Here is a 56014-nt window from a genome sequence, read left to right as displayed (position 1 = left end):
AGTTCTTCACTTACCTGAAGGATGCCTTCGACGTGCTCTATGTCGAAGGCGAGACCGCGCCGAAGATGATGTCGGTGGGGCTGCACTGCCGGCTCGCCGGCCGGCCCGGCCGCGCCGCGGGCCTGATCCGTTTCCTCGACTATATCGGCAAGCACGATCGCGTCTGGGTGCCGACGCGATTGCAGATCGCGCAGCATTGGCACGACAAGCACGCGCATCTCGCCGAAGGCGCGTTCGAGATCGGCTGAGGAAGCAATGTCGCAGGTCGCCCTGTCCGATCTCAATGCCGCGAGCCAGGCCGAGTTCGTGGCCGCGCTCGCCAATGTCGTCGAATATTCGCCGTGGATTGCCGAGCAAGTGGCCGCGCGTCGTCCATTCGCCGGCATCAATCAATTGTTCGATGCGATCAAGGCGGCGATCCAGAGTGCTTTGCCCGACCTGCAGCTGGCGCTGATCCGCGCGCATCCCGACCTCGCGGACAAGACGCAGCGTGCGGCGGGGCTCACCGCCGAGTCGAACGCCGAGCAGAACAGCGCCGGTCTTGACCGGCTGTCAGAGGCGGAATACGCGGCGTTCGAGCGCGTCAACAAAGCTTATTGCGACAAATTCGGCTTTCCCTATATCGTCTGCGTGCGCCGTCACAGCAAGGATTCCATCCTGCGCGATTTCGAGACGCGGCTTTCCAACATTGCCAAGACCGAGACGCGGCGTGCGATCGAGGAGATCTGCCGCATCGCCGCGCTGCGGCTCGATCAGCTCGTCGCCGCCGATGACAAGCTCAAAGTGCATGGCCGGCTCTCGACCCATGTGCTCGACAATCACAGCGGCAAGCCCGCATCTGGCATCGCGGTCGAGCTGGTCGAGCTCGCGAGCCTCGGCGAAAGCCGCGTGATCACGCGTGCCGTCACCAACCATGACGGGCGTACCGATGCTCCCCTGATCAGCGGCCGCCCCCTGCCGATCGGTCGCTACGAGCTGCGCTTCAGCGTCGGCAAATATTACGCCGAGCGCAACGTGCCGATGTCCGATCCGCCGTTCCTCGACGAGATCCCGCTGCGCTTTGCGATTAGCGAGCCCGAAGGCCACTATCACGTGCCGCTAATGGTCACGCCCTGGAGCTACGCAACCTATCGCGGAAGCTAGGATCCGAACTTCTCGTGCAGCGCCGGGAACAGCCGGTCAGGCTTGAACGGCGTCGACGTGAAGCGGATGCCCGTCGCATCGGCGATCGCGTTGCCGAGCGCTGCGGCGACGGGGTTGTATGGGCTCTCGCTCATCGACTTCGCTCCCATCGGACCGACCGTGTCGGACGTGTCGGCGAAGAACACCTCGGTGCGCGGGACGTCGGCGAAGGAGGGCAGGTGGTAGTCGCGGAATCTTGGGTTGGCGACGCGGCCGTCCGCATCGATCACCATCTCCTCAAAGAGTGCCGCGCCGAGCGCCTGCGCCACGCCGCCCTCGACCTGGCCGCGGCACTGCATGGGATTGGCGACGCGGCCGGCATCTGCCGCCTGCACGCTCCGTAGAATCCTGAGCTCGCCGGTGCCCTTGTTCACGGCCACGCGAAAGCCCTGCACGTTGAAGGCGACCGAGCGCGGCGTGCCCCCGGAATTGCCGCTGGCCGCGAGCGGCCGGCCACGCTCGCGCGCAATCGCTGCCAGCTCGGTGAATGGCATCCGCCGGACGCCGCTGACGATAGCCTCGTCCTCGAGTACGCAAGCCCCGGCGTCGCATAACCAGGCCTCGGCAGCGGCTGCGGTCAACTCGGTCGCAAGCTGCATGGTCGCGGCGTGCGTTGCCTTGCCGGCGACGAAGACGCCGGCGCTGCCATAGGCGCCGGTATCGTGTCCGCCATGAGCGGTGTCGGACTGGCGCAAGCGGATTCTGTCGACCGTGGTCGCGAGCACCGTGGCTGCGATCTGACGGTGCACGGTGCTGGTGCCGTTGCCGAACTCGGCGGTGCCGACGGTGAGATCGAAGCTGCCGTCGTCGTTGAGCGCGATCGCGGCGTCCGCGACGTGGCCGGCCGGCGGCACCGTGTCGATCATGGTCAGCGCGATGCCTTCCCCGATCAGCCACTCCGGCGAGAGGTCGGGCTTTGGCGTATCCGCTCTCATCGCGCGCTCGACGAGGTCGAGGCACTGGTCGAGCCCGTAGGAGCCATAGAGCACGTCGTGGTATTCGGACGGCGGCGGCGACAGCATGGGATCGCCGGGCTTGACGATATTGCGACGGCGCATCTCGTAAGGGCTGATGCCGAGCTGTCGTGCGAGCTCGTCGATCGCGGCTTCCATGGCAATCAGCGACTGCGGCAGGCCGTAGCCGCGAAACGCGCCCGCCGGTACCGTATTGGTGTAGACCGCGACCGCATCGACCTTCTTGTTCGGGCAGTTGTAGACGCCAAAACTTTCCGCCACCGCGTGGAACAGCACGGGGCCGGCGTGATTGCCGTAGGCGCCGGTGTTGGAGAGCACGTTGAGCTGCAACGCGGTCAGCTTGCCATTTGCGTCGGCGCCGGCCTTGACGTGAATCCGCATCGGGTGCCGCGTCGACGTGGCGATGAACTGCTCCTCGCGGGTGAACTCGAGCTTCACCGGTCGCCCAGTCTTCAGCGCGGCGAGCGCCAGAATGTCCTCGACGAACATCTCCTGTTTGCCGCCAAAGCCACCGCCGACGCGTTCGCAGAACACGCGGACCTTGTCGGCGGGAAGACCGAAAATATCCGCCAGCGTGCGCCGGGTCAGGAACGGCACCTGCGTCGAGGAGCGAATGTTGAGCACGCCGGTTTCGTCTAGCCAGGCGAGGCCGCCATGGGTCTCCAGCGCCGCATGCTGCACGCGTTGTGTCGTGAATGTGCCTTCATAGATGACGGCGGAGGCTGCCAGCGCGGCAGCAACATCGCCGAACTCGGCGTGCCGTTCGGCAACGATGTTGCGCTGTGCGTCGGCGACGCGATTTGCGGTGGTCCGGTCGGGATGGATGATCGGCGCCCCGGGGGCGGTCGCCTGCTCCGGATCGATCACAGCGGGCACGATGTCGTAGGTGACCTTCAGCCGACGGCAGGCCTCTTCGGCGGCGGCATCGCTTTCGGCGATAACGGCGGCGACCTTCTGCCCGATGAAGCGGACGGTGTCGTCGAGGACGCGCGTGTCATCCGGATCCATCCAGTCCTTCTCATGCCGCGCGGTCGAGAACAGTGCGGGCGGGGCATCCTCATGCGTCAGCACCGCATGCACGCCGGGAACAGCCAGCGCGGCCGATGCGTCGATCGCGACGATTTTGGCGTGCGCGTGTGGCGAGCGGAGCAGCTTGATGTGCAAGAGGCCTTCGGTGGCGATGTCGAAGGTGTAGCGCGCCTTGCCGCGTACGACGTCCGGGCCGGCGGGCGCCGGCAGGCTGCGGCCGAATGCGACGCCGGCCTCGACCATGTCATCGACGTTGCTCGTGCCGTCAAGCGCGTCCTCGATCGAGCGATAGCCGGTACAGCGGCAGATGTTGCCCTTCAGCGCGGCGCCGAGATCGGTGCGCTGGGCCTGATTCAGTGTGGCGCAGGTGAGAATCATTCCGGCGGTGCAGAAGCCGCATTGGAAGCCCTGCGCATCAAGGAACGCCCGCTGCATCGGATGCGCGCCATGGTCGCCGCCAAGTCCTTCGATCGTGGTGATCGCGCGGCCCCCGGCGCGGAAGGCCGGGATCAGGCAGCTATGCACCGGCTCGCCGTCGAGCAGCACGGTGCACGCGCCACAATCACCGGCGTCGCAGCCCTTCTTCACGCCGAACTGGCCGAGCTCGTGCAGGAAGGTGCGCAGGCACTGGCCGGCGCGCGGCGTCTGCGAAAACGACTTGCCGTTGACCTCGTAACTCATGGCCGCGCCATATCGAGCAGTTCACCGCGGATCTCCTCGGCGAGCCGCAGCGTCATGTGCTTGCGCCAGAACGGATTGCCGTGGACGTCGGTGTGGTAGAGGTCATCAGCGATGTGCTCTGCAATCGCGTCGCGAAGCGCGCTCGCATCGGGCGGCTTCGGAAAGGAGATCCGGATCGGGCGCACCGTCGATGCGGTCACCGTCAGCGCCAGCACGCCGGCGGGATCGAGGCTGCCGATCAGAAGCGCCGCCGAACGGCCGACCGGCGTCAGCGAGATCTGGCGAAAGGCCGAGCGTTGCGTCAGCGCGGGAAGCGGGATATCGATCTGGCGCAAGAGATCGCCCGCTGTCAGGCGGTTGCGCTGGTTGCCGGTGACGAACTCGACGACGGGAATCTTCTGCTCGCCGCCGCCGGCTTTCCAGATGGTGCAGACGCCGCCGAGCGCAGAGGTGAGGGAGATCATCGGCCCCGCCGGCAGCGACATGCAGAGATTGCCGCCGACAGTCGCCGTCTTCCAGATCTTGAAGGAGGCGAGGAAGGCGCGGCAGCACTGGTTGATCAGCGGCGCCGCGATCCAATCGGGCGGACACACGAGCGCATCGAGCTGGGCGATGGTGCAGGTGGCGGCGATCGAAAGATGCGTGTCGGTGATCGTCAGCGCCGGCCATCTCAAATCGGTGAGATCGATCAAGCGCGAGAGGTGGGTCTGCGGTTCCGAGAACAGCCACGTGCCGCCCGCAAGCCAAGCATCACCTGCCGTCCAAACGGGCAGTTGGGCGCGACTCCCGGGATGGGCGACAGTCGTGATGGTGTTCAAGTCCATGGCCAGGCCAGCCTCGACCGGATGCGTTACTTGCGGGAAAGTCTTGCAAGACCGGCGCCAACTGGCAACAACAAGTAGCAAGACCTCCGCGAACCTGCTGGCCCTCGCCTTGCAGGCCCGTCATACGCGGATGTGAGGAGAAATGGATCATGAGCGACGCCAAGCCGATCTGGATCAGGGATCCTCTGGCCATCCTCGCCGACGGTGCGGAGCGCGGGATCGTGGTCAGGGATGGCCGGATCGTCGAGCTCGTGCCCGCGGGCGCTCAGCCCGCCACCGCCGATGTCGCGGTGTTCGACGCAGGCGAGCACGTCGTGCTGCCCGGCCTCATCAACACGCATCACCATTTCTACCAGACGCTGACGCGAGCGTTGCCGGCGGCGATGGACCGGGAGCTGTTTCCCTGGCTCCAGGCGCTCTATCCGGTGTGGGCGAAGCTCACGCCGGAATCGCTGGAACTCGGCGTCACCGTGGCGATGTCCGAGCTCCTGCTCTCCGGTTGCACCGCCACGACGGATCATCATTACGTGTTTCCGGCCGGGCTCGAAGACGCCGTCGACATCGAGGTTGCGGTGGCCAGACGGCTCGGCGTGCGGGTGCTGCTCACGCGCGGCTCGATGAACCTGTCCCAGCGCGACGGCGGCCTGCCGCCGGACAGCGTCGTGCAGGACGAGGACACGATTCTGGCAGATAGCGCCCGCGTTGTCGCCCAACATCACCAGCGCGGCGAAGATGCGATGGTGCAGATCGCGCTCGCGCCATGCTCGCCCTTTTCGGTGACGACGTCTCTCATGCGCGCCACCGCCGAGCTCGCGGACAAGCTCGACGTGCGCCTGCACACCCATCTCGCTGAGACCGAGGACGAGAACCGGTTCTGCCTGCAAATGCATGGCTGCCGTCCGCTCGATTATCTCGAGCAGTGCGGCTGGCTCAATGCGCGGACCTGGCTCGCGCACGGCATCTTCTTCAACGCCGACGAGATGAAGCGGCTCGGCAGGGCGGGGACAGCGATTAGCCACTGTGCTTGCAGCAACCAGCTTCTCGCATCCGGCTGCTGCCCGGTCTGCGAGATGGAGGAGGCCGGCGTCGGGATCGGGATCGGCGTCGACGGCCCCGCCTCCAACGATGCGTCGAACCTGATGCAGGAGGTGCGCGCGGCGTTCCTGCTGCAGCGGGCACGTTACGGCGTCACCAAGGTCAGCCACAAGGACGCGCTGCGCTGGGCCACCAAGGGTTCGGCGGCCTGCGTCGGCCGTCCCGAGCTCGGCGAGATCGCCGTCGGCAAGGCGGCTGATCTGGCGCTGTTCAAGCTCGACGAATTGCGCTTCTCCGGCCATGGCGATCCCTTGGCCGCGCTCGTGCTGTGTGGCGCGCACCGGGCCGACCGGGTGATGGTCGCGGGCAAATGGGCCGTGGTCGATGGCGCGATACCGGGACTGGACGTCGCCGGTCTCATCCGCCGCCACAGTACGGCGGCACGCGCGATGCAGGCAGGATAGAAGAGGGGGCAACTACAAGTGCCGGGTGCTTGTGGCTACCCCCTCGAACCTCCTCCGGGAGGAGCAGGTGAATTCCCCGAAGCAAGAAGCGTGCTACTTGCCGGGAAGCTTGTCGTCGATGCCCTTGACGTAGAAATTCATGCCGAGGATCTGGCCGTCGTCGAGATGATCGCCGCCCTTGCACTCGATCGGCTTGTCGTCCTGCCCAACGATCGGGCACTTGAACGGATGCAGCTTGCCGGCCGTGATCGCCGCCTGGGCGTCTTCGGCCATCTTCTTCACGTCGTCGGGCATGTTGGTGTACGGCGCCATCGCGAACATGTGGCTGTCGAGGCCGCCCCAACTATCCTCCGACTTCCAGGTGCCGTCGAGCTCGGCCTTGACGCGGGCGATGTAGTAGGGGCCCCAGGTGTCTAGGATCGAGGTCAGCTGCGTCTTCGGCCCGAACTTGATCATTTCGGAGTCCTGGCCGAAGGCGAGCTTGCCGCGCTCGCTGGCGATCTGCATCGCCGCCGGCGAATCCGTGTGCTGCATGATGATGTCAGCGCCCTGGTCGATCAGCGCCTTGGCAGCATCGGCCTCCTTGCCCGGATCGAACCAGGTGTTGGCCCAGATGATCTTGACCTTGATGTTCGGGTTGATGGTCTGCGCCGCGAGGATCGTCGCGTTGATGCCGGAGACGACCTCGGGAATCGGGAACGAGCCGATATAGCCGAGCACGCCTGACTTCGACATCTTGGCCGCGATCAGGCCTTGGATGTAGCGGCCCTGGTACCATCTCGCCGAATAGGTCGACATGTTCGCGTTGCGCTTGTAGCCGGTGGCGTGCTCGAAATGCACGTTCGGAAATCTCTTGGCGACCTTCAGTGTCGGATCCATGTAGCCGAACGAGGTCGTGAAGATCAGCTTGTTGCCGGCGCGGGCGAGTTGCTCGATCGCGCGTTCGGCGTCGGGACCTTCGGGGACGTTCTCGAGATAGGTCGTCTCGATCTTGTCGCCGAGCTCCTTCACCAGCGCCTGGCGGGCGAGCTCATGCTGATAGGTCCAGCCGAGATCGCCGATCGGACCGAGATAAATGAAACCGACCTTCAGTTTGTCGGCGGCAGAGGCTGCACCGACGCTCCCGGCAAGCAGAAGCCCGGCAGCCAGCGCAAGAAGTGTTTTCCTCATCATCAATCTCCAAACAGTCGGGGAAAGCCACGATCCGCACCATGCGCGCCCCTTCGCGCACGCTACGGAAAAAATCAGCGGTCGGGCACGAATACGGTGCCGAGTGCGGCCGGCGCGGTCGAGCCACCGGTGCGCGCGCGGGACAGCAGGACCAGAACGATGATGGTCGCGAGATACGGCAGCGCCGACATGAACTGCGAGGGAATGCCGACGCCCCAGCCCTGCGCGTGCAGTTGCAGGATCGTCACCGCGCCGAACAAATAGGCGCCGACGACAAGCCGCCCCGGCCGCCAGGATGAGAACACGACCAGCGCCAGGGCGATCCAGCCGCGACCGGCGGTCATGCCGGGAATGAAGAACGGCGTGTAGGCGAGCGGCAGATAAGCGCCGGCAAGCCCGGCACAGGCGCCGCCGAACATCACGGCCAGGGTGCGGATGCGCAGCACGGGATAGCCGAGCGCATGCGCGGAGAGGTGGTTGTCGCCGCAGGCGCGCAGGATCAGGCCCGGCCGGGTGCGGTACAGGAACCACCACACGCCGACGATCAACGCCAGCGAGAGATAGACGAAGGCGTCCTGGCCGAACAGCACGTTGCCGATGAAGGGGATATCCGTGAGGCCGGGAATGTCGAGATGCGCAGCCGGAGTGATGCGCTCGCCGACAAAACCGGCGCCGATCAGGCCGGAGAGGCCGACGCCGAGGATGGTCAGCGCGAGGCCGGTCGCAACCTGGTTGACGGCGAGCCCGAGCGCCATCAGCGCGAAGATCAGTGACATCAGGGTCCCCGCGACCATGCCGCAGAGCGCGCCGACCAGGATCGAGCCGCTCAGCCAGGCGCCGGCAAAGCCGCAGGCCGCACCCATGATCATCATGCCCTCGACGCCGAGATTGAGCACGCCGGAGCGCTCGGTCAGGAGCTCGCCGGTCGCCGCAATCAGCAGCGGCGTCGAAGCGGCGAGCACCGACAGGATGATGGCCTCAACCAGCTCCACGGGTCACCTGACGGTTCGAGAAGACCAGCCGGAAACGGTAGAGAATGAGGGAATCGCAGGCGAGCACGTAGAACAGCAGAATGCCCTGGAAAACCTTGGTGACATCCAACGGGATCTTCATTGCGATCTGGGCCTGCTCGCCGCCGATAAAGGTCAATGCGAGGAACAGACCTGCAATTAGTATTCCAACCGGGTTCAGCCGGCCGAGAAAGGCGACGATGATCGCGGTAAAGCCATAGCCGGGCGAGATGCCGGGCTGGAGATGTCCGACGGGACCAGCGACCTCGATGATGCCGGCGAGGCCCGCCAGTGCGCCGGAGACCGCGAAGGTCAGGATGACCAGCTGGTTGGCGTTGAAGCCGCCGAACCGCGCCGCGCGTGGCGCCGCGCCCACCACACGGATCTCGAATCCCTTGATGGTACGCCCGAGCAGGATCGCCGCCGCCGCAACCACCAGCAGCGCGATGATGGACCCGAGATGCAGCCGGCCGCCCTCGATCAGGAGCGGGACCGTCGCCACCGGATCGAACTCCGCGGTGGTCGGAAAGTTGAAGCCGTGCGGATCGCGCCAGGGCCCGCGCACGAGGTAGTCGAGCGAGAGGTCGGCGATATAGACCAGCATCAGGCTGGTCAGGATTTCGCTGGCGCCGAACCTCACCTTGCAGATTGCCGGAATGAGCGCGTAGAGCGCGCCCGCGACTGCTGCGAGCAGCAGCATGGCCGGCAGCACCCAGGCCCCGGCATCGGTGCCTTGTGTCTTCACCGCGATCCAGCTTCCGGCCACCGCACCGATGAGGAATTGCCCCTCGGCGCCGATGTTCCAGGCGTTGGCGAGATAGCACAGCGACAGCCCGATCGCGATCATCACCAGCGGCGTCGCCTTCACTGCGATCTCCTGCAGCGAATAGCCGTCGGTCAGCGGCGCGATGAAATAGGCATCGAGCGCGAGCAGCGGATTCTTACCGAGGATCGCGAACAGGATCACCATGGTCAGAAGCGTCAATCCGATCGCGATCAGGGGAGAGACCAGCGCGATCGTGCCAGAGCGCTCGGCACGCTTCTCAAGCACCAGATGCATGCACGGCCTCCTTCGGCTCCAGACTGCTGCCGCCCATCAACAGGCCGAGTTTTTCGCGCGTGGTTTCGCGGGTCGGCAGCGGCACCGACAGCCGTCCGTGGAACATCACGGCGATGCGGTCGGTGATTTCGACGAGCTCGTCGAGGTCCTGACTCGTGACCAGCACCGCTGCGCCCTCCGTCGCCAGATCAAGCAGTGCCTGGCGGATCACGGCGGCCGCGCCGGCGTCGACGCCCCAAGTGGGCTGGCTCACCACCAGCACCGCCGGGTTGCGCAGGATCTCGCGACCGACGATGAATTTCTGCAGATTGCCGCCGGAGAGACTTGCCGCTTCCGGATCGCGCTTGGCCTTGCGCACGTCGAACGTCTCGGTCGCCGTGTCGACGGTCTTCAGTGTCGCTGCGGTGTCGATGAAGCCGTGACGAACCATGCGGCTCGCGGCGTGGCCGGTGAGCAACGCATTCTCCGACAGCTTCATGCGCGGCGCGGTGCCGTGGCCGAGCCGCTCCTCCGGCACGAACGCCGCGCCCAGCTTGCGCCGCCCGGTGATCGAGAGATGGCCGGCGGCGATGCCTTCGATCACCACGGCGCCCGGGTCTTTCGACAGTCGCTCGCCGGAGAGCGCGGCGAACAGCTCGTCCTGTCCGTTGCCGGCCACGCCGGCGATGCCGAGGATCTCACCGCCCTTCAATTCGAACGAGACGTGTTCGAGCCGCACGCCATGCGCCTCGGCTGGCGCCAGCGAGAGATCGTTGACGACCAGCCGCGGCACCGTGGTCTGCCGGCCGGCCGCGGCCCTCACTTCCTTGATCTCGCTACCCACCATCATGCGCGCCAGCGAGGCCGCGGTCTCGAGCCGTGGGTTGCGGGTCGCGACCTTCTTCCCGGCGCGCAGGATAGTGGCGGTGTCGCAGAGCCGCTTCACCTCGTCGAGCTTGTGACTGATGTAGAGGATGGCGCGGCCCTCAGCCTTGAGCCGTTCCAGCACGATGGAGAGCTGATCGGCCTCCTGTGGCGTCAGCACCGCCGTGGGCTCGTCCAGGATCAGGAATTTCGGATCCTGCATCAGCGCGCGGACGATCTCGATGCGCTGGCGTTCGCCGACTGACAATTGCCAGACCTCGCGTTTGGGATCGAGCGGGAGGCCGTAGGTCTTCGATACCTGCGCGAGCCGCGCCGACATGTCCTTGAAGGACTCACTCCCGTCGAGGCCGAGCGCGACATTCTCGGCGACGGTGAGATTGTCGAACAGCGAGAAGTGCTGGAACACCATGCCGATGCCGCGGCGGCGTGCGTCCGAGGGACCGGACAGGACGATCGGCCGACCCTGCCAGCTAATCTCGCCGGCGCTGGGCTGGATCAGCCCGTAGATCGCCTTGACCAGCGTCGACTTGCCGGCGCCGTTCTCGCCGAGCAGCGCATGGATCTCCCCGGGCCGGATCTCGATGTCGATAGAGTCGTTGGCGACGAAATCACCATAGCGCTTGGTGAGCCCGCGCGTCTGAAGCAGCGGCGGTTCGCCGGAATGCAGGCCGTTGGGCGTCGGGTCTAACATGCGCTGGTACACTTGCAGGGGGTGAGTTGCCTCAATTGTGGGCTAGTTTGAACTGCCGCGTAAGATGTGAAAAAGCGCCATCCCTTGCTCAATGCTTTGGCAGGCGCCAGCGTTCGCGAGGCGTGTCCATGTCAGAGAGCGGGAAAGGCGGCCAGTTGTGGTCTGGAAGGCTGCCGCGATCGCCGAGACGGGTCGCGCCTGTTGCAATTTTGTGACGGTTCAAACCAAATCGGAACCCGCTGTGCAGGCTTGACGAGAAGTTGAGCAGCAGCGTCGCCATCCCTGCATGCATCGCCACGACGCGAAAGCGACCGCCGTACTGCGCGATCGATGCTTCGCGCGACGCCTAGAAAAGACCGAAAAAACCAAACGGGAATGTTCGGCAACGAGCATGCGTCAAGCGCACGCAAGCAGCGCGCGTGATGCCTGCAAATCCGCGATGAGACGCTGCGTGCTGCCGAAACATACGGCACGCCCTGGAAAAAGATGAGGCTTCTCACTCCGGGATATCGGCGCAAGTGTCGCACCCAAGGGCGGTCATTTCTAATTGTCAAACTTGGGGGTCTTCAGAATGTCGTTTCGTTACATGGCAATGGCAGCAACGATGCTGTCACTTGCTACGCTGGCCAATGGTGGCCCAGCTCTCGCGGCGGATTTACCGGTCAAGGCCACCAAGAAGCCGGCCGATCTTCCGTTCTTCCTCGTGATCGATAACCGCGTGACGTTCTCCTGGATGCCCAAGGGCACTGATCCCGGCATGTGGAGCGTCAATCCGAATGGCAGCATCAACGGCACCACCGCCAAGCAGGTCTATTCCTTCACCCACTTCGACCTGTGGTCGTACGGCACCAACTTCTTCACCATCTCGATGTTCAAGTCGGGTCACAACGACCCGGCCTCGCCCTGCACCGCGCCGGGCGTGACCATCAGCGGCGCCGCCGGCAACTGCGCGGGCGCCACCGAAATCTACGGCCTGTTCCGCTCGACCTTCGGCTGGAACGAGCTGTTCAACACCAAGGCCTTCACCATGGGGCCGCTGCACAACGTCTCGTTCGAAGTCGGTATGGACGGCAACAGCGAGAACACCTTCCTCGCGCCGGCCAAGCGCGACGTCGTCGCCGGTCTGCAGTTCGCCTTCGACCTTCCCTACAAGGGCTACATCAACGTCGCGCCGTTGATGTACTGGGAGTTCTCGAACCACAATGCCTTCACCCAGTGCGGACTGTTCGTCGCCGGGCCCGCGGGCGTCGCCTGCAACTCGGATGGCAATGTCAGCTACAACCCGACCTGGGCGGTCGAAATCAACTACTACATGGACCTCGGCTTCCTGCCGCCGAGCATGCAGTTCTGGTCGATCAGCGGCCGCGCCGGCTGGTACGGGCCGAAGGGTGACTCGAATGGCCTCCCTGCGCTCTCGGGCATCGGCCGCTTCTCCACGGCGTCCAAGACTGAGCTGAACAGCGAGCCGATACGCCTGACCTTCGATGCCGCGAAGGCGGTGTGGGGCGACAAGTACTCGCACTTCGTCGACCTCTGGGTCGCCTATCGCTACTGGCAGAACAAGTTCGGCCTCGACCACAACGCCATGCCCGGCGTCTGCACAGTCGCCGCGACCGGCCAGAGCACCAAGAGCTGCACCGAGTCCACGGTTTATGGTGGCATCACCATGAAGTTCTGATCGGCGGACGGACCTGAGGATGGCGTCGCGCGAGAATGCGCGGCGCCATTTGCGCGTCCGCCGTAGGGTGGGCAAAGGCGCATTGCGCCGTGCCCACCACTTTCCGGAATCGCGGTTCGCAATTGGTGGGCACGCTTCGCTTTGCCCACCCTACGACGGCTACAACAGCGCCTACTTCGTCCACACGCCGTCGTGCAGCGCTTCGGCCTCGTCTTCCAGCAGCGGGCCGACGACTTCGGTGGGGCGCTGGCCGCTGGCGAAAACCGTGCGGCAAGGCAGGTCGAGCGTGGGATTTTCCGGGTGGTTGCCGGTGACACCGCGCAGGCGGTGCTCGCTGAGGCCATAGACGACGCGGCCGATGCCGGCCCAGTAGATCGCGCCGGCACACATCGCGCAGGGTTCGGCCGAGGAATAGAGCGTCGCCTTCGCCAGCACCTCGGAGCTGAGCGTGCGGCAAGCTTGCGTGGCTGCCAGGCGCTCGGCATGCGCGGTGCCGTCGTGGTCCGGCATGTAGCCGTTTTCGGCCTCGATCAGCACCTTGCCGCCCGCATCGACCACAAGGCAGCCGAAGGGATGGTTGCCATGGGTGAGCGCGCGGCGCGCGACCGCGAAGGACAGGCGCAAGAACTGTTGGTCGCGTTCCGATGCGGCGCTCATCGCTGCTCCGCGGTCAATGTCCCGCCATGTGACGGCCGACCACGGTCAGGTCGGCCTCGCTGGTTCGTGCTTCATACACGAATTCGCCGTGGAACATTACCACCAACCGATCCGACAGTTCGAGCAGCTCGTCGAGGTCCTCGCTGACCAGCAGCACCGCGGCGCCGCGATTGCGGGCGGCCATGATCTCGGCGTGGATCTGCGCCACAGCCGCGAAGTCGAGCCCGAAGCAGGGATTGGCCGCGATCAGCACCTCGACGTCTCCGGCGAGCTCGCGGGCGAGCACGGCGCGCTGCACATTGCCGCCCGACAGCGCCGAGATCGGCGTCTCCGGCGTGCGGGTCTTGATCTTGTACTGCGCGATCTTCTTCCTGGCGTCGTCGCGGAAGGCGCCGCGGTTGAGCCACCAGCCGCCGCTTGCGAAGGGCGCGCGGTCGAATTCGCGGAAGGCGATGTTATCGGCGACGCTCATGCCGCCGACGCAGGCGTTCTTGAGCGGCTCTTCGGGCAGCAGCGACATTCTGTGCCGGCGCATCTCCTCGCGGCTGGCGTGATAGGGATCGCCCGCGACGCGGATCTCGCCGCTCTCGGCCTCGCGCTGGCCGGCCAAGACCTCGACGAGCTGGCGCTGTCCGTTGCCGGAGACGCCGGCGATGCCGACGATCTCGCCGGCGCGCACTGTCAGCGAGACGTCATGCACGGCAGTGGCGCCGGCATCGTCGAGCGCGCGAAGCTTTGCCAGCTCCAGCCGCGCCTTACCGGCTTCGCCGGTGCGCGCCGGCTGCACCGTCAGCTCCTCCGCGCCGATCATGGTGCGGGCCATCGCATCCGGCGTGAGCTCGGCGACCTTGCCGTGTCCGGCGAGCTTGCCGCGGCGCAGGATCGTGACCTCGTCGGCGAAGGCCATGACCTCGCGGAACTTGTGAGTGATCATCAGGATCGTCAGCTCGCCCTTCACGACCATGTCGCGGAGCATGCCGAGCACCTCGTCGGCCTCCGCAGGCGTCAGCACCGAGGTCGGCTCGTCCAGGATCAGGAAGCGGCGCTTCAAATAGAGCTGCTTGAGGATCTCGCATTTCTGCCGCTCGCCGGCGGAGATGTCGGAAACCTTTGCGCCGAGCGGCACCTTGAAGGGCATTCGGGCCAGGAAGGCCTCGAGCTCCTTCATCTCCTTCGGCCAATTCACGACGGCCGGTACGTCGTCACGCGCCAGCACGAGATTTTCGGCAACCGTCATGGCCGGCACCAGCGTGAAGTGCTGGTAGACCATGCCGAGCCCGAGCGCGTGGGCATCCTTGGGATTGCCGATCGCCTGCTCGCGGCCGCCGACCAGGATGTCGCCTTCGGTCGCGTGGTAGTAGCCCATGATGCATTTGACGAGCGTCGACTTGCCGGCGCCGTTCTCGCCGAGCAGCGCATGGAAGGAGCCGGGGCGCACCTTCAGCTCGACATTGTCCAGCGCCAGGAAGTCGCCGAAGCGCATGGTCATGGCGATGGCGTCGACGCCGAAGGCGCCTGACGGCGGGGGCGTCTCGCCGATGATCACGAGATCGCTCCGATAAAGGCATCGGATGTCGAGACCGCACCGAACACGCCGCCCTGCATCTTGATCATCTTCAGGGCATGGTCGTGGTTGCTCTTGTCGGTCGCGCCGCAGCAATCGTGTAGCAGCACGCATTCGAAGCCGCGGTCGTTGGCCTCGCGCATGGTGGTGTGGACGCAGACGTCGGTGGTGATACCGGTGAGCACGATGTTCTCGATGCCGCGCACGCGCAGGATCAGCTCCAGATCGGTGGCGCAGAACGAGCCCTTGCCGGGCTTGTCGATGACGGGCTCGCCCGGCAGCGGCGCGAGCTCGGGGATGATCTCCCAGCCTGGCTCGCCGCGCACCAGGATGCGGCCGCACGGGCCGGGATCGCCGATCCCGGCACCGATCTGGCGCGAGCGCCAGCGCTTGTTGGCGGGCAGGTCGGACAGATCGGGGCGGTGGCCTTCGCGGGTATGGATGATGTGGAACCCCTGCTTGCGCATCACTGCGAGCAGCTTCTTGATCGGCTCGATCGGCGCCCGCGTCAGCGAGAGATCATAGCCCATCTTGTCGACATAGCCGCCGATGCCGCAGAAATCGGTCTGCATGTCGATGATGACGAGTGCCGTGTTCGCAGGCCGGAGGTCGCCGTTGTAGGGCCAGGCGTAGGGCTCGGACTTGATATAGCGCTCGGGCATGGACGACCTCGTGGATGCGCGGGGATTACCGTGTGATCGAGAGTTCAGCGGGGGCGCCGGTCAGCGTCCGCTTCGGCGAGCAGGTGATGATCATGATCGCCAGCGTCAGAATGTAGGGCGCGGCGTTGAAGAGGTGATAGCCGGAGGTGACGCCGACCGATTGCAGCGCCGGGCCCAGTGCCGCGGCGCCGCCGAAGGCGAGCGAGGCCCACAGGCAGAGCAGGGGATCCCAGCGCGCGAAGATCACGAGCGCCACGGCCGTGATGCCCTGGCCGGAGGACAGGCCCTCGTTCCAGCTTCCAGGATAGAACAGCGACAGGAAGGACCCGCCGATGCCGGCGAGGAAGCCGCCGACCATGGTCGCGCGCAGGCGGATCAGCAGCACGGAGTGGCCCATCGCGCGCGCGGCGTCTGAGCTCTCGCCGGCGGTGCGGATCAGGAGGCCCCACCGCGTGGTGCGGAAGGCCCAATAGAGGATCGGTGCGAGCGCGACGCCGATCAGGAAGAGGACGTTGACGCGCAGCGCCGCGCGCAGCTGCGGGATGTCGCTCCACCAGCCGAAATCGATTGCTGGCAGGCGCGGCGCGGTGGGCTCGATCAGCGGCTTGCCGAGATAGAAGGCGAGCCCGGTGCCGAACAGCATCAAGGCGATGCCGACCGCGACGTCATTGACGCGCGGCAGCGAGCAGATGCCGGCATGCAGTGCACCGAGCATGGCGCCGGTAATGCCGGCGGCGAGCACGCCGAGCCATGGCGAGCCCGAGAGGTAGGAGATGCCGTAGGCGCTCATTGCGCCCATCACCAGCGTGCCTTCGAGGCCGAGATTGATGCGCCCGGAGCGCTCGGTGATGCATTCCCCCAAGCTCACGAACAGGAACGGCGTGGAGACGCGAATGGCGCCGCCGAGCACGGCGAGCGGCACGGTCCAGAGTCCGATCGATCCGTCCGCCATGTCAGGACTTGCCTTTCAAGAAGCCGATGCGGCCGTAGAGCGCATCGCTTGCCAGCACGAAGACGAAGATGATGCCTTGGAGCACCAGCACGGACGCATCGGGCAGCCCCAGGCGGCGCTGCAACAGGCCGCCGCTGGCGCTGATGCCGCCGAGCAGGATCGCGACCGGGATGATCGCGAGCGGATTTTGCCGCGCCAGGAAGGCGACGAGGATGCCGGTGAAGCCGTAGCCTGCGGCAAGGTTCGCATTGGTGCGCCCCTGCACCGCCGCGACCTCGACCATGCCGGCAAGGCCCGCGGCGCCGCCGGCGAGAAAGCAGATGGTGAGAATGAGCCTGCCGACGCCGAGGCCGACGATCTTCGCGGCGCGGATGTTGCCGCCGGCAACCCGCGCGGCGAAGCCGAACACGGTGTGATAGATCAGGATATAGGCGGCGACCGCGGCGACCAGGCCGAAGACGAGACCCCAATGCACGTCCGTGCCCGGGATGGTGCCGATCATGTTGACGGCACTGATCTCGCGGGTCGACGGCTTGTTGAGGCTCGCGGGATCACGCATCACGCCTTCGACGAGATGGTTGAGGATCGCCAGCGCGATGTAGACGAGCAGCAGGCTCGAGATGGTCTCGTTGACGCCGCGATACTGACGCAGCGCGCCTGACAGCATGATCCACAGGCCGCCCCCGATCACGCCGGCGCAGACCATGGCGATCTGAATGACGAGCGGCGGCATGCCCTGAAGCGCCAACGCGGCGCTGGTCGCCGATAACGCGCCGATCAGAAGCGCGCCTTCGCCGCCGATGATGACCATGCCGAGCTGCGCCGGCAGTGCTGTGCAGAGCGCGGTGAGGATCAGGGGCGCCGCGCGCGTCAGCGTGTTCTGCCAGGAGAACCAGGTGCCGAAGGCGCCCTGGTACATGTAGAAATAGAGATCGAGTGGATTCTTTCCAAACAGCGCGACGAAGATACCGAACAATGCGAGCGCGCCGACGAGCGCCGCGCCCGGGATCAGAACATACTCGATGGTCGCGCCATGACGCTGGAGAAATCCCGCATCGGCGGCTGGGGCGACGGCCCCGACCGCACTGACCGGATCCGCCGTTTCCGTCGTCACGAAGTCGCTCCGAGCACGCCTTCGACGAGATAGTCCATCTTCTCGAGCTCGGGATCCTGCTGGCTGCGTTCGGTGCCGGCCGTGATCACCGTGTTGCCCTTGTTGTCGGTGATCGGGCCCTGGAAGATGACGTAGTTGCCGGCCGCGAGCTTCGCCTTGATGTCATCGGCGTGCTTGCGCGCCTCGGCCGAGACCGCCTCGCCATAGGGCGAGACCTTGACGACCTCTTCCTTCAGGCCACCGCGATAGAAGTTCGGGATGACCTCGCCCGCGGCGATCATCTTGACGAACTTCGGATAGAGCACTTCCCAATTCCATTCGGCGCCGGTGAGATAGGCTTTCGGCGCCAGCGCCGACTGGTTGGTGTGATAGCCGCAGACCATGGCGCCGCGGCGCGCCGCGTTCTCGACCATGGTCTTCGGGCCGTCGACATGGCAGGTCAGCACATCGACGCCCTGGTCGATCAGGCTGTTGGTGGCTTCGGCTTCCTTGACCGGCATAGACCAGTCGCCTGTGAAGATCACCTGCGTCGTGGCCTTCGGATTGGCGAGCCTTGCGCCGAGCGTGAAGGCGTTGATGTTGCGCAGCACCTGCGGGATCGGCTTTGCAGCGACGAAGCCGAGCTTGCCGCTCTTCGACGTGTAGCCGGCGACGATGCCGGAGATGTACTGGGCCTCGTCGATATAGCCGAAATAGCTGCCGGCGTTCTTCGGGTCCTTGTCGGACCAGAGGCCGCCGCAGTGCTCGAAGCGCAGCTTCGGGTACTTGTTGGCCATCTTGACCATGTGTGGATTGTAATAGCCGAACGAGGTCGGGAAGAGCAGGGTGGCGCCGTCGAGATTGATCATGGACTCGATCGTCTTCTCGACCGCGTCGGTCTCCGGCACCTTCTCTTCCTCGATGACCTTCAGGCCCGGGATCTTCTTCAGCGCCGCTGCCCCCTGCGCATGCGCCTGGTTGTAGCCGTAGTCGTCGCGCGAACCGACATAGATGAAGCCGATGGTCGTCTCGGCCGCGAAGGCCGGACGGGCGCCGACTGCGGCGCCGAGGGTGAGGGCCGCGCCGCCCTGCAGCAATTGCCGTCGTGAAATCCTGCCAAAATCCATTGGTTGCTCCCTTGGCGGATGAACCGCTTAAATCTCTGGCGGCTGCGCCGGTCTGGCGGAGCCCAAGCCAAGGTGTCGCAAGCTTCGTGCCAGAGGCTAGTGCGCGGGCATTCAGGATTAAGATATTGATTTTACGATAAAAGGAGGTTCGTCTGAATCTTGGGCAGACGAGGCTTTGCTTATTTTTTAGGCTGTATTTTTTAATTGTATGCAAGGGAGTTAAGCAGGTTAACCGGCTGGTGCGTGTGCAGTGTTGGCTGGACGATCTGCCGGCCGTGGCAACCGTGCTAACCAGTCGCTGACTTGCGCGGGCGCCGGTCGCCGATTTCGCTGGCACCGAATTTGTATCGATTCTCACCGGGACTGCTCCTTGGCGGGTCCTTTAGGATGGAAGCTTTGATCGCGATGGCTGCTGGTAGCGCCGTTCAAGATGCATCGCTCGGCGAACAGATCGTGCGCCGGATCGACGAGCTTGCTGGGATCTCGGAAGAGACGGGCAGGCTCACCCGCATCTATCTCAGCAAGGAGCTGCGCGCGGCCGCGGAGCTCATCCTCGGCTGGATGCGCGAGGCCGGCATGAGCGCGCATCTCGATGCGATCGGAAATGTCTGCGGCCGCTACGAGGGCGAGCGTGTGGGTGCGCCTTGCCTGATGCTGGGCTCGCACTACGACACCGTGCGGGACGCCGGCAAATGGGATGGGCCGCTCGGCGTGATCACGGCGATCGCCTGCGTCGCCGACCTCAACCGCCGCGGCAAGCGCCTGCCGTTCGCGATCGAGATAATCGGCTTTGCCGACGAAGAGGGCGTGCGCTTTGCCTCGACGCTGCTCGGCAGCCGCGCGGTCGCCGGCACTTTTGATGAGAGTGTTCTGAATGTGCGCGACCGTGACGGCGTCTCGATCCGCGATGCGCTCGTGCAGTTCGGCCTCGATCCCGACCGTGTCGGCGCCGCGGCGCGCACCCGGGGCGAACTGCTCGCCTATCTCGAGCTGCACATCGAGCAAGGGCCGGTGCTGGAAGCGCAGAACCTGCCTGTCGGCGTCGTCACCGGCATTGCCGGTCACGCCGGAACGGTCCCCATGGCGCTGCGGCGGGACGCCCTGACCGGCGCCGCCGAGTGCATCGGCGCGATCGAGCAGTTCTGCCGCACCGATGAAAGCGGGCTGGTCGGCACCGTCGGCTATATCCACGCCACGCCCGGTGCGACCAATGTCATCCCGGGCGAAGTGTCCTTCACCATCGATATGCGCGCGCCGACCGACTTGCATCGCAAGCGCGCGGTGGCCGACGTCGTCCGCCAGATCGATGCGATCGCGAAGCGCCGGCAACTCGCGCTGCAGCTCGACGTCACCCATGAGAACCGCACGGCACCCTGTGCGCCCTGGCTCAAGGAGCAGATCGCGCAGGCGGTCGCCGCGGAAGGTTTTGGCGTGTTCGAACTGCCGAGCGGCGCCGGCCACGACGGCATGGCCATGATCGATATCGCCGACGTCGCCATGATCTTCGTTCGGTGCCGCGGCGGCATCAGCCATCATCCCGACGAGCATGTCGATCTGGCGGACGCGGACGCAGGTGCGCGCGTGCTATTGCGGGCGATAGAGAATTTTCGGCCGCGGGAGGACCGCGCCGGCGCGAATTGACCGTCAGGAGCCCGCAAGTCACCGGGTAGAGACACGAATCAGACATGTTTAGAATGGTGACGGCCATCACCGGGATCACGAGACACCAGCCAGCTTGCGCAGATGAACAGCGACATCTCTTTTCCACCACATCGCGAGAACCGATTTTATCAGGGCATGGCTGCGACCTTCGTCGCCAACGCCATTCAGGCGGTCAACTTTCTCGGTGATCGATTCCTGAGAAAGTCGCATCTCTTGTCGACGGCGATCGAGGACCTTTACCGGCACTCGATGGACAGCGCCTTTTCGGTGACCGAGGCTTTCCTCGTCACGGGCGCGCCGCACGCATCGGCCTATTACCCACGCGATTTCGCCTGGTTCTATCCCGACGTTCTCGATCCCGAAACAATCATGGATTCGCAGGACGCGATCCGGCGTGTCCGTTTGCTTGAAAAAAGCGTCCGTCTGTTGCTGGAGGCAGTTCGTGCCGACGTCGTCACGACGACCATCGTGCCGGCGGGACGCGGCCGGTATCTCGGCGTGAACTATTTCTCGCGGCCCTCGGACACGCTGCTCGGCATTCTGGCCGGTCTCCAGCAGATGATCTCTGCCGAGGAGAGGGCGTCATCCTATCTGGCGATGTCACAATGCGCGCATGCCGGCCGCTTGTTGCTGGCCGAATACGGCCTCGACCTGAAGCGCGCGATCTTGCAGCTCGCAAGCGAACTGGAGTCATTCGATGACGACGGCGCCAGGTATTTGTTGTGCGATGCCGGCGCCCCTCGTTCTGCCGCAACCGACACCCGCGCCGAACGCCGGCGGTTTGTCACCAATGCCTGCGTCTACACCACCTTCGTGTGGGGCGTGCAGCTCGGGGTCGTCGACGAGAACGAGCTGAAGCGGCTACTCGGGCGTGACCTTGCGCAGTACAAGAGGGACCTGCTCCGTCTGTTCGGCAAGGACGGCTATATCAGGCATTCCCTGGAGGGCCCGGCGGGCTCGCCGGTGTCCTCGGTTGCGCTGGATTTCGTCAGCGTGCATCGCGGATTTTGGAATCTGAATGATGCTTGCGAGCGCGTGCTGTTCGCGGCCACGACGGATCTGATCATCGCCGAACCGCGGTTTCGCATACCCGGGACGTTCCACTTCCTGGTGTCGGCGGATAATCCGCGAAACAAGGTGATCCACAAGATTGCGGCGCCGGCCTACCAGGGGCGTTCCTCCTGGCCGACATTCAACGTCGAATTTGCCGATCGCATGCTGGACTATGATGCAGTTTCAGGGACCGATACCTACCGGTCCTACGCCCAGGGGATATTGAAGGACATTCGTACCGCGACCGAGGTTCACGGCGGATATCAGGAGCTGCTGTCGGAAGAAGGCCTGAAATATCGCACCTGGGCCTATAAGGGCGCGGTGGCTCACTCCTGGTTTCCCCGCTTCCTGTCCGTGTGGAGCAGGGCGTTCGGAAAGCCGCTGCTCCATTGGAATGACTGACCCGCCCCGGTTGTGATGGGCATTTCGCGCGGCAATCGCCGGCAAGCCTTTGAGTGCAATCAACAAGCGCTGGCTGGTTGCGACAATTAGCCTCTACACGTCGTCATATTTGCGTATTGGAAGTGACATGCCCTCGCAGCACGACTGACAAGTGCGCCCCTTAGCCTTGCACGTACTGAAACAATTCTCTGCATTCAGAAAACGAACAGAGGGGCGACCATGCTTTCAAGGATGACACGATGTCTGCGCGACCGTACGGTGGTGACCGCCGCGATCCTGTCGCTGATGGGACACGACGTTTATGCGATGGACAACACGTTCGGCGGCAGCAACAGGAATGGGAACCGGACCGAGAGCCCGATCAAGCATGTGATCGTCATCCTCGGTGAGAATCGCACCTTCGACCACGTCTTCGCGACCTATGAGCCGCACCGTCCGGGCGAGCGGGTCGACAATCTCCTCTCCAAGGGCATCATCACCAAGGACGGCTTGCCCGGTCCGAACTACGCCAGGGCCGCGCAGTTCTCCGCCGTCGCCACCAGCACCTACTCGAACAACCCTGGCCAGAAGACGCCGTACAACAATACGAACAACAAGGTGCAGGTGCCGGGGACCTCCTACGCGCCGCAGTCCTGCTACACGTCCGTCGACCAGGCCGCGCTCAATGGTCCGGGGTGCCTTGCCACGTTGCAGCTCGCGGCCGAGGCGGACTATGGCCTCAACCAGCAGGACCTGCCGCTTCTGACGACCGGCGCGACGGGGCTGCCCGGCAGTTCACCCGACTCGCGCATCCTGGACTTCGACAATCTGCCGAACGGTCCGTATCCCCTGGTGACGCTGGCGCAGGGCGGCGAGACGCCGACGAGCCTCTACAACACCTATGGCGGCAGCCCCGTGCATCGGTTTTACCAGATGTGGCAGCAGCTCGACTGCGACGCCGGCAAGGCGACGCACCACAATCCGAGCGGATGCCAGTCCGATCTCTTCACGTGGGTGGAAGAGACCGTCTCCTCGGGCAGCAATGGCAACCCTACACCCAAGCCGCTCAAGGAAGGCAATATCGCGCTCGGCTTCTACAACGTCGCCAAGGGCGACGCACCCTACCTGACCGAGCTTGCACGCAAGTACACGCTCAACGACAATTTCCATCAGGCCGTGATGGGCGGCACCTTCGCCAACCATATGGCGATCGGCTATGCCGACGCGCTCTATTATGCCGATGCCAAGGGCGATCCGGCGACGCCGGATCACGTTTTGGTTCCCGGCGCCAATCCGCCGCAATATGTCAACGAGATCGAGAACCCGAACCCCGCGCCGGGCACCAACAATTGGTACCTCAACGACGGCTATGGCGGCGGCAGCTATTCTAACTGCTCCGATCCGAGCCAGCCGGGTGTTGGCCCGATCGTCACCTATCTGAACGCCATTCACGTATCGTCGCGCTGCGCGCCGAACGCCTATTACCTCCTGAACAACTATGCTCCGGCCTATATCGGCAGCGGCGCGCAGGATCCGATCAACAACGGCCCCTTCACGCTGCCGCCGGTGATCAAGCAGCGGCACATCGGCGACGAGCTCACGCAGGCCGACGTGTCTTGGGCCTACTTCGGCGAGCGCTGGAACGACTTCAAGACGGCGCCCGGGCTCGGCGCGAACTTCGGTTCGCTTGATCCGGTCGCCTATCTCTATTGCAGCATCTGCAATCCGTTCCTGTACTCGGCGTCGGTCATGACCGACGCGACGCAGCGCAACGCGCACCTGAAGGACACGCTCGATCTCTATGACGCCATCGCCAACGGCAATCTGCCCGCCGTGTCCTTCGTCAAGCCGAGCACGTTCAACGACGGTCATCCGTCGTCGTCCCGGCTCGACATCTTCGAGGCCTTCTCCAAGAAGATCATCGACCAGGTCAAGTCCAACAAGGAGCTGTGGAAGTCGACCGCGATCGTCATTACCATGGACGAGGGTGGCGGCTACTATGACTCCGGCTATGTCCAGCCGGTCGACTTCTTCGGCGACGGCACCCGCATCCCGTTGCTCGTCGTCTCCAAATTTTCGCGCGGCGGACACGTGTCGCACGAATATGGCGATCACGTCTCGATCACCAAGTTCATCGAGCGCAACTGGCACCTCAAGCCGTTGGGCGCGAAGACGCGCGATGCCTTGCCCAACCCGATTGCGTCGGACGACAATCCCTACGTTCCCGTCAACCGGCCGGCAATCGGCGACCTGTTCGGCAATTTCAATTTCGCCGATCGTCATGACGACGGTCGCGACGATGATTGATCGAAACTGACCTTCTCCGGAATGATGACCCGGCAGCCCGAAGGCTGCCGGGTTGTCTTATGTCGATCCTCGCAGGACGGAGCAATTCGCGTGAACGCCACGCTACAGCATGCGGCGAGTGTCGCTTCGGTGGATACCGCGCGCCGCGCGTTCGCGAGCGGAGATCTGGCGACCGCCGAGCGAATCTGCGCGCAGGTGCTCGCCAGCAACTCGTCGGACTGGCGCGCCTGGGCGTTATTGACCGAAACCGCGCTGCTGCGTGGCCGACCGGATGCGGCAACGGTCAGCGCGGATCGTGCCGTCGCGCTCGCACCGACCAACCCGATCGCGTTGGTGCTGCGTGCGAAATGCCTGTTCGTGAAAGGCGAGACGCGTCAGGCCTGCGCAGCGGTGGAAGCCGCGACCCAACATCTCGGCGAGGAGCCGGACGCGCTCGACGCGGTCGGGGCAATCTTCGGCCTGCTCGGGCTGCAGCAGCGGGCGAGGGAGCTTTTCCGCCGCGCGGTGGCCGTACGGCCGGACGAGCCGCAATATCTGTTCAATCTGGCGGCTGCCGAGCGCATGATCGGCGCACTCGCCGATGCCGAAGCGCATTGCGACGCGGCGATCGCATGCGACCCTCGCTACGGCCTCGCCCATTACTTGCGTTCGGACCTGCGCATTCAGAGCCTGGATCGCAACCATATCGACGAGATGGAAGCGTTGCTTCGCGCGGGAGGGCTGTCGGCGCCGAGTGCGATCATGCTGCGCTTTGCGCTCGGCAAGGAATGCGAGGATCTCGATCGCTGGGATCTCGCCTTCGACCATGTCGAGGCCGGCTGCAACCTCCAGCGCCAGTCGCTTCCGCGCGATCTTGCCGCCGAGCTCGGCGAGATCGACGCGATCGTCCGCGCGCACTCGCGAAGCTGGATCGAGGCCGCTCCGCGCGGCTACGCGGAAGCCGCCCCGGTGTTCGTCACCGGACTGCCGCGCACCGGCACGACCCTGGTGGAGCGAATCATCGCCAGCCATTCCGCGATGCATTCGGTCGGTGAGACCGGCGCTTTCGCGGCCGAGATGCACCGCGCCATGGCAGACGCGCCGGGCAGCCGCGACCTCGCAGGCATCGGCCGGCGCTACCTCGACCAAGCCACGGCGCTTCGCGTGCCGAATAATGTCCGTTTCGTCGACAAGACGCTGGAGAACTATCTCTATTGCGGCCTCATTCACACTGCGCTGCCGTTGGCCAAGATCATCCTGGTGCAGCGGCATCCGATGGATGCGTGCTGGGCGATCTACAAAGCGCACTTCCGCGGCAAGTTCCCCTTCTCATATCACCAGACCGAGCTTGCGGACTACTACCTGGCCTACCGCCGTCTGTCGCGCCACTGGTGCAGCGTGCTGCCGCCGCACGTGCTCATGGAAATCAACTACGAGGACGTCGTGCGGGATCAGGCGGCGGCGAGCCGGGATATCATCCGCTTTCTCGGGCTTCCCTGGGAGGATGGCGTGTTGCGCTTTCACGAAAGCCCTGCGCCTTCCGCGACCGCAAGCGCCGTGCAGGTGCGACGCCCGATCTACGCATCCTCGGTCGGCAAATGGCGCCACCATGCCGAACGGCTGAGGCCGCTTCGCGAACGCCTGGCGCGCGAGATTCCCGAGGCGGAGCTGGCATGACGATGCTGCGGTTCCTTCCGCTCATGATTGCAGCCGCCATCCTCTCGGTCATCGACCGCGCGTCATGGGCGGAGGTGCAGGTCAGTGGCAGACCGGACGCCGTCCATCTCGAGGCCCGTGGCGCCTCGCTGCATGACGTGCTTGCGGCGCTGCACGACCGCTTCAACCTGCGTTATCGTGCCAACGACCCGCTGGAGATGCAGATGACGGGCATTTTCGACGGGCCGCTCTCGCGCGTGGCAGCCCGGGTTCTCGACGGCTACGATTACGCGATGCGGATTACGTCCGAAGGCATTGACGTGCTGGTGCTGGGGCGGCACAGCACCAGCGTCGATGTTGCGGTGGCTCCGGCAAGCGCGCCGAGGCCGCCGCTCACGGCCGCGGAACGCAAGCACTTTGAGCACGGGCATTTGCGCTAAAGCGCGATGAGATTGGGGTGAAGCGTCATCGCGCTTTGGTTGCTGTTTGAGCATGACCTTGGCGCAAACGCGTTCCACGGTTGAGGGAAAACGCTTCACATCTTCCTGGACCATGCCCCAGGCCTCAGCCCGCCGTCACGTCCACCGTCTCGCCGCCATCAAGCACCTGCGTCGCCTTGGCGCGGTCGAGGTCGCCTTCCCAGGCAGCCACCACGACGGTCGCGACGCAATTGCCGACGAGATTGCCGAGCGCGCGCGCCATGCCGATGAACCAATCGACCGAGAGCACCAGCACGAGGCCGATCGCAGGGATGCTCGGCACCGCGTTCAGCGTCGCCGCCAGAATCACGATCGCCGAGCCCGGCACTCCGTGCGCGCCTTTCGAGGTGATCAGCGATACGCCGAGCACGAGGAGGAGATCGCCGAAGGACAGCGGCGTGTTGGTCGCCTGCGCAATGAAGACGACGGCGAGCGTGAGGTAGATCGAGAACGCATCGAGGTTGAAGGAATAGCCGGTCGGGATGACCAGACCGACCACTGAATCCTTCACGCCCATCCGCTCCAGCTTCTTCATGATCTGCGGCAGCACCGCGTCGGAGGAAGCGGTCGCCAGCACGATGGTCAGCTCCTCGCGCAGGTAGGCGAGAAATTTGAGGATGTTGATTCCGGCGAGCGCCATCACGCCGCCGAGTACGCCGAGCACGAAGATGCCGACCGAGATGTAGAACAGCATCACCAGCGAGACGAGCTGCTTCAGCGAGCCGACGCCGTACTTGCCGACGGTGTAGGCGACCGCGCCCAGCACGCCGAGCGGAGCCACCCGCACGATCAGGCCCATGACGCGGAACAGCACGGTCGAGGCCGCGTCAATGATGGAGGTGACGAGCTTGCCCTTCTCGCCGCCGACGAGCGCAAGGCCGACGCCGAACAGGACGGCGAAGAACAGCACCTGGAGCACGTCGTTGCGCGACAGTGCATCGAACGAGGTGCTCGGGATCACGTTGAGCAGGAATGCCCCGATGCCGCCGCCCTGCAGCTTGTGGGCGTTATCGGCATAGCTGTTGAGCGCCTTGGCGTCGAGCGCCGACGGATCGATGGTCATGCCGTGGCCGGGGCCGAAGATGTAGGCGAGCAGGAGGCCGACCACGAGCGCGACCGTGGTCATCACCTCGAAATAGACCAGCGCCTTGACGCCGACCCGGCCGACCTTCTTGAGGTCGCCGGCGCCGGCAATGCCGTGCACCACGACGCAGAACACGATCGGTGCCACGATCATCGAGATCAGCTTGAGGAAGGCATCGCTGAGGATCTTGAGGCCGATAGCGAAGTCCGGGACGGTCACGCCGAGGATGATGCCCAGGATCAGGGCCGCCAGGACCTGAACGAACAGCGAGGTATAAAGCGGCTTCGGCTCGGTGGCCGGCGCAGCGACGATCGTAGACATGGTGGGCTCCCCCGGTTTGACGCGTCTTGGACGTCAAAAAAGGAGCAACAACCGTGCCAGATTGTCGCTGCCTAAGGCAGGGCAGTCCGATTTCGGAGAGGAGAAAAAGAGACTACCTTGCTGTTGGGGTCTTGGTCCGGCCCGCGCCAGAGGCAACCTTCGTCACGCCACAAGATCCAGCAGCCGGCACGATCCCCGCACCAGCACCTTGCGCCCGGTCGGCGTTATTGCGGGCACGCCATCGTTGATAACGATGAGGCCGAGCTTGACCAGGCCTTCGACGACATAGGCCTTCGAGAGGCGGCCGGTCGACGCCGGATTGCGAAGTCCCTTCAGCGCTTCCCATTGGTCCGATGAAAGATCGAAGTCGACGTCGTTGCTCATGCTGCCTCAAGCGATAGTACGGTTCGCACGCACCACTTAGCCGCGGTGCATGAAAACCATGCGACGACATTGAGTCCGGAATTCGGTGAGGTGTTTGGAACCTCTCTTCACAAATTGCCGCACTTCATTGCACCACAAGAGCTTCATTGCGCCACAAGGGTTAAGATCGTTCGCGTATGAAGATCGTCCCAGATCTTCGATCACTAATTGCTGATCCGCACTTGATGTTGCGCCGCGAACTACCGCAGTGCACGGGAAGCACGCCTGTCCCATTCTGGTCGCGATGTGCACAGAAATCTGAGACGAGCCCTTCAAGACTCTGTTACGGTGATTCCCGAGGAATGGCTTCACACGGCAGGAGTGGAGTGCATGAACAGGCTGGTGGAAATCCGCAGTCAGGAGTCCCTCTGTCGCGAACGTGCGGCGTTCGATTCAGAGCGCCGGGGTTTCTGGCTCGCGCAGGCCGAGGAATGGAAACAGCGCGGGCTGGACGAAATCGCCTATCACTTCCGGGAATGCAATCATGCCCACACGGAGCTGGTGCGAGGCTGACCGCCGGTTCGTATTTTCCGCTAATGTGATCGCCGTTTACTGGTAGGTCGCCACGATATCGGACACCGCGCGCTCGAGCTGCTGTGCGGTGGCGCACTGACGCACCACGCTGCAGAAGGTCGCATAGCGCGGCATCTCGGAATCGCCAAATCCCCAGGCGAGCCGTCCTTCCGGATTGAGCCAGACCAGCCGCTTCGAGCGCTCGGAGATGCGTCGCAGGATGTCAGCGCGCGGATCGAGATTGTTGCTGCGCGCGTCGCCGAGCACGATGACCGTGGTCTGCGGTGTCAGCGTGCTCATGAACTCCTTCTCGAAATCGACCAGCGCAGATCCATAGTCGGATGAGCCGAAGCCGACCTTGGACATGATCTCCTGCATGGCGTCCTCGGGCGACTTCGTCTCAAGGATGTCGCTGACCTCGATCAGGTGCGAGGAGAAGGCAAAGGAGCGGACGTCGTCGACCACCTCATGCAGCGAGTGGATCAGGAGCAGGAAGAAGTCCGATACCTGCGCCACCGAGCCCGAGACGTCGCACAGCGCAACGATCTTCGGCCGGTCGCGGTGCTTGCGCTTCCAGGCGGTGAGGAAGGGCACGCCGCCCCAGGCGGCATTGCGGCGCAGCGTGCGGCGAACGTCGAGATGGCCGCGGCGCTGGCGCTTGCGGGGCTTCGAGAAGCGCTCGCGCAGGCGCCGCGCGATCTTGCGGATGAGCGCGCGCATCTCCTCGACCTGCCGCCGCTCGATGCGCGCGAGCGGCGCGTTGCGCAAGATGTCGTTGCGAAGGTTTTCGGCCTCCTCACGGGCGTAGAGCGCGAGCCCCTGCGAGACCGTATCACGGACCGCTTCGCGCAATGCGTCGAGCCCGGCGCGCAGGCGCTCGGCGAGCGACGGGTTGGTCGCGGTCAACGCGTCGAGATCATCGCGCAGGCGCTGGAGGCCCATGGCGTCGAGAATGCGGCTCGAGAAGATCCCGCGCTGGGTGGAGTAGCGGATGTCAGACAGCGAGGCCGCGCCCGCGGCGCTGGCGATCGCAGCGGCGATCGCATTGCGGTCCTGCGACAGCAGCATCTGCGCAAGCGGGCCCAATCCCTCCGTCGGCTCACGGCCGGCTGCCTCGCTGGCCGCGCCGGATGAGGGGGATTGGTCCGTCCCTTGCGCAGCGTCCTCGCTATCGGCTTCGGCCTGCTCCTGCCGAGGTTCCGGCTGGCTGAAGAACAGATCGAAGCAGTCGCCGAGCGCGAGTTTCTCGTCCTGCGACTTGGCGAGCGTTAACAGCAGGGCATCGCGCAGGATGGCGCGGTCGGATACGCCGACCTGCGCGACGGCGCGCATCGCATCAATGCTTTCTGCGGGCGAAACACGGACACCGGCGCCACGCGCCGCCCGAAAGAAACGATGGAGGTTCTCGCGCATCGGCGTCAACCGAAGACGTTGGACCGCGCCGCCTTGGCAATGAAGGTCGTGACTTGAGGCGCCGCCGCCTCGATGTCGGCCTCGTACTTCAGGAGCACGTTGAGCGTGTCCTTGACGATCTCGGTGTCTAGCTCGGAAGCCTGGAGCAGCACCAGCACGCGTGCCCAGTCGATGGTCTCACTGACCGAGGGCAGCTTCTTCAGGTCGAGCGAGCGGATCTCGTGGATGAAGCCGACCATCTGCCGGCGCAGCGTCTGGGAGATGCCGTGCACACGGCTCTCGACGATGCGCTCTTCGAGCCGCTGCTCGGGGAAGCCGATATGCAGATGCAGGCAGCGCCGCTTCAAGGCGTCGCCGAGATCGCGCTCGCTGTTGGAGGTGAGGATCACGGTCGGCGGTGTGATCGCGGAGACGGTGCCGAGCTCGGGGATCGTGACCTGGAAGTCGGAGAGGATTTCCAGCAGCAGCGATTCGAACTCGGCGTCCGACTTGTCGATCTCGTCAATCAGCAGCACGCAGCCGCCGGGCTGCTCCAGGGCCTGGAGCAGCGGCCGCGGTTCGACGAATTCCTTGGAGAAGAACACGTCGCCGAAATCGTGGAGCTGGTCGAGCGCGGCGTGCAGGGTCTGCGCGCCGCCGAGAACTTCGCCGAGCTTGTCCTTGAGGATCTGGGTGTAGAGAAGCTGCTTGGCGTACTTCCACTCGTAGAGCGCCTTGGCCTCGTCGAGGCCTTCGTAGCATTGCAGGCGGATCATCTTCATGCCGCGCCAGGCGGCGATAGCCTTGGCAAGCTCGGTCTTGCCGACGCCCGCAGGACCTTCGACCAGGATCGGCTTTTCGATCTGTTGCGACAAATAGACGGCGGTCGCGATCTGCCGGCTCGCGATATAGCCCTGCGCGGCAAGGCCGCTCTCCACTGCCTCGATCGAGGTCGAGGCCTTCTGATCAGCCACGAATGGGCGCTCCCAAAGGTCTTGCTTGCGGCTTGTTCTGCCTGCGTCCCCGGCAAAGAACAAGCCTCGTTTGGGAGGAACCAGATTCGCGTGAGCGGCCGATTTTCCGTTTAGCGCAAATAGATAACCGGAGGATATATTCGCCCCGGTCAGTGCCGCAGGGCCTCCGGCTTGCGGATCGTCTGCCTGAGCTCGGCGCCGCAATCGGCGCACTCATAGACGAAGTCGATCTTGGCAAGGCTCCAATGCGGCTCGACCTCGCGCACATACATTGGCAGGAACCCCATGCAGGTCGGACAATTCACGGGCGCGATCTCGATATCCTGATGATGCTGTACATAGGCTGGCATCTCGGGTCTCCTTCGCAGACAACCACCGAACCCCGCGCAGAAGGTACTGCCGAGCTTTCTGATACCGTCATCAACTCTTTCGAACAGAGGTGGAACGACGGGCGTTTGTCGTTCGCTGTGACATTCTTGTTACGTCTCTGTACTGTAACGGGCGGATTAAATGCCTATTTCACAGCCCGAACCGATTGTCCGGTCTCAACTCCAACAACAAGGGAGCAACGTCCATGACGCATGCCATTCGCTTTCATAAGACCGGCGGTCCGGAAGTCCTGGTCTGGGAGGAGGTCAATGTCGGCAAGCCTGGGCCGGGCGAGGCGCGCATCCGCCACACCGCCGTCGGTCTCAACTTCGTCGACATCTACAACCGCTCGGGCCTGTATCCGGCGCAACTGCCAAGCGGGCTCGGCAGCGAGGCAGCTGGCGTCGTCGAAGAGGTCGGAGCCGGCGTTACGGATCTGAAACCCGGCGATCGCGTCGCCTATGGCGCCTCGCCGCTCGGCGCCTATTCCGAGGCGCGGCTGATCCCCGCCGATCGCCTGCTGAAGCTGCCTGACGGGGTCGACGACAAGACCGCGGCTGCGATGATGCTCAAGGGGCTCACCACGCAATATCTGATCCGGCAGACCTATCGTGTGAAAGCCGGCGATACCATCCTGCTCCATGCCGCGGCCGGCGGCGTCGGGACGATCCTGAGCCAGTGGGCGAAGCATCTCGGCGCGACGGTGATCGGCACGGTCAGCAACGACGAGAAGGCCAAGCTCGCCAAGGCTCATGGCTGCGACCATGTCATCATCTACACGCGCGAGGATTTCGTGAAGCGGGTCGACGAGATCACCGGCGGCAAGAAAGTGCCGGTGGTCTATGATTCCGTCGGCAAGGACACGTTCCTGAAGTCACTGGACTGCCTCGCGCCGCTCGGCGTCGCAGCGCTGTTCGGTCAGTCCTCGGGCGCCGTCGAACCGCTCAATCTCGGCCTGCTGGCACAGAAGGGGTCGCTCTACGTCACCCGTCCGACTCTGTTCACCTACGCCGCCAAGCGCGAGAATCTCGTGGCGATGGCCAATGAGCTGTTCGATGTCGTCAAGTCCGGCGCGGTCAAGATCGAAGTGCACCAGACCTATCCGCTGAAGGACGCCGCCAAGGCGCATGCCGATCTCGCCGCGCGCAAGACGACGGGATCGACCGTGCTCTTGGTATGAGGTGCTATCGGACGGTGACGCGGGCGTTCCACGCCTGCGTCACGTCCGTTCGTGCTTGCACAGGTCGCGGGCGTGATCCAGGCGGACCGCCTGGAGGTCGACCTCGTCAGGCGGGACCTGGGGCAGGGCGGCCTCGGTCAGGATGGCCTCGGTCACGTCCTCGACTGAACTGTCCACGATCTCGTGAATGAACGAGACGTTGCTGTATTCACCCGAGGCGACGCGGGAGATGACCTCGCGCCGCGTGATCTCGGGGTCGACGATCGCCTCGCGGCCGCGCCGCCCATAGTCGATCATCACGACGAAATACTGCATCTAAGATTGACCCTGCCGCGGCCCGCATGTCGCAGGCTCTGCGGCAGAGTATTTCCGAAAAACGGAATTAGGTCAAGGTGTGATTTCTAAAAATCGGAAATTGGCCGGGCTTGCCTTACCTGCCCTTCTTGCGCGGCCGCGCGGACTTCGCGCGCAGCCGCTCGAGCTGCCCCTTGGGCATCGAGAGGCAGATCTCGCCGACCCACTCCAGCTTGACGCCGACGATCGGCTTGGCGTTGAAGCTGGTGAGGTTGACGACGGACGGACTTTTGCCGCGTTCGATGGTCTTCAGGTAGCGTTCGCCGGTCTTGAGGCGGACTACGGCCTCCTCGCCGTAGAAGCTCGACAGCGGGTAGCGCTGATCCTTGTAGACCACGATCACGTCGCCGCTCTCGTATTTGGGCAGCATCGAATCGCCGACGATCTCGAAGGCGACGGTCTCTTCCATGATCGGGAAGGGCAGCACGACCTCGCCGAGCCCTTCCGGCGGAACCTGCTCGAAATCCGGCTCGATCACGGCGCCGGCGCCGACGCGGCCCATGACCGGCGCGAGATTGAGCTCAAGATATTCCATGATCGGCAGAATTTCGGACGCTTTCACCAGGCGTTCGCCGCCGAGGATCTCCGACACCGCGCCCGGGCGCACGCCCATGGCCGCCGCCAGCCCGCCCTTGCTCTTGCCCGTCTTCTCCAGGCCCCGCTCGATCATCGCAACGTCCAACATGGTGATTCCCTCGATTACCCATGGTCCTGCCTCTTCTAATCCGAAATTCGGAATTGATGCAATTATGAATATCAGAAGTCACTGCTTGACTTGTGTTTCGGAATACCGGAATATGTGTTTCGCCATCCCGGCCGTGACGGTTTGTGAATGGCGTATCACAGGACAGCAGCATGGAACCGGGCAGTTGGCCGTCGGAGCACTCCGACGCGCTTCGCGACTATTTTCTCAAAGGGATGTCTTACGCGGAGATCGGACGGGAGATTAACGCAAGATTCGGAACGGTTTATACGCGCAGCGCGGTGGTCGGCCGGGCCAAGCGGCTCGGGCTCGCCGCGCCCGCACGGATGAAGAGTCCCTCGATCGTGCCGCGCTTGCCGGGCGCAATCTCCCCGCTCGCGCCGCGCGCGCCGGTTTTGCCGAACTCGAGCCAACCGCCAGAATCGGTGCTGAAGCCCGCTCGGCCGGTGAAGTTGCGCTGCGTCGGCATCAAGCCGCGCCTGATCTCGCTGATCGAACTCGAGCCTGGCGATTGCCGCTATCCCTATGGCGGCGACAAGGACGGGGAGGAGATCGCCTTCTGCGGTCATCCCCGACAGCCCGGCACGAGCTATTGCACGCCGCACTTCCACCTGACCCGCGGGCCGGGATCGGCATCGACGCGCTGCGCGGGCCCCCTCGTGCTGAGACTGGTCTCCGCCGCCTGACGGGCGGACGTCCTCTCAATTATCAATTTTGCATGGAGCTTCCGAGTGGTACGCGCCAGACGCAACAAGTCCTATAGGTTGGCAAGGCTCAACGACTGGCCCTCGCACGATCTGCCATTCAATGCCGAAGTGGCCGAGGTCGCGGTCGATAATCCCCTCGCGCTCGAGCCGGGCGAGAAGATCGTCGCCATGCGCTCGATCCGCAGCGATCCGCTCGGTCGGCTGCATTCTCATCGCCAGATCGACGAGGCCCAATACCGCGGCGGTCGCGCCTTCCAGAACGACTGGGAGAGGGCGGAGCGCGGTCCCCAGGCGGTGGATCCAACCCGCGAATATGTCGACGGCACGCGCACGCGCGAGGCGGTCACCGAGAGCCAGCGCCAGGCGGTGCTGCGGCTGAACCGCGTCGAGCGCGAACTCGGCGCCGACGGTGCCGCGCTGGTGCACGACGTGCTGGTCCTGGGACTGACGATGGATCAGATCGGGCAGCGCCGCGCCGTGCGCAGCCAGCGCTGGAACGACTATTTCGCGCGACGATTCCGCGAATGCCTCGACCGGCTCGCGCTGGTCTACGGCTTTGCGACGGAAATTGGACCGCAGCGCACGGAGCGGCGCCGATGAGAGCGGCGCGCCGGCAACCTCCGCCGCCGGCGCGCCCGTTCCCCGCTTACGGATGGGGCACGATCTGGTAGGGCGTCGTGTAGGGCTCGACGCGGAGCGAGGCGTTGGCGAGGAGCCCGATCTTGGCGGTCGGCGCCTGCTGCAATTCGCCGTTCTGGCCGCGATGCACATTGTACTGCCAGACGGTGAGGTCGCCCTTCTGCGCCAGCGCATGCGCAACCGCGCTCGCATCGTTGCCGCCGATCGCCTGGAGCTCCTCGGCTGACAATCCGATGATGATTTCGTCCTTGGTGGTGACGATCTTGAAGAGGTTCATCTTGATCTCCTGCGCCCATGCGCCCTGTATCGAGAGAGTGAAAAGCGCAACCGCGGCGCCCTTGATGACATCGCAGCGAGAAAGCATGCCGTCGTCCTTTGGTGCTGACGCGCGCCCGAATCGAAGAGGTCCAGCCATGGCGCCCGTGATCTGCGTGGCCGTTTCGCAACGGCTTGGTCGTTCGATCTTGAATCACGGTTCACGCATCGGAAAATATCGGGGATTGGTGAACCGTGACGCGGAGAACCGAGTCCAAACCTAGAGCTTGAGGGGGCACATCGGATGAAATTGATTGTCACGCTTTGCATTGTTGCGTCACTCGGCGTGCCCGGCACCGCCATGGCGGCCGATCCCTTCTATCTCGGGAGCTGGACGGTCACGACGGCTGTGGTTGCGCCATGGGCCGATCCGCATCGTAAGCCCGACGGCAGCGAGCAGGCGCGGCTGATGGGCAAGGCGCTGGCCATCAAGGTGAAGGAGATCTCCGGGCCGCGTCCCTTGGCCTGCGCCAAGCCGCAGTACAAGGTGACGGACTACGGTCCCGACATGATCTTCCAGGGCGCTTTCGACGAGATGCGGCGCGCCGGCAAGAAGGCCGATCCCAAGGCGCTCGCCGCATCGCTCGGCTTTGTCGGTGGCAAAATCAAGACGCTGGAGACCGGGTGCGAGATCGAGTTTCACTTCGTCGACGATGCAACCGCCGAAATCGGGCTCAACGATTACGTGTATACGCTGAAGAAGCAATAATTCGCTCGGACGGTATCCGGCGAAGGGCTCCGACGCCCTGGATCGGCCGCCATCGCTCAAATCGAGACAATATGTCCGCATTGCGATGCGTGGCTCCGTTCACATTTAGACACAAAACAAAGGGCAAGCCCGCGGCATCGAGCTCGATCAAGGCAGTGTGTGCACCGATGTCGCTTCTTGACGCAGGTGGGTGACGTCGGTGCATATTCCTGTTATCCGGAATTGCCGTGGTGCGATGCCGACCAAGCATCGCTGCCTCGATAGATTGGCTTGCCGGATGGGTTGTTCCTTGGCATAGTTGCAACCTCTCGGGTTGAGCCGATCCGTTCGGATGTGCAGTTCAGCGTACCAACCCCCTGGGATGCCCTGGCCGAGAATTCTTCGCCGCCACGGCGTCCAATTCTCGAGCGGGAGCTCGACGTCAGACCGCCAAGGCCGATCCTTGTCATAGGTGCGAGATGAAAAACCTCAATTTCGCGGCTGAACTGCACCTGAAGCTCGGCGCGCCCGCGAGTAGCACCGTCGAAAGCCTGCGCCTGCTGCGCGCATTTCTGAAGCTTGCGCCGCGGCAGCGTTTTGAGGTCATCAAGCTCGTCGAAGATCTCGCCACAGACGACTCTCTCCCTGAGCATCCCCTGTCGTAAGCCGGGCTACGCGCCCACGTCATGCCTCGACCACCGTCCGTCCCGTCGCACGCCGGGCGTCCGGCTGCGCCTGTAGCCTGGTCTGGCCGCTGGAAGCCGACGCTGCAAATGTGATAATCAGTAAGAAAAAAGGGAGGAGTGCGACATGATTGAACCGAAGCTCGAAGTTCCGGCCGAATTGCGCGACCTGGCCGAGAAGACGATCGACCAGGCGGAAAAGGCATTCGGCCTGTTTTTCGATGCCGCCACCAAATCGATGGCGACGGTGCCGGGAGCGGGCACGGAGGTGTCGAAGCAGGCGCTCGCTTTCACCGAGCAGAACATGAAGTCGGCGTTCGAGCATGCGCGCAAGCTCGTTCACGCCACCGATCTTCAGGAAGCCATGCAGATCCAGTCCGAGTTCCTGCGCAGCCAGTTCACCAGCGCCGGGGACCACATGCGCCAGATGACCGGCAGCATCATGCAGCCCGGCAAGGGCAAGTCCTGAAGTCATTGGCAACCCACGCAAATCCCTGCCGGCTCAAACCGGCAGGGATTTGCATGTCTGGCACTCGTGCTCACCCGCAGCACGATCCCGGGAATTGCGAGAGATCGATGCGGGCGATGATCGACCGGAGTCGTCTGCGGGCGGAACGATAGAGCCGATGAAACAACGCCGGCACTCCAGCCGCGGGCAGGCCAAGGCTCTCGATAGGGTGCGGCATGTGCCCCTCCGATGCGGTGCGGCCTTCCTATCGCGCTCGGACCGGAGGCGCGTTGATCTGGCGCAAGGCTGGCGGGCTAGTAATCGGCGGGGTTCATGATCATCGGGCTCGACGTATCGGCCGGCGCGAGCGCGTTGCTGGCGCTGTCGCGCAGGAAGCGGTCGAGTGTCGCCTGGATCTTCTCCTTGACCGCGTCGGGTCCGCGGTCGCTCATCTCCGTGTGCTGCGCGCCGGTATGGACGATGTCGATGCCGCGCGCCTTGGCCTCTTCGGGCGTCGGCAGGACGCCGGGGTCGGTCACGAAGTGCGGATCCTTCGAGCGGAAGGACAGGATCTTCAGGTGGTCGTTGACCACGAACGGCACCCGCAGATTGTCCAGCGTGATCACCTTGGACACCAGCTCCGGATGCTGATGAGCGACATACATCGAGACGTCGCCGCCGTTGGAATGGCCGACCAGCGTGATGTGATCGTATTCGACGTGCTCCTGCCGCTTCTTCAATTCGCCAAGCACGAAAAGGATGTTGGCTTCGCAGCGCATATAAACCTGGCGCCGGCCGACATACTGCTCGCCGACATGGGTCATCAGCGGCGGATCGCTCGGCAGGTCCTGCTGGATGCTCGCGACGAGATAGCCGCGCGCGGCGAGCACATTGGCGAGGAACGAATACTCGGTGGCCTTGACGGTATTGCCGTTGCTGATGATGGCGAGCGGGAGCTTCCAGAGGCCGAGATTGGCCTTGGTCTCGTAGTCACGGCGCACTGCGACGTCGACAGAGATCGGCCGCTGGCGCGTGGCGTCGAACAAGGTCACCGTCTCATGACGAATGGCGAACTTGCTGACGACGAAATACTGGCCCACGCCAAGCACGCCGAGAAAGGCCAGAATTGCCAGCACCCTCTTCATGGTTCCTTCCCAATCACTTTTGACTGAACGTGGTCATTGGGAACTCCCGGATCGAGCGATCGTGAGCAGGCTACGGGATTAAATTTAGGCAAGTCTGTGAGAAAGGTCCCAGAAGGAGCGCGTGCAGCGCAAAAAGCGGAGGGCTTAAGGACAGCCAGCCTTGCCGCGTTCCGGGCAAACCCGCAGCGCGCTGGAAAGCGTGAACAGAAAGCGCGGGGTGCGGCGCGTATTGTCCGGTGCCCGGTAGCTCAAGGGGACGGCAACGCCGAGATCGGCCTGGAAATCGTCCAAGAGGAAGAACCGCGCGCCGGCGCCGGCGGAGGTCAGTGACAGGCCGTCGCTCAGGCGGTAGCCGTCGTTCCAGACTGCGCCGGCGTCGCCGAAGGCGTAGATCTGATAGCCGCTCCAGTAGCGGAAATTGACCTTCTGGTCGAAGCGCAGCTCGAACGAGCCGGCGAGGCCGTTGTCGCCGCTGATCTCGGCCGCGCCATAGCCCCGGCCGAAGGCCGCGCCGCCGAGGTAGAATTGCTGCGAGGTGAACAGCGGCCGCGATGCGGTCTGGCTCGCCGCGGAGAGCTTGATCGACCAGGTGTCGTTGAGCGCCTGGTAGCGCGTGAACCAGAGGTTCAGCACCGAGAAATTCGACGAAGCGCCGTCGCGCGACAACAGATCATCGTCGAAATGCGAGGCACCAAAGATGTCGAGACCCTGGCGATAGGTGAAGGTCGCAAAGTTGGTGCCGCCGAAGCGATCCTGGAGCCGGTAGTCGGCGGTCAGGCTCGCCGTCCTGATGTGGTCGCTGTAGTACGGGCCGAACAGATCGTGTTCCGACACGTTGCTGAAGGTCCCGGCCATCGTGAGCGTGAGGGCCGACCATTGCGACATGAAGGGTACGGTGCTGGCCCGCACCTCGAAAGCTTCGGTCGTGGTGATGTCGCTGGCAAGGCGCCGGACGTCACCCGGCCGCACCGCGCTGTACAGGACGGAGGCGCCGACGCGCACGCCGTCGACGCCGACCGGCGCATCATAGGACAGCCGGGCGAAGCCGAGCTGGCGCGGATCGTTGGCGATGGTCGACAAGTTGACCGCGAGGGTGTCGCCCGGCGTGAGGTAGGAGTTAAAGGCGCTCGTCGCATAGGTCTGCCAGGGACCGACCGACGATGATCCGAGATTGTCCAGTCCGAACGACGTGAAGACGTGCCAGGTCTTCAAGGAGATCGTGAGACGAAAGCGGCCGGTGGGGCCGCCGATCTCCTCAAGCGCGGTATCCGTGATCCGGACGCCGGGTCTGCCGTTGATGAGGAATAGCTGGCGTTCAAGCGTTGCGAAACGCGACGGCTGCTCGGCCAGAACCGCTCCAAGCATCGGCCTGACGCCGAGCCGATCGGCATCGTCGCCCTTCAGCTCGGCCTGGACGATTGCCCCTTCGATCACGCGGATCTGGACACGGCCGTCGGTGATGTCCTGCGGCGGCACGATCGCCCGGCTCAGATGGAAGCCTTCGGCGCGGTAGAGCTCGCTGATCGCGCCGGCGATTGCGGCAAGGTCGGCCTGCGTGACCCTCTTGCCGAGATAAGGCTGATAAGTCCCGGTGATGCGCTCGCGGGAGATCGCATGGGCACCGCTGACGTTGATGCCGCGCAGCACGAATTGCGGCCCGGCATCGGCCGCGACATTCGGCTGACCGATCGTCGGCAACTTGACCGGCGGCCGGCTGAGCGATTCCTGATCGGATTGGTTATCGAAATACTTCTCGGGCTGGCGCGGATCAAACCCCGGCTGGCTCGCCTGCTGCGCGAGCGCGTGCGGCATTCCCGTAAAGATCGGTGCCAGCAACGCCAAGGTGGCGAGGAGATGCGATCTATCACCGCGCTCACCGAACTTCTCCCCGTAGTTCAACGGAGAGGTTCGCAAGAACCGGTAAGCATTCGTTAGCCGCATGATTTTTCTTAGTTTTTTATGGTCAATGAAAGGTTAATGCGACGGTTCCGCTTGCCGGTTCCGGCTAATTCTCTCTTGAGCTATTTGCCCTATGCCTCAGGTCCGACTGGACCACGGACTGAGGATCCTCATGCTCGGCAGAGTTGGAATGCGGCGCGCTTTGATGGCGGTGCTGATACTGGGAACTGCGTCCGGCGCATCCGCCGCAGAGGATGGCGTCTGGTCGATCAGCAAGGCGTCGGGCGAAGTCTGGCGCGCAACCGACGGCGCACGGCAGGTCTCGTTGAACCAGGAAGAGACGCTGAAGCCTGGCGATACCATTCGCACCGGGCGGAACGGGCGCGTGCTGCTCGTCCGCGGCGAAGAAACGATTCTGATCTCTCCCAACTCGGTGGTCGGCTTGCCGGCCGAGAAGAAGGAGGGCCTCTCGACCACGATCATTCAGCAGGCCGGTTCGATCCTGCTCGAAGTCGAGAAGCGCAACGTCAAGCATTTCGAGGTCGAGACGCCCTACCTCGCCGCGGTGGTCAAGGGAACGCAGTTCAGCGTCACGGTGAGCGCCGGCAGCACCAAGGTCGGCGTAGTCCGGGGCCAGGTTGAAGTCTCCGACTTCAAGACGGGGCAGATCGCCCAGGTCATGCCGGGCCAGGCGGCCACCGCCTTCGAGCATGGCAAGCCAGGCCTCAGCCTGAGCGGCGCCGGTACCTTCAATCCCATCGAGCAGGGCAAGCCGCGCGCCTCGACGGTCGAGCGGATTCCTGTGCCGAAATCGGGACTGTCCGCGCCGCGCAATGCGGCCTCCGGACATGCGATTCATGCGCTCGGCCAGATCGACAAGGGGACCAGGGCGGCCGGCGTGCCGACGCAATCCCATCAGGGAGCTGGTGGCGCCGGGTCGTCCAAGCCGGGCACGGTGCGCATCTCGAGCTCGCTCGGCGAGGTCAAGCTCAACTTCCACAAGGTTACGCATGGGCTAGCCCATGGTGCCGCCGCAACAGGCCACGTGCGCAATGCCGCCAATAGCACCGACACGGTCTGGAGCGACACGAAGGCAAGCACGACGACCGCATCCAGCAACAGCACGACCGTGACCGCGGCGACCGTGAGTAACGGCGCCGCCAGCAGTACCGCAACGACGTCGTCAAGCGGGACGACGACGGTGGCCACGACTGCCGGTTCGACCAGCGACGTGTCCGGCGGAAGCTCCGGCAACGGAAACAGCGGGAATGGCGCGACCGGCAACGGGAGCGGCGGCAACGGCAATGACGGTAACAACGGCAACAATGGTCACCACTACGGGTGGTCTTGGGGCAGGGGCCATCACTAGCATCGCGCGGTCAACATGAGGGGGCACATCACGGCATTGGCCGGATGTGTGGGGGAGCAAGGTGAAACGCTACAGGCCGCACATTCTGGTCGTGATTGCGCTGGCGGTCGTGCTGTCCACGGGATGGCACGCTGCGCTCCGCAACGCGCTCACCGATCTGCGCTTCACCTGGCAATCGCGTGCGGCCAGCGGCAACGTTGTCATCGTCGCGATCGATGCGCCCTCAATCGACCAGATCGGTGTGTGGCCGTGGCCGCGCCGGCTGCATGCCGAGTTGCTGCAGAAGTTCGAAAGTGCCGGCGTCCAGGACGTGGCCTTCGACGTCGATTTCAGCACGCCATCCGATCCCGCCTCCGACGAGGCCTTCGTCAAAGCACTGAGGGATGTCGGCGGCGCGACGATCCTGCCCTCTTTCAAGCAACCGGTGCCAAATGGGGGCGCGGCACATATCAATCGCCCGCTGAAGCCGTTCAGCAACCAGTCCTGGCCCGCCGTCGTCAACGTCACGGTCGAGCCTGACGGCCTCGTACGCCGCTATCCGTTCGGAGAGAAGCTCGGTGACAGTTTCGTGCCGTCGATGGCTGTCGTACTGGCTGGGCAGAATGCAAGCCGCACCTCTCCGTTCCTGATCGATTTCGGTATCCGCGCGGCGTCTATTCCGCTCGTGTCCTTTGCCGACGTGCTGCGCGGCGATCCCGCGACCCTGGCGAGCCTCAAGGACAAGAGGATCATCGTCGGTGCCACTGCGCTCGAGCTCGGCGATCGCTTCAGCGTTCCGAACGGCGGCATCGTTTCAGGCCCCGTCCTTCAGGCGCTCGCGGCGGAATCGATCATTCAGCAGCGCATGCTGCGCCGGACCTCGGACCTGGGCATGGTGCTCGGCCTGTCCGTGATCTGCCTCCTGATGATATTCTCATGGCGCCGCGTTGGTCCCGGCCTCCGCGTCGCGATGCTGGTCGCGGCGGGAGCTGCGATCGAGCTGATCGCAGCCCTGGTCCAGTCGAAATGGCCGTTCGTCATCGATACGTCGCTGCTTCACATCGCCATCTTCGCTTATCTGACGGCGATCGCGCTCGACGAGATCGACTTCCGCAGCCTGCTCGGGCGAATCGCCGAAAGCCGCTTCCACCGCATTGCGATGTCGCTCGGCGACGGGCTCGTCTGCACCGACGAGGATCATCGGATCACGGTGTGGAATCCCGGCGCCAGCGCGATCTTCGGTTACATGCCGGCCGAAATGATCGGCCAGCCCTTCGAGGCGCTCTGTGCAAAGCCGGCCGAGGGCAGCGCAAAGCCCTTCTCCATGCGTGACGCCGCGCGGCAGGCGCTGCTCGTCCCGGGCGGTGCGGTCGTGGTCGAGTTCGAAGGCCGGCGCAGGAACGGCGAGACGTTCCCGGTCGAGGCCAGCTTCTCGGGCTGGCAGGGCACGGATGGCTTCCAATACGGCGCGATCCTGCGCGACATCTCGGTGCGCAAGCGCGAGGCCGAGCGCGTCAGATATCTTGCCGAATATGATGCACTGACCGGTCTTGCCAATCGCAACACGCTGCATGCCGGGCTCGTCGGCCTGATCGCGGATGTCGAGCCGCAGTCCTGCGAGGTCGCGCTGCTCGTGATCGGGCTCGACGGCTTCCAGCGCATCAATGACACGCTGGGACACGCGGCCGGAGATCTCGTGCTGCGGGCGGTCGCCGCGCGTCTGAAATCAGAGGCGGGGGACGAGACGGTCATTGCGCGGCTCAGCGGCGACGAATTCGCCATTGCGCGCCAATGCAGGGAGGACAGCGAGCCGGTTGCGGAATTCGCCGAGCGCATTGCCCGCGCATTCGAGCTGCCGCTCGCCACGGGCACGCGCCAGCACCGCGTCAGGGTCAGCGTCGGTGTTGCCGTCTATCCGGACGGCGGCCACAGCGCGGAGGATCTCCTGAGCAACGGCCATCTCGCGCTCTCCAGGGCAAAAGCGACCCGGCGCGGCAGCCATGTGATCTTCGAAAGCACTATCAGGCAGGAATTGGAGAACAGGCTGACGCTCGAAAGCGAGCTCGCGCTCGCCGCGGACCGCGGCGAGTTCGAACTGTTCTACCAGCCGCAGGTTCGCCTGGTCGACGGCGGTCTGGTCGGAGCCGAGGCGCTCATCCGCTGGCGGCATCCCGTGCGGGGCTACGTCTCGCCCGGCGAGTTCATGCCGGTGGTCAACACCTCGGCACTGTCCGAGCGGATTGCGAGCTGGGTGATGGAAACCGCCTGCTGGCAGGCGCGGGCCTGGGAGCTGTCCGGCCAAAGTGTGCGCGTCGCGATCAACCTGTCGCCGTCGCAGCTTCACTCCGGCGATCTCGCGCATTCGGTCGCGACGCTGCTCGATGCCACTGGGCTTACGCCCTCGCTGCTCGAGCTCGAGGTCACCGAGGATATCCTGCTGCTCGACGAGGACCGCGTGCTAGACATGTTCAAGCGGATCCAGGAACTCGGCGTCCGTATCCTGTTCGACGATTTCGGCACGGGTTACGCGAGTCTGAGCTATCTCAAGAAGTTTCCGCTCGATGGACTCAAGATCGACCGGTCCTTCGTGCTGGACCTGCTCGCCGATTCCGACGATGCCGCGATCGTCAGCTCGACCATTGGCCTCAGCAAGCAGCTCGGTCTCACCGTCGTTGCGGAGGGGATCGAGAACCGCGCTACGGCAGACTTCCTCGTCAGCATGGGATGTGCGGAAGGGCAGGGCTATTTCTTCGGCCGTCCGATGCCGGCCGATGCGTTGGAACGTCAGTTTCTGGTCGTCGAGCGCGAATCCGTCAGTGCGGCCTGAGCGGGCATCAGTGACGGATTCCGATCGCTAGCGCCGGCGCGCAATCGCAACGCCGAAGAGGAAGGCGACGAAGAGGCTGGCCAGAGGCGCTTCGCGCGTAATTGCCGCGACGGTCGCGAGCGGCCGGCCGGGCTTTCGTGCCTGCTCGATCGCAAGGGTGAGGCGATCGACGGCGGCATGCAGACCTCCCGCGACTTCGCCGATCGTCCGCGACACGTCAGTTGCCGCGTCGATGGCGCGCTCGGCCATGCCCGGCTGCGAAGTGGGTTGCGGTATGTCCGTGCTCAAACTCGCGACCTCCACGCTCGACAATGGAAGCCGGCACCTTTGGCTATCCGCGCGAGCGCTCATTCTTGAACAGCGGGTCGGAACGACCTTTGGCTATCCGCTACAGGCGCCGTGGTGAACGGCGGGTGCCGGCCTCGGACTGGCAATTCGGCGCACGGGATTTTGTTCCGATGCGGAGGCTTGCTCCCCGTGAAACGACGGATACGAATCTCTGTTAGGCTGGCGCCAAGGAATACCTTGAGGCACGATCTCGAAGCTCGACCTTGCTGACCCAGGAGGCTGCCGTGACCGATCGAACCATGACGGATCGAGCCCGGCGCATCGCATTGCTCGGCGCGCCCATCGACATGGGCGCCTCGCAGCGTGGCACCCTGATGGGACCCGCGGCGCTGCGCACTGCCGGCCTTGCGACATTGCTGGAGAACCTCGATTTCGACGTTGTCGAGTACGGCGATCTCTCCGTTGCCGAGATCGAGGATCTTGCCGACCGGCCGCCCGCCAAGGCCAATCACTACCGTGAAATCCAGCGCTGGACGCGCGTGCTGAGCCGCCGCGGCTACGAGATCGCAAAGACCGGAGCGATCCCGATCTTCCTGGGCGGCGATCACACATTGTCGATGGGCTCGGTCAACGCCATGGCTCGCCTTTGGCAGGAGCGCGGGCGCGAGCTGTTCGTGCTCTGGCTGGATGCGCATGCCGATTACAACACGCCGGAGACGACGATCACGGCCAACATGCACGGCATGTCGGCGGCATTCTTGTGCGGCGAGCCGGGCCTCGACGGTCTCCTGGGCGAGGATCCACGCGCCTCGATCGCTCCCGACAGGCTTGATCTGTTCGGGACGCGTTCGATCGACAAGCTTGAAAAAGATCTGATGCGTGCGCGTCGGATCAGGGCGGCCGATATGCGCCAGATCGACGAGTTCGGCGTCGCGGTGCTGATCCGGCGCGTGATCGAACGCGTCAAGGCGAGCAACGGCGTGCTGCATGTCAGCTTCGACGTCGACTTCCTCGATCCTTGCGTCGCGCCGGGCGTCGGTACCACGGTGCCGGGCGGAGCGACCTATCGCGAGGCGCATCTGATCATGGAGCTCCTGCACGATTCCGGGCTGGTGGGGTCGGTCGACATCGTCGAGCTCAATCCGTTCCTCGACGAGCGCGGGCGCACCGCGCGAACCGCCGTCGAGCTGATCGGCAGCCTGTTCGGACAGCAGATCACCGACCGGCCGACGCCCAGCAACGCGATTGCGCCGGGCGAGTGAAGGTATTGCGAAACGCTCCCGCGTGAGGGGGCGAGTGCCAACGGCCTGGAACCCGCGCTGGAGGCGGAACCCGCTGCGGTGCAATTGAATTGACCTCGAGAGGAAACGACTCAGGTCATCTTGATGGAACGAAATCGCATCAGGAATCGCATCGCTATCGACGAGGCGCTCCGGCATCCCGGCGTGATCGCACTGATCGTCGCGGGCTTGACCATCGCTGCGATGCTGCTGGTGGACCACGGGCCGTGGAGCCGGGCGAAGGTGCAGCCCGCCCATGTCGCGATGTATCACACCACGGGCGAAGCGGCGCGTGCCGTGGGCGCCCAGGTGTTTCCGACCGACCCGAGATCGCGGATCGAGCCGGCGCGGCCGGGGCCCAAGACGTCCTCGACCGTGAATCCCGTGACGCCGTAGGCTCAGCTCTTGCGACCGTAGTTGAGAAGGCCGCCGCTCGTCTTCGGCGGATGGGCGCGCAGTGCCTCCTCGTTCGGCTCGGTGCCCCAGCCGGGCCGGTCCGGAATGACCAGATGTCCGTTCTGGATCTCCGGCTCGTGGGTGAAGAGCTCGCGATCCCACGCCAGACGATCGATATCGATCTCCATGATGCGCAGGTTCGGCGCGGCGGCGCAGAAATGCGCGTTCATCATCGAGCAGAGATGGCCGTAGAAATTGTGCGGGGCGACGTTGACCTCGAAGGCATCAGCGGCGGAGGCGATCTTCATCGATTGCCAGACGCCGTTCCACGGCGTGTCGATGATCGCGACGTCCATCGCCTGTTCGCGGAAATAGGGCAGGAATTCGCGCAGGCCCAAAAGCGTCTCGCAGGATGAGATTGGATGCGGGCTCTGCCGACGGATGTAGCCGAGCGCTTCGGGATTGAAACTGTCGATCTCGACCCAGAACATGTCGATGTCGGCAATCGTGCGCAGGATTTTCAGATAGCCCTCGGTCTTGGCGTTGAAGTTGCAGTCGAGCAGGATGTCGACGTCGGGACCGGCGCCGTCGCGAATTGCCTCGAGATGCATGTGCAGGTCGCGCAGGATCTTGCGGTCGACGTTGATCTCGGGCGCGAAGGGCGAACCGAAGCCGGGCCGCCAGCCCGTCGGCTTGCCGTCGTCATAGGAGAAGATGTTGGTCTTGAGCGCAGTGAACTTCTTCTCACGCACCTCGCGCCCCATCGCCTTGACGCCGTCGAGGCTCTCGATCGGCGGCTTGTACCAGGCCGGATGATTGATCCGCCAAGTGGCGCAGTGTGACCAGTAGACCCGGACGCGATCGCGGATCTTGCCGCCGAGCAGGTCGTAGCAGGGCACGCCCAGACACTTCGCCTTGGCGTCGAGCAGCGCATTCTCGATCGCCCCGAGCGCCTGCGCCACCACGCCGCCGGCGGCCGGCCGCGTCGCCGCGTACAATTCGGCGTGGATGCGTTCGTGCTGGAAGACGTTCTGGCCGACCACGCGGGCGGAGAGGCGCTGGATCGCAGCGCCGACACCGGGCGAACCAAAACCCTCGTCAAACTCGCTCCAGCCGACGATGCCGTCGTCGGTCGTCAGCTTGACGAAGTGGTAGTTTCTCCAGCCGGCATCGCAGGCGAGGATTTCGAGACTTGTTGCTTTTGATGATCTTGTCATGTCGCTCCCTGCGGCCCGGCCGGCCTTGTTTTTGTTATGGCCCGGTCGCAAGCCCGGCCCCAGCTGCAACTGTTAGGCTAACGACGGACCGTCGTGAAGGCCGCAGAGGCGCCGCCGAGAGCGCTTTTCGGCCGCCTTTTGTCGGATAACCCCGTAAAATTCGATGGGGACAGCCATGATCTTTCCCGGGACCGTCCCGAAATTGAACCAGGCTCTGACGTTTTTGGCCACAATCGGCACCGACCCTCCGGCCATGAAATTTCTGGGCATGATTTCGATTCTGGCGCTGCTCACCATGAGCGGGGCCGCCATTTCCGATCAGCTTCTGACTGCGGATCAGCACGTCGCGCAAAGGGTGCAGTAGCCGCGGGGGCAGAAGGCGCTTTGTCATTGGGGGATGACAGCTATGCTTTCGATAGACCAGTTCTTGAGGTTCATCAGCGTGCCTGCCGTGTTTGCGGCGTTCATCATCGCTTCGCAGATCTCGGCGGCGCTGTCGCCAGTCTAGCGCTCCTCGTCAGCCGATCGCAGAAGGGCCGAACAAGGCGAGGACGGCGAGCGCCATCAGCGCGGTGCCGAGCCAGCCGAGCGCGACGAGCCATGTCCGCGCCTTGAAGCGGCCCATGAGCGAAGCGCTCGAAACGATCAGCATCATCATCACCATGATCGGTACGGCGACGATGCCGTTGAGCACGGCGCTCCAGACCAGCATGTGGATCGCGTCGATGCCCGTGTAACCGAGGCCGAAGCCGATCACGGTCGCCGTCGCGATGATGGTGTAGAAGCCGACCGCCTCGTCCGGCTTCGCCTCCAGCGTGGCGCGCCATCCAAGAATCTCCGCGACGCCATAGGCCGCCGAGCCCGCCAGCACCGGGATCGCCAGCATGCCGGTGCCGATAATGCCGAGCGCGAACAGGAGGAAGGTGAAGTCGCCGGCGAGCGGTCGCAGCGCCTCGGCGGCTTCCGTGGCCGAATTGATGTTGGTGACGCCGTTGGCGTGCAGGACGGATGCCGTGGTCAGGATGATGAAGAAGGCGATGCCGTTGGAGAGCAGCATGCCGGCCGTGGTGTCGACCCTGATGCGCGTGAGCTCCGGATCGCCGCCATGGGAAAGCTCGCGCAGCGGGCGACGATGCTTGCCCTTGTTCATCTCCTCGACCTCCTGGGACGCCTGCCAGAAGAACAGGTAGGGGCTGATGGTGGTGCCGAGCACGGCGACCACCATCATGAAATAGTCGGCGCTGACATTCGCCTGCGGCCACACCGCGGCAAGCAGCGCCGTGCTCCACGGGATATCCACGGTGAAGGCCGTCGCCACATAGGCGAACAGCGCCAGTGTCAGAAATTTCAGCAGCGGGGCATAGCGGCGGTAGGGCAGGAAGACCTGGAGCAGGGTCGAAGTGGCCGCGAAGATCAATGCGTGCTCGTGGTTGAGCCCGCCAATGACGAGCGAGAGCGCCTCCGCCATCGCGGCGATATCTGCGGCGATGTTGAAGGTGTTCGCCCCGACGAGAAGGGCGATGAGACCGATCACCAGCCAGCGCGGTGCGAGCGCCATGACGTTGGCGGCAAGCCCCTTGCCGGTGACCCGCCCGATCCGCGCGCTCACAAGCTGGATGGCGATCATGAACGGCGTGGTCAAGAACACGGTCCAGAGCAGCCCGTAACCGAACTGCGCGCCTGCCTGCGAATAGGTGGCTATCCCGGACGGATCGTCGTCGGCCGCGCCGGTGATCAGACCTGGGCCCAATCTTTGCAGCAGCGTCGGCGCGGATTTCGTCGGCGTGCGGGCGCTGTCGTGCATGGAGGGGCGTCTCGGCTCTTTTCCGGAACGGCGAAGTCTCGGAATCAAATGCAGCGCGGGAATGATAGTTCCACGGCGAACCGGCGCATTGCGATGCATCGACGCGCGCGCAACGGCACCAGTTGCGCGCCCATGTCCGGTTTGACACGTCGGGCAAAACACCTGTAGACAGGCATCATCGCAAAGACCATCGAGCCCGCGCCGTCACCGGTTGCGGGCTTCGTCATGTCTGCGGAGGGAGCTCCGCCGCTATTTGATGCTGACGAACATGCCCCAGGCGGCTGCGAGCGCAGCGCCCGAAAAGACGATCATCGGGTTCTCGCAGAACGCGCTGCCATAGGTGCACATGGTGACGCCGAACGAGCCGATCTCGTGATGGCTCGCCGAGTAGAACAGTCCCGACAGCACCAGCAATGCGGCGGCGACGTAATACATCGACCATCTCTCCTCGGTTGCCCTGGCGTCCTCACTTCCCGGCGCATCGTCGCCGATGCGATGAATGCCGCGCCGGCCGGAAGGGGCATGCCGACAGCATGACGCAGACAGATTTCATTCCGCCGAATCCGATTTGCTGCATTTGGATAAAGTTTGACCCGTCGGGCAAAACGTCGGGATCATCGGAGTTTGATCCCGCGTAATCTAGGCTGGATTTTGCAGGGGGCCCTGTCTGCCGGCGTTCTGCGCTGGATGTTCATCAGCCAAATGGATTACCTACCGAATAGAAAGTGCGGTCTGACACGGCCTGTGGTTGCGTGCTCTCGCTTCAAACAGAGGGAGCACATGATGAAGAACCTTCTTGCAGTCATAGCCGTTGCTGCTCTCGCTATCTCTCTTTCGCAGGAGGTATCGGCGCAATCGGCGCCACCTTCCAGCGGGGCGACAAAGTCCACTGCCGCGACGCAGCAATCCGGCAAAGGCATGGCCGGACAGAAATGGCCGATGATGACCACCTGCACGCCCCGTCAAAAGATGTCGGGGAAACCTTGCTCGTAACAAGGTCAGGCCGCCTCAGTCGGCGGCCGCTTTGATCCATCATAAGGCGATGGTCGAGAGGTGGCGCTCCCGCGTGTTGGCTGGCTGTCCTCTCGACGAAACACATCTGAAACACATCTGAAACCAGATAGTTCTGAACTCCGCTCGCCGTCGGCTCGACCAAACGAAGCGAAAAGGAGACAGTCATGATCCAGGTCGGTTCGAAGGAAGAAGTCGCGTTTCTGTTGGCGCTGTTTGGGACGCATACGCAGCCCATCAAGAAGCCGAATCCGAAGTCATCACGCGGCCAGAACTGAAGTCATGCCACGTCTAGACGATTGCCAGCGCCTTTTGCGCGGGCTGATCTCCAAGGGGGATCCGAGCGCGATCCCGGCGGCTGAAAGTGCGATCAATGAGTTTCTGAACCTCACGCCGGGAAGTGCGCGCAAGAGCGGCCTGCGCCTTCTCCAGCAAGACGCATTGGACCAGTATGGTGCTGCGGCTGGCGTGCAGCGGTCCTTCGCTGAAACGGTGAACGCCTACATCGAGAGGAAGCTTGCGGAAGAGTAGGGCGGCTCGCCGACGCGGTATCGTCTCTGGGCCCCGCTGATCGGCTCGTCCAGGATGTCGGCGGACCGGATCGCGCCGGCTTTGCATCACGCGAGCATCCCAATTGGGGTACCTCCGATTCTCCCTATGCGGCTGGCGAGGCAGGCTCCAGCATGTGTGTGAAGAAGGAGTCGCGCATGCCTCGGTCGCCGTCCATCGTGCCGCAAGGTGCCGACCATGACGTCTATCTGGTCATGAACGACTTTGGCAGACTTGGCCGCGCCTGGTGCGAAGCAGATGAGGAAGGCACCAACCGCGAAGCGGTGATCCGCCAGCTGTTCGAAGACCATTACAGCCACCCGGTTCGCATCGTGGCGTTCAACACTGCCGAGGGATGGTCGCGCGATGTAACGGTCGATATCGCCGACGAGGTGCGTCGGCGGTTCTCCGAATACGACGACGTGCCGCGCTCTGTTGCAGAATTCCTGGAAAGTGCCGTCCGGCGCTGAGCTGCTTCGTTCTGCAGGCCTTGGTGTGGGGACGATGATGCTGGACGACGAGTTTAACAGGCAGCGTGCCAAGATCTTGCGCGATCTTGCAGAGCAGGCGGACCCGTTCATCAGAAGGCGCCTCTTGCTGTTGGTGGAGCGCTACGAACCCGCTCCGCCGCCGGCACCGAATGATCCGCAGCCCGCACGCCCCCGCAAACGGCGCTGAGCACCGAGCAGGCTGTCTTTCATCGCGACCTGCGCTCCCCGGGGCAGTCCGATTTCATCGAGATCCGCGGTTCGGCCTGCCGGGCCGCCAACTCTTGGGTTGAACCTGGAGGTTGTGTGCAAATCTCCGGTTGGTTGCGAATGGGGAAGCGAGGCGTACGATTCGAGTGATTTGATTCGTGTGATTTGCAAAGAGTGGAGGTCAGCTTGGCAGCGGTCCTCGTTTTCAAGATCACCATTGTCGGATTGGGCGTCTTTTCGACAGTCCTTGCCTGCATGCTGATAAGCACATGAAGAAGAGGCCGCCCCGGTTGGCGGCCTTTTTTCATTTTCCGTACGCGCCGAAGGGAAGTGACTTCGGTAGAGGCGGCTCGCGCGCCAACGAAAGGGCCCCAGCACCTGGGGTAGGCAATGAGGGGCTGGGAGTGCTGGGGCCAAGGTGCCCCGCCGAATTTTCATCCGACAGGCCGCCGTGATCATCCATGCTTCCAGCCGCCGTGCATTAAAGCAGGTAAATCCGGCGCATTCCGGGGGCAGCCCCCAAACGCGAAAGGGGCCGCCTTGCGGGCGACCCCTTGCCGGTTGAAATCGCTTTCGGGATGAAATCCAGCCCCGGCAGGATCAGCTTAGGCCCTTCCAGCGGTTGGAAAATTCCGGATAACTACTGTGTGCAATGCTGACCTATTTTGGCACCTGATTACCGTCCGGATTTCGGAAATTCAGGCTCAGCTGCCCGGCGGGCTGTAGGACGGACGCAGCTTGGCCGCATTCTGGCGCACCTGCTTGATCTCGTCCTGCGTGAACAGCCGGGTCAAATGTACGTTCTGCAATGTGCCGGCCGTGACGGTGAGGCCCGAGATCGCTGGCGCCGCAGTCGGATCGGGCACGTCGAAAATGACCATGACGCCAGGGCCGTCGGCCGCGACGCTGTACATCGAAACCAGCTTTCCGCCGGCCGCCTCGATGAGTTTTCTCGCCGCTTCCTGGCGATCGGTCGTGGGGTTCTCCAGGATGGCGTTGAGCGCGCGTTGCGTATATTGCCCGGTAAGACAGAAATGCATGAGTACTCTCCTGTTAAAATAAAGTGGCCATTGACGTTCGTGCCGTGACGAGCTCGTCACGACGGCCGTATCTGACAATGAGGAGTACGATGCCCGCCGTGGGCACAAACGCCGCCAGTAATTCACGAGGCTTCGGCACGTCTCGTTGGCGGCTCGCGCGCACGATACACCAGCTAACCGGCGTGCAGAAAGCTGACATGCAGCCTGTGAGCCGAACTGTCGCACCGTCGCAGATCGCGCGACGAGAGATTTCGCTGCGATGATAGATGCGATGGCAACGAAGTACCGTCGATGAGCTGCAGGCGTTCACCGCCAATGACTCGCTTGTGACCAACGTAGACATCGTTTGCCACCGGTTTTGATCGTCCGCCGCAACAGGAACTGAGGGTGGCCTCGCCTGTTTGGTAATCAGACAGGCGGAGGTCGTAGTGCGGATCATTCTGATAACGACGATTTGCTGGGCGTTGTCGTACGGATGTGCGACGGCACAGGCCGATGCGAAGAAAGACTTGAACTCGCCAACCGGCCGCTCGGCGCCGGAAGAGAAAGGCCAATTGCAGCCACAAGGCTGGACCGGACCGCTCGACACGAAATCGGCTGGTGCGCCACCGGAAAGCCCGCAAGGTCAAAGCCCGCCGGGGATGCAGGCGGCACCGGAGGGATCAACAAAAACAGTCGTTGAGCCCCGGAAGTGAGTCCGGCCTGCTTTGTTGGTTGAGAGACGAGATGCAGCTTCGCGAGAAGGCTCAGGCAAAAAGCTGAAGGTGGAGGAATTGATTGAAGGCGCTCGGCTGGTAGTCGGCGAAAGCCTCGCCATCGACGAAGCCATGCTTGCGATAGAGCGCCAGTGCCGGCTCGAAGGCGGGGCCGCTCCCGGTCTCGAGGCTGAGGCGGGTCAGCCCGCGCGCTCTGGCTTCGCCTGCGATGTGCGCCAGCAGCAGCGCCGCGATGCCTTTGCGCAAATGATCGGGATGAGTTCGCATCGACTTCACCTCGGCGCAGCCATCGCCAAGCTCCTTGAGCGCGCCGATACCGACCACCTCATTGCCCTGCCAGACTGACCAGACGGTGATGCCTGGTGCCTTCAGCCCCGACAGGTCGAGCGCATAGACGCTTTCGGGTGGCGAGTTCGCATGCATGGCCGCGAGGTGCAGCGCCAGCAGGCGCCGCGTCGGTTCACTGGAGAGATCGTCTTTGCGGATTTCGAACATGGGTTGGCCTTGCTGTCTTTGCCGGGGCGTATCGGGATCTGCGAGCGTCTGATGGGCAGGGGCGACAAATTGTGGCCTCGGCTCGACGGATGCCTTGGCGGATTTGCCGCAGTCACGACCATCTCGTGCCCTCCCCTTATTTCAGAACGTGGCAAGAATCCTTAAGCGGTGAACATGCGCGACGACGATATCCGGACGATAGTGATCGAAACGCTGGCCGAACAGCAGAAGCTTCAGAAGAGTGTCGACGCGATCGTGCTGAAAGCAGTGGTATCGGTGCTGGCCGCCTTTGGGATCGAAGACGATGACCGAAAAGAAGTCAGGGCAGATCTCCAGCATTTGCGCCGCTGGCGGAAGGGCATCGAACAGGCGCAGAGCTACACCTTCAAGGCCGTGATCACTGTCATCGTCACCGGAGTGGCTGGTGCGGTCTTGTTGGGTATCAAGGTTATGCTCAGCAAGTGAACGCGCGGTGACGGCTGTTAATTCGCTCGCTCGAGGTTCTCTCTAGCATGCGATGAGCCATGTACAGAATTCATATCGTCGACACTGCCAACGAGGTCATTACAGATATCGACCGACCTGCGACATTCTTCGATGGTGATGGGTAGCCATTTGGTTCTGTGCCGTGTCGCGGAACGCCGCTCCACTGTTCAAGTCGCTCGGCGTTGGCGTGACCAAGGATGTCCAGACCGAAGACATCGGTAACAGATCGTACCTAAGACATAGGTGACAACCTCGTGCCGAGCGGGTTGCCGATTGGTTGCAAGGTCATTTACTCCAGGTCGATCCCGCCGACGCGCAACGCATCCGATTTGGTGTGTTACGGCGAGACGCGTTCATGGCATGACCATTATTGCTCGGTCCGCGCTTTCGCCGTCAACCCCGCGCGGCAAAGGCCGCGCCCCTGCGGGCTTCGGGGGGGTGACGGCTCAGCGCGGCCAAGCAACTGGCCACCATGCCAAGAATGCAGGAAAGCGCGTCTCGGTCAGAGCGCCGAGGCCGTACTTGAGACATGGGTGGCGGGCTTCGGGCCGAACGGGTTGTCGAGGGGTTGCAAGGTCTTTTGCTCGAGGTCGAAGTAACCGAGATCGTAATGCATGAAGCTGACGAGCCAAATGCCGTCGTCGACTTCCTTGATGCCGAGCTTCTGGCCGGCCAGCACGGTGGAGATGTTGATCTTCTTGCGATGGAGGCAGAGGCGGCCGCAGGCGGTGATGACACCGTCGCGGTCGTGGAACGGATATGTGAGTTCCGGCAGACCATCGTAGCGGCGGGTTGAGGCTGTGTAGAGCTCTCCGGGGCACTTCATGTCGAGCGCCTCGTGGGGACGTTCAGAATTGAACTCGCGGAGGAAGGCATCGAAGCGTGCCTGCTGCTGCAAGCTGTTGAACCCCGGCGGCCGGGTGGCCTCCTTCTTCAGCGTGAGATGCATGCGCTCGTGACGGCCGTTCTGCTGCGGATGGCCCGGCTTGATGCGTTCGATCGCAATGCCGAGTCTGAGCCACCACACCGACAGCTTCGAGAGGTTGAACAGCGCGTTTGGACTGGCAAAGGGCACGCCATTGTCGGAGCGGATGGCAAAGGGCAGACCGCGCTCGCGGAACAGCCGTTCAAAGGCAGTAATGGCAGGATCTTCCCGCGTGGAATCCAGCGCTTCACAGAGCAGCAGGAAGCGCGAGGCATGGTCGGTGACGGTCAGCGGATAGCAGTATCGGCCATTGCCGAGCTTGAACTCGCCCTTGAAGTCGGCACACCACAGATCGTTGGCAAGCGTGCCCTGCGACAGCGGCGTGCCGTGCGCGCGGTGGCGCGGCACGCAGCCGCGCTTGACCAGGCCATGGCGGTCGAGGATCGCATGGATGGTGCTTTTGGCCGGCACCCGGACGTCGCCGTCGAGCCGTCGCACCAGGAGCTCGCGGATCTTGCGGGCGCCCCAGTGTGGCTTCTCGCCCTTCAGCCGAACGATCAGGGTCTCGACCTGCTGCGGGAGCTGGTTGGCGTAACGGATCGGCCGCCTGGAGCGGTCGCTTAACGCTTCAAGCCCGTGCTCCTTGTAACGATCGAAAATCTTGTAGCCAGTTTTGCGGGAGATGCCGAACTCCCGGCAGACCTCGGCCATGGCTTCTCCATCCAGAAGCCGGGCGACAAAGCGAAGGCGCTCTTCCATTACCGAACTCGCTTTCCACGGCATCCACACCTCCCGCAGAACAAAAGCGGAAAGTGTAACCCATGTGTCCGGTACGTTCTGTCACCTATGTCTCGGGCCGCTCA

The 56014-nt window shown here is 64.0% G+C and carries 57 protein-coding genes (1 of these 57 cut by a window edge); 27 read left to right on the top strand and 30 right to left on the bottom strand.

The annotated features are described in order from the left end of the window. Positions 1–248 carry part of the coding region annotated (locus tag AXW67_RS08385; RefSeq protein WP_245315480.1) for a polysaccharide deacetylase family protein on the top strand (this coding region is incomplete at its 5' end). The annotated region extends 440 nt beyond the left edge of the window, so 248 of the 688 annotated nt are shown. Between the two features lie 7 nt (positions 249–255). Further along, positions 256–1143, top strand: a complete 888-nt coding sequence (uraD, locus tag AXW67_RS08380) for a 2-oxo-4-hydroxy-4-carboxy-5-ureidoimidazoline decarboxylase (RefSeq protein ID WP_063677484.1) — start codon at positions 256–258, stop codon at positions 1141–1143. On the opposite strand, the gene AXW67_RS08375 is transcribed toward uraD, so the two are convergent. Together AXW67_RS08375 and AXW67_RS08370 are read right to left on the bottom strand one after the other, a co-directional pair. Beyond that, positions 1140–3866: a molybdopterin-dependent oxidoreductase gene (locus tag AXW67_RS08375; protein WP_063677483.1), complete on the bottom strand. Its 2727-nt coding sequence runs from the start codon at positions 3864–3866 to the stop codon at positions 1140–1142. The two genes, uraD and AXW67_RS08375, sit on opposite strands and share 4 nt — an antisense overlap. After that, positions 3863–4690, bottom strand: coding sequence for an FAD binding domain-containing protein (locus AXW67_RS08370; RefSeq protein ID WP_063677482.1), 828 nt, complete (start codon positions 4688–4690; stop codon positions 3863–3865). The genes AXW67_RS08375 and AXW67_RS08370 overlap by 4 nt, the downstream gene beginning before the upstream one ends. A gap of 149 nt (positions 4691–4839) precedes the next feature. Here AXW67_RS08370 and AXW67_RS08365 point away from each other — a divergent pair, with 149 nt between their 5' ends. After that, the gene (locus tag AXW67_RS08365; RefSeq protein ID WP_063677481.1) at positions 4840–6189 is read left to right on the top strand and encodes an 8-oxoguanine deaminase; all 1350 of its coding nucleotides are present in this window, start codon (positions 4840–4842) and stop codon (positions 6187–6189) included. A gap of 93 nt (positions 6190–6282) precedes the next feature. Here AXW67_RS08365 and AXW67_RS08360 read toward each other — a convergent pair whose 3' ends face one another. From AXW67_RS08360 to AXW67_RS08340, 5 genes are all read right to left on the bottom strand, one after another. After that, positions 6283–7359: a BMP family ABC transporter substrate-binding protein gene (locus tag AXW67_RS08360; protein ID WP_063677628.1), complete on the bottom strand. Its 1077-nt coding sequence runs from the start codon at positions 7357–7359 to the stop codon at positions 6283–6285. Between the two features lie 74 nt (positions 7360–7433). Further along, a complete protein-coding gene (locus tag AXW67_RS08355; RefSeq protein ID WP_063677480.1) occupies positions 7434–8351 on the bottom strand; it encodes an ABC transporter permease in 918 nt (305 codons plus the stop codon). After that, the gene (locus tag AXW67_RS08350) at positions 8338–9429 is read right to left on the bottom strand and encodes an ABC transporter permease (RefSeq protein ID WP_063677479.1); all 1092 of its coding nucleotides are present in this window, start codon (positions 9427–9429) and stop codon (positions 8338–8340) included. Before AXW67_RS08350 ends, AXW67_RS08355 begins: the two co-directional genes overlap by 14 nt. Then, entirely contained in the window at positions 9413–10984 is a 1572-nt protein-coding gene (locus tag AXW67_RS08345) for an ABC transporter ATP-binding protein (protein ID WP_063677478.1), read from the bottom strand. Before AXW67_RS08345 ends, AXW67_RS08350 begins: the two co-directional genes overlap by 17 nt. Positions 10985–11072: 88 nt before the next feature. After that, the gene (locus AXW67_RS08340) at positions 11073–11264 is read right to left on the bottom strand and encodes a hypothetical protein (protein ID WP_063677477.1); all 192 of its coding nucleotides are present in this window, start codon (positions 11262–11264) and stop codon (positions 11073–11075) included. A gap of 291 nt (positions 11265–11555) precedes the next feature. Here AXW67_RS08340 and AXW67_RS08335 point away from each other — a divergent pair, with 291 nt between their 5' ends. Then, positions 11556–12662: a hypothetical protein gene (locus tag AXW67_RS08335; RefSeq protein WP_063677476.1), complete on the top strand. Its 1107-nt coding sequence runs from the start codon at positions 11556–11558 to the stop codon at positions 12660–12662. A 171-nt stretch (positions 12663–12833) separates the two neighbouring features. Here the strand turns inward: AXW67_RS08335 and AXW67_RS08330 are convergent, their stop codons facing one another. From AXW67_RS08330 to AXW67_RS08305, 6 genes are read right to left on the bottom strand one after another with little or no spacing between them, the layout of a single operon-like run. Next, a complete protein-coding gene (locus tag AXW67_RS08330) occupies positions 12834–13319 on the bottom strand; it encodes a nucleoside deaminase (RefSeq protein WP_063677475.1) in 486 nt (161 codons plus the stop codon). Positions 13320–13332: 13 nt separating this feature from the next. Further along, positions 13333–14865: an ABC transporter ATP-binding protein gene (locus tag AXW67_RS08325; protein WP_082907829.1), complete on the bottom strand. Its 1533-nt coding sequence runs from the start codon at positions 14863–14865 to the stop codon at positions 13333–13335. Next, positions 14862–15545: a biuret amidohydrolase gene (biuH, locus tag AXW67_RS08320; protein WP_063677474.1), complete on the bottom strand. Its 684-nt coding sequence runs from the start codon at positions 15543–15545 to the stop codon at positions 14862–14864. The genes AXW67_RS08325 and biuH overlap by 4 nt, the downstream gene beginning before the upstream one ends. A gap of 25 nt (positions 15546–15570) precedes the next feature. Then, positions 15571–16497 carry an ABC transporter permease gene (locus AXW67_RS08315; RefSeq protein WP_063677473.1) on the bottom strand — a complete coding sequence of 309 codons (927 nt, stop codon included), beginning with the start codon at positions 16495–16497 and terminating at the stop codon, positions 15571–15573. Position 16498: 1 nt separating this feature from the next. Beyond that, a complete protein-coding gene (locus AXW67_RS08310; RefSeq protein ID WP_063677472.1) occupies positions 16499–17611 on the bottom strand; it encodes an ABC transporter permease in 1113 nt (370 codons plus the stop codon). Continuing rightward, positions 17608–18717, bottom strand: coding sequence for a BMP family ABC transporter substrate-binding protein (locus AXW67_RS08305; RefSeq protein ID WP_063677471.1), 1110 nt, complete (start codon positions 18715–18717; stop codon positions 17608–17610). Before AXW67_RS08305 ends, AXW67_RS08310 begins: the two co-directional genes overlap by 4 nt. Positions 18718–19122: 405 nt before the next feature. Here AXW67_RS08305 and AXW67_RS08300 point away from each other — a divergent pair, with 405 nt between their 5' ends. The 5 genes from AXW67_RS08300 to AXW67_RS08280 all read left to right on the top strand — a co-directional run bounded on the left by AXW67_RS08300 (position 19123) and on the right by AXW67_RS08280 (position 26195). After that, complete coding sequence (locus AXW67_RS08300) at positions 19123–20358, top strand: allantoate amidohydrolase (protein WP_063677626.1); 1236 nt, start codon at positions 19123–19125, stop codon at positions 20356–20358. 102 nt (positions 20359–20460) lie between these two features. After that, positions 20461–21834: a hypothetical protein gene (locus AXW67_RS08295; RefSeq protein WP_063677470.1), complete on the top strand. Its 1374-nt coding sequence runs from the start codon at positions 20461–20463 to the stop codon at positions 21832–21834. Positions 21835–22065: 231 nt separating this feature from the next. Beyond that, positions 22066–24120 (top strand): alkaline phosphatase family protein, encoded by a 2055-nt coding sequence (locus AXW67_RS08290; RefSeq protein ID WP_245315477.1) that lies wholly within the window; start codon positions 22066–22068, stop codon positions 24118–24120. A gap of 90 nt (positions 24121–24210) precedes the next feature. Further along, positions 24211–25776: a tetratricopeptide repeat-containing sulfotransferase family protein gene (locus tag AXW67_RS08285; RefSeq protein ID WP_063677468.1), complete on the top strand. Its 1566-nt coding sequence runs from the start codon at positions 24211–24213 to the stop codon at positions 25774–25776. Continuing rightward, on the top strand, positions 25773–26195 hold the full coding sequence (locus AXW67_RS08280) for a hypothetical protein (protein ID WP_063677467.1): 423 nt from the start codon (positions 25773–25775) through the stop codon (positions 26193–26195). The genes AXW67_RS08285 and AXW67_RS08280 overlap by 4 nt, the downstream gene beginning before the upstream one ends. A gap of 124 nt (positions 26196–26319) precedes the next feature. Here AXW67_RS08280 and AXW67_RS08275 read toward each other — a convergent pair whose 3' ends face one another. Then, complete coding sequence (locus AXW67_RS08275; RefSeq protein ID WP_063677466.1) at positions 26320–27639, bottom strand: dicarboxylate/amino acid:cation symporter; 1320 nt, start codon at positions 27637–27639, stop codon at positions 26320–26322. Between the two features lie 162 nt (positions 27640–27801). Next, positions 27802–28023, bottom strand: coding sequence for a hypothetical protein (locus AXW67_RS08270; RefSeq protein WP_063677465.1), 222 nt, complete (start codon positions 28021–28023; stop codon positions 27802–27804). 369 nt (positions 28024–28392) lie between these two features. Here AXW67_RS08270 and AXW67_RS08265 point away from each other — a divergent pair, with 369 nt between their 5' ends. Next, complete coding sequence (locus tag AXW67_RS08265) at positions 28393–28575, top strand: hypothetical protein (RefSeq protein WP_063677464.1); 183 nt, start codon at positions 28393–28395, stop codon at positions 28573–28575. A gap of 36 nt (positions 28576–28611) precedes the next feature. On the opposite strand, the gene AXW67_RS08260 is transcribed toward AXW67_RS08265, so the two are convergent. The 3 genes from AXW67_RS08260 to AXW67_RS08250 form a co-directional block, all read right to left on the bottom strand. Then, positions 28612–29988: a vWA domain-containing protein gene (locus AXW67_RS08260; RefSeq protein ID WP_063677463.1), complete on the bottom strand. Its 1377-nt coding sequence runs from the start codon at positions 29986–29988 to the stop codon at positions 28612–28614. Between the two features lie 5 nt (positions 29989–29993). Further along, the gene (locus tag AXW67_RS08255) at positions 29994–30941 is read right to left on the bottom strand and encodes an AAA family ATPase (protein ID WP_063677625.1); all 948 of its coding nucleotides are present in this window, start codon (positions 30939–30941) and stop codon (positions 29994–29996) included. A gap of 149 nt (positions 30942–31090) precedes the next feature. Further along, complete coding sequence (locus AXW67_RS08250; protein ID WP_063677462.1) at positions 31091–31291, bottom strand: hypothetical protein; 201 nt, start codon at positions 31289–31291, stop codon at positions 31091–31093. 224 nt (positions 31292–31515) lie between these two features. Between AXW67_RS08250 and AXW67_RS08245 the strand changes: the two genes are divergently transcribed. Next, positions 31516–32490, top strand: a complete 975-nt coding sequence (locus AXW67_RS08245) for a quinone oxidoreductase family protein (RefSeq protein WP_027551054.1) — start codon at positions 31516–31518, stop codon at positions 32488–32490. Positions 32491–32529: 39 nt separating this feature from the next. Here the strand turns inward: AXW67_RS08245 and AXW67_RS08240 are convergent, their stop codons facing one another. Together AXW67_RS08240 and AXW67_RS08235 are read right to left on the bottom strand one after the other, a co-directional pair. Further along, entirely contained in the window at positions 32530–32805 is a 276-nt protein-coding gene (locus tag AXW67_RS08240; RefSeq protein ID WP_027551053.1) for a hypothetical protein, read from the bottom strand. 115 nt (positions 32806–32920) lie between these two features. Further along, positions 32921–33529, bottom strand: coding sequence for a S24 family peptidase (locus tag AXW67_RS08235; protein WP_027551052.1), 609 nt, complete (start codon positions 33527–33529; stop codon positions 32921–32923). A gap of 170 nt (positions 33530–33699) precedes the next feature. On the opposite strand from AXW67_RS08235, the gene AXW67_RS08230 reads away from it, so the two are divergent. After that, positions 33700–34233, top strand: a complete 534-nt coding sequence (locus AXW67_RS08230; RefSeq protein ID WP_063677461.1) for a GcrA family cell cycle regulator — start codon at positions 33700–33702, stop codon at positions 34231–34233. A 45-nt stretch (positions 34234–34278) separates the two neighbouring features. After that, complete coding sequence (locus tag AXW67_RS08225) at positions 34279–34854, top strand: hypothetical protein (protein ID WP_027551050.1); 576 nt, start codon at positions 34279–34281, stop codon at positions 34852–34854. 46 nt (positions 34855–34900) lie between these two features. On the opposite strand, the gene AXW67_RS08220 is transcribed toward AXW67_RS08225, so the two are convergent. Next, complete coding sequence (locus tag AXW67_RS08220; protein ID WP_063677460.1) at positions 34901–35257, bottom strand: hypothetical protein; 357 nt, start codon at positions 35255–35257, stop codon at positions 34901–34903. A gap of 195 nt (positions 35258–35452) precedes the next feature. Between AXW67_RS08220 and AXW67_RS08215 the strand changes: the two genes are divergently transcribed. The 3 genes from AXW67_RS08215 (at position 35453) to AXW67_RS08205 (ending at position 37048) form a co-directional block, all read left to right on the top strand. Further along, positions 35453–35917, top strand: coding sequence for a hypothetical protein (locus tag AXW67_RS08215; protein WP_063677459.1), 465 nt, complete (start codon positions 35453–35455; stop codon positions 35915–35917). A 458-nt stretch (positions 35918–36375) separates the two neighbouring features. After that, entirely contained in the window at positions 36376–36561 is a 186-nt protein-coding gene (locus tag AXW67_RS08210) for a hypothetical protein (protein WP_027551047.1), read from the top strand. 145 nt (positions 36562–36706) lie between these two features. After that, positions 36707–37048, top strand: a complete 342-nt coding sequence (locus AXW67_RS08205) for a phasin (RefSeq protein ID WP_063677458.1) — start codon at positions 36707–36709, stop codon at positions 37046–37048. A gap of 293 nt (positions 37049–37341) precedes the next feature. Here the strand turns inward: AXW67_RS08205 and AXW67_RS08200 are convergent, their stop codons facing one another. Both AXW67_RS08200 and AXW67_RS08195 read right to left on the bottom strand, forming a co-directional pair. Further along, complete coding sequence (locus tag AXW67_RS08200; RefSeq protein ID WP_063677457.1) at positions 37342–38172, bottom strand: alpha/beta fold hydrolase; 831 nt, start codon at positions 38170–38172, stop codon at positions 37342–37344. 144 nt (positions 38173–38316) lie between these two features. Next, on the bottom strand, positions 38317–40113 hold the full coding sequence (locus AXW67_RS08195; RefSeq protein ID WP_063677456.1) for a ShlB/FhaC/HecB family hemolysin secretion/activation protein: 1797 nt from the start codon (positions 40111–40113) through the stop codon (positions 38317–38319). Positions 40114–40243: 130 nt separating this feature from the next. On the opposite strand from AXW67_RS08195, the gene AXW67_RS08190 reads away from it, so the two are divergent. Both AXW67_RS08190 and AXW67_RS08185 read left to right on the top strand, forming a co-directional pair. Further along, positions 40244–41440, top strand: a complete 1197-nt coding sequence (locus tag AXW67_RS08190) for a FecR domain-containing protein (RefSeq protein ID WP_063677455.1) — start codon at positions 40244–40246, stop codon at positions 41438–41440. Between the two features lie 61 nt (positions 41441–41501). Then, the gene (locus AXW67_RS08185) at positions 41502–44246 is read left to right on the top strand and encodes an EAL domain-containing protein (protein WP_063677454.1); all 2745 of its coding nucleotides are present in this window, start codon (positions 41502–41504) and stop codon (positions 44244–44246) included. Between the two features lie 27 nt (positions 44247–44273). Here the strand turns inward: AXW67_RS08185 and AXW67_RS08180 are convergent, their stop codons facing one another. Beyond that, on the bottom strand, positions 44274–44534 hold the full coding sequence (locus AXW67_RS08180) for a hypothetical protein (protein ID WP_027551040.1): 261 nt from the start codon (positions 44532–44534) through the stop codon (positions 44274–44276). 284 nt (positions 44535–44818) lie between these two features. Here AXW67_RS08180 and rocF point away from each other — a divergent pair, with 284 nt between their 5' ends. Then, the gene (gene rocF, locus AXW67_RS08175) at positions 44819–45796 is read left to right on the top strand and encodes an arginase (RefSeq protein WP_063677624.1); all 978 of its coding nucleotides are present in this window, start codon (positions 44819–44821) and stop codon (positions 45794–45796) included. 123 nt (positions 45797–45919) lie between these two features. Further along, positions 45920–46210, top strand: a complete 291-nt coding sequence (locus AXW67_RS08170; protein WP_063677453.1) for a hypothetical protein — start codon at positions 45920–45922, stop codon at positions 46208–46210. A gap of 2 nt (positions 46211–46212) precedes the next feature. Here the strand turns inward: AXW67_RS08170 and AXW67_RS08165 are convergent, their stop codons facing one another. Continuing rightward, positions 46213–47427, bottom strand: coding sequence for a mandelate racemase/muconate lactonizing enzyme family protein (locus tag AXW67_RS08165; RefSeq protein ID WP_063677452.1), 1215 nt, complete (start codon positions 47425–47427; stop codon positions 46213–46215). 175 nt (positions 47428–47602) lie between these two features. Between AXW67_RS08165 and AXW67_RS08160 the strand changes: the two genes are divergently transcribed. Then, positions 47603–47791 (top strand): hypothetical protein, encoded by a 189-nt coding sequence (locus AXW67_RS08160; protein ID WP_027551036.1) that lies wholly within the window; start codon positions 47603–47605, stop codon positions 47789–47791. Positions 47792–47944: 153 nt separating this feature from the next. Here the strand turns inward: AXW67_RS08160 and AXW67_RS08155 are convergent, their stop codons facing one another. Together AXW67_RS08155 and AXW67_RS08150 are read right to left on the bottom strand one after the other, a co-directional pair. Then, positions 47945–49231, bottom strand: a complete 1287-nt coding sequence (locus AXW67_RS08155; protein WP_063677451.1) for an NRAMP family divalent metal transporter — start codon at positions 49229–49231, stop codon at positions 47945–47947. A 249-nt stretch (positions 49232–49480) separates the two neighbouring features. Then, complete coding sequence (locus AXW67_RS08150; RefSeq protein ID WP_027551034.1) at positions 49481–49666, bottom strand: hypothetical protein; 186 nt, start codon at positions 49664–49666, stop codon at positions 49481–49483. 345 nt (positions 49667–50011) lie between these two features. Here AXW67_RS08150 and AXW67_RS41695 point away from each other — a divergent pair, with 345 nt between their 5' ends. From AXW67_RS41695 to AXW67_RS41690, 4 genes are all read left to right on the top strand, one after another. Continuing rightward, positions 50012–50224 (top strand): hypothetical protein, encoded by a 213-nt coding sequence (locus tag AXW67_RS41695; protein WP_210183970.1) that lies wholly within the window; start codon positions 50012–50014, stop codon positions 50222–50224. Between the two features lie 330 nt (positions 50225–50554). Next, complete coding sequence (locus AXW67_RS08140) at positions 50555–50773, top strand: hypothetical protein (RefSeq protein ID WP_245283866.1); 219 nt, start codon at positions 50555–50557, stop codon at positions 50771–50773. 152 nt (positions 50774–50925) lie between these two features. Beyond that, on the top strand, positions 50926–51261 hold the full coding sequence (locus tag AXW67_RS08135; RefSeq protein ID WP_245283865.1) for a hypothetical protein: 336 nt from the start codon (positions 50926–50928) through the stop codon (positions 51259–51261). A gap of 34 nt (positions 51262–51295) precedes the next feature. Beyond that, the gene (locus AXW67_RS41690) at positions 51296–51469 is read left to right on the top strand and encodes a hypothetical protein (protein ID WP_201723650.1); all 174 of its coding nucleotides are present in this window, start codon (positions 51296–51298) and stop codon (positions 51467–51469) included. A gap of 724 nt (positions 51470–52193) precedes the next feature. On the opposite strand, the gene AXW67_RS08130 is transcribed toward AXW67_RS41690, so the two are convergent. Beyond that, positions 52194–52529, bottom strand: a complete 336-nt coding sequence (locus AXW67_RS08130) for a GYD domain-containing protein (RefSeq protein ID WP_027551030.1) — start codon at positions 52527–52529, stop codon at positions 52194–52196. Positions 52530–52957: 428 nt separating this feature from the next. Between AXW67_RS08130 and AXW67_RS41685 the strand changes: the two genes are divergently transcribed. After that, positions 52958–53224, top strand: coding sequence for a hypothetical protein (locus AXW67_RS41685; RefSeq protein WP_145927482.1), 267 nt, complete (start codon positions 52958–52960; stop codon positions 53222–53224). A gap of 51 nt (positions 53225–53275) precedes the next feature. Here the strand turns inward: AXW67_RS41685 and AXW67_RS08125 are convergent, their stop codons facing one another. Beyond that, a complete protein-coding gene (locus AXW67_RS08125) occupies positions 53276–53740 on the bottom strand; it encodes a GNAT family N-acetyltransferase (RefSeq protein ID WP_063677449.1) in 465 nt (154 codons plus the stop codon). A 174-nt stretch (positions 53741–53914) separates the two neighbouring features. Between AXW67_RS08125 and AXW67_RS08120 the strand changes: the two genes are divergently transcribed. Further along, complete coding sequence (locus tag AXW67_RS08120) at positions 53915–54205, top strand: hypothetical protein (protein ID WP_430648705.1); 291 nt, start codon at positions 53915–53917, stop codon at positions 54203–54205. Between the two features lie 523 nt (positions 54206–54728). Here the strand turns inward: AXW67_RS08120 and AXW67_RS08115 are convergent. Continuing rightward, a complete protein-coding gene (locus AXW67_RS08115) occupies positions 54729–55934 on the bottom strand; it encodes an integrase core domain-containing protein (protein WP_063677366.1) in 1206 nt (401 codons plus the stop codon). Between the last annotated feature and the right edge of the window lie 80 nt (positions 55935–56014).

Origin of the sequence: Bradyrhizobium neotropicale, from assembly GCF_001641695.1 — a bacterium.
In the GTDB taxonomy this organism is placed as follows: domain Bacteria; phylum Pseudomonadota; class Alphaproteobacteria; order Rhizobiales; family Xanthobacteraceae; genus Bradyrhizobium; species Bradyrhizobium neotropicale.
Note: the sequence above shows the minus strand (reverse complement) of the source record. Positions and strands in the feature narration are given on the sequence as shown.

Coding starts and splice junctions, on each gene's coding strand:
- uraD (WP_063677484.1), top strand. CDS start 256: ATGTCGCAGGTCGCCCTGTCCGATCTCAATGCCGCGAGCCAGGCCGAG.
- AXW67_RS08375 (WP_063677483.1), bottom strand. CDS start 3,866: ATGAGTTACGAGGTCAACGGCAAGTCGTTTTCGCAGACGCCGCGCGCC.
- AXW67_RS08370 (WP_063677482.1), bottom strand. CDS start 4,690: ATGGACTTGAACACCATCACGACTGTCGCCCATCCCGGGAGTCGCGCC.
- AXW67_RS08365 (WP_063677481.1), top strand. CDS start 4,840: ATGAGCGACGCCAAGCCGATCTGGATCAGGGATCCTCTGGCCATCCTC.
- AXW67_RS08360 (WP_063677628.1), bottom strand. CDS start 7,359: ATGAGGAAAACACTTCTTGCGCTGGCTGCCGGGCTTCTGCTTGCCGGG.
- AXW67_RS08350 (WP_063677479.1), bottom strand. CDS start 9,429: ATGCATCTGGTGCTTGAGAAGCGTGCCGAGCGCTCTGGCACGATCGCG.
- AXW67_RS08345 (WP_063677478.1), bottom strand. CDS start 10,984: ATGTTAGACCCGACGCCCAACGGCCTGCATTCCGGCGAACCGCCGCTG.
- AXW67_RS08340 (WP_063677477.1), bottom strand. CDS start 11,264: ATGGCGACGCTGCTGCTCAACTTCTCGTCAAGCCTGCACAGCGGGTTC.
- AXW67_RS08335 (WP_063677476.1), top strand. CDS start 11,556: ATGTCGTTTCGTTACATGGCAATGGCAGCAACGATGCTGTCACTTGCT.
- AXW67_RS08330 (WP_063677475.1), bottom strand. CDS start 13,319: ATGAGCGCCGCATCGGAACGCGACCAACAGTTCTTGCGCCTGTCCTTC.
- biuH (WP_063677474.1), bottom strand. CDS start 15,545: ATGCCCGAGCGCTATATCAAGTCCGAGCCCTACGCCTGGCCCTACAAC.
- AXW67_RS08315 (WP_063677473.1), bottom strand. CDS start 16,497: ATGGCGGACGGATCGATCGGACTCTGGACCGTGCCGCTCGCCGTGCTC.
- AXW67_RS08305 (WP_063677471.1), bottom strand. CDS start 18,717: ATGGATTTTGGCAGGATTTCACGACGGCAATTGCTGCAGGGCGGCGCG.
- AXW67_RS08300 (WP_063677626.1), top strand. CDS start 19,123: ATGGCTGCTGGTAGCGCCGTTCAAGATGCATCGCTCGGCGAACAGATC.
- AXW67_RS08295 (WP_063677470.1), top strand. CDS start 20,461: ATGAACAGCGACATCTCTTTTCCACCACATCGCGAGAACCGATTTTAT.
- AXW67_RS08290 (WP_245315477.1), top strand. CDS start 22,066: ATGACACGATGTCTGCGCGACCGTACGGTGGTGACCGCCGCGATCCTG.
- AXW67_RS08280 (WP_063677467.1), top strand. CDS start 25,773: ATGACGATGCTGCGGTTCCTTCCGCTCATGATTGCAGCCGCCATCCTC.
- AXW67_RS08275 (WP_063677466.1), bottom strand. CDS start 27,639: ATGTCTACGATCGTCGCTGCGCCGGCCACCGAGCCGAAGCCGCTTTAT.
- AXW67_RS08270 (WP_063677465.1), bottom strand. CDS start 28,023: ATGAGCAACGACGTCGACTTCGATCTTTCATCGGACCAATGGGAAGCG.
- AXW67_RS08265 (WP_063677464.1), top strand. CDS start 28,393: ATGAACAGGCTGGTGGAAATCCGCAGTCAGGAGTCCCTCTGTCGCGAA.
- AXW67_RS08260 (WP_063677463.1), bottom strand. CDS start 29,988: ATGCGCGAGAACCTCCATCGTTTCTTTCGGGCGGCGCGTGGCGCCGGT.
- AXW67_RS08250 (WP_063677462.1), bottom strand. CDS start 31,291: ATGCCAGCCTATGTACAGCATCATCAGGATATCGAGATCGCGCCCGTG.
- AXW67_RS08245 (WP_027551054.1), top strand. CDS start 31,516: ATGACGCATGCCATTCGCTTTCATAAGACCGGCGGTCCGGAAGTCCTG.
- AXW67_RS08240 (WP_027551053.1), bottom strand. CDS start 32,805: ATGCAGTATTTCGTCGTGATGATCGACTATGGGCGGCGCGGCCGCGAG.
- AXW67_RS08235 (WP_027551052.1), bottom strand. CDS start 33,529: ATGTTGGACGTTGCGATGATCGAGCGGGGCCTGGAGAAGACGGGCAAG.
- AXW67_RS08230 (WP_063677461.1), top strand. CDS start 33,700: ATGGAACCGGGCAGTTGGCCGTCGGAGCACTCCGACGCGCTTCGCGAC.
- AXW67_RS08220 (WP_063677460.1), bottom strand. CDS start 35,257: ATGCTTTCTCGCTGCGATGTCATCAAGGGCGCCGCGGTTGCGCTTTTC.
- AXW67_RS08215 (WP_063677459.1), top strand. CDS start 35,453: ATGAAATTGATTGTCACGCTTTGCATTGTTGCGTCACTCGGCGTGCCC.
- AXW67_RS08210 (WP_027551047.1), top strand. CDS start 36,376: ATGAAAAACCTCAATTTCGCGGCTGAACTGCACCTGAAGCTCGGCGCG.
- AXW67_RS08205 (WP_063677458.1), top strand. CDS start 36,707: ATGATTGAACCGAAGCTCGAAGTTCCGGCCGAATTGCGCGACCTGGCC.
- AXW67_RS08200 (WP_063677457.1), bottom strand. CDS start 38,172: ATGAAGAGGGTGCTGGCAATTCTGGCCTTTCTCGGCGTGCTTGGCGTG.
- AXW67_RS08195 (WP_063677456.1), bottom strand. CDS start 40,113: ATGCGGCTAACGAATGCTTACCGGTTCTTGCGAACCTCTCCGTTGAAC.
- AXW67_RS08190 (WP_063677455.1), top strand. CDS start 40,244: ATGCTCGGCAGAGTTGGAATGCGGCGCGCTTTGATGGCGGTGCTGATA.
- AXW67_RS08170 (WP_063677453.1), top strand. CDS start 45,920: ATGGAACGAAATCGCATCAGGAATCGCATCGCTATCGACGAGGCGCTC.
- AXW67_RS08165 (WP_063677452.1), bottom strand. CDS start 47,427: ATGACAAGATCATCAAAAGCAACAAGTCTCGAAATCCTCGCCTGCGAT.
- AXW67_RS08160 (WP_027551036.1), top strand. CDS start 47,603: ATGATCTTTCCCGGGACCGTCCCGAAATTGAACCAGGCTCTGACGTTT.
- AXW67_RS08155 (WP_063677451.1), bottom strand. CDS start 49,231: ATGCACGACAGCGCCCGCACGCCGACGAAATCCGCGCCGACGCTGCTG.
- AXW67_RS08150 (WP_027551034.1), bottom strand. CDS start 49,666: ATGTATTACGTCGCCGCCGCATTGCTGGTGCTGTCGGGACTGTTCTAC.
- AXW67_RS41695 (WP_210183970.1), top strand. CDS start 50,012: ATGATGAAGAACCTTCTTGCAGTCATAGCCGTTGCTGCTCTCGCTATC.
- AXW67_RS08135 (WP_245283865.1), top strand. CDS start 50,926: ATGTGTGTGAAGAAGGAGTCGCGCATGCCTCGGTCGCCGTCCATCGTG.
- AXW67_RS41690 (WP_201723650.1), top strand. CDS start 51,296: ATGATGCTGGACGACGAGTTTAACAGGCAGCGTGCCAAGATCTTGCGC.
- AXW67_RS08130 (WP_027551030.1), bottom strand. CDS start 52,529: ATGCATTTCTGTCTTACCGGGCAATATACGCAACGCGCGCTCAACGCC.
- AXW67_RS08125 (WP_063677449.1), bottom strand. CDS start 53,740: ATGTTCGAAATCCGCAAAGACGATCTCTCCAGTGAACCGACGCGGCGC.
- AXW67_RS08120 (WP_430648705.1), top strand. CDS start 53,915: ATGCGCGACGACGATATCCGGACGATAGTGATCGAAACGCTGGCCGAA.
- AXW67_RS08115 (WP_063677366.1), bottom strand. CDS start 55,934: ATGCCGTGGAAAGCGAGTTCGGTAATGGAAGAGCGCCTTCGCTTTGTC.